Raw genomic sequence first — 57,539 nt, 5'->3', positions numbered from 1 at the left:
CGCCCCACTCTTTGCTGCTCCGTCCGCCACCTTGCATCCCTTGCTTTCGAACAGGCAGTCGCGCCGACCCGACCTTAACCGCCTTGTCCACCCCCTGCCCATGACCGATTCCGCATGCTGAAACCCATCGCACGCCCTCCGCACCCCTTCTGACGGCGCGCCAACCCCCCATATCACGACATTGAGCACCATAAGGTGTGCGGCATGAGTACGGAATCCCTTGATCCACCGCAGCCGCCCCCGGAACCTTCCGCCGGGGAGGCGGAAACCCACCCCGCGGCCGACGGCAGGCCCGACCACACGGTGATCGTCATCGGCGTACTCGCCGTGGCCGCCGTCGTCGCCTGGGCCTTCCTCGGCAAGGACTCCTTCGAGAGCGCCTCGTCGTCCGCCCTGGCCTGGGTGCTCAACAACTTCGCCTGGCTGTTCGTCATCGCCGCCGACGTGTTCCTGCTGATGTGCCTGTGCATCGCCTTCAGCCGCTTCGGCCGGATCCGGCTCGGCAAGGACGACTCCGAGCCCGAGTTCACGAACCTGGCCTGGATCGCGATGATGTTCAGCGCCGGCATGGGCATCGGGTTGATGTTCTACGGTGTCGGAGAACCGCTTCAGCACTACCTCACCCCGCCCCCCGGCAGCGGTGCCAAGCCCGGCACCGGCGACGCGGCGCGCGCGGCCCTGGAGTACTCGTTCTTCCACTGGACGCTGGGCCCGTGGGCGATCTACGGCGTCGCCGGTCTCGCCCTCGCGTACGCCACCTTCCGCAAGGGCCGCGGAAACAGGATGAGTTCGGCGTTCGTGCCGCTGCTCGGGGAGAAGCGCGCGGACGGCTGGCAGGGCAAGGTCATCGACCTGCTGGCCGTGTTCGCGACCGTCTTCGGCACCGCCACCAGCCTCGGCCTCGGCGCCCTCCAGGTCTCCAAGGGCCTCAACATCGTCACCGGCATCGAGGACAGCCAGACCGTCGAGCTGATCATCATCGGCTCGCTGTCGGCGGCGTTCGTGCTGTCCGCCTTCTCCGGTCTGCACAAGGGTGTGAAGTGGCTCAGCACAATCAACATCGTGCTGGCCGCGCTGCTGATGCTGTTCGTGTTCGTCCTGGGACCGACCGTGTTCATCCTGGACGCGATCCCCGCCTCGATCGGCGGCTACCTGAACAACCTGCTGCCGATGGCGACCCGGACCGGCGCGTTCGGCGACAGCGAGTGGCTGGGCACCTGGACGATCTTCTACTGGGCGTGGTGGCTGTCCTGGGCCCCGTTCGTCGGCACGTTCATCGCCCGGATCTCCAAGGGCCGCAGCATCCGCGAGTTCCTGATCGGCGTGCTGCTGGTGCCCAGCGGCGCGACGGTGGTGTGGTTCTGCGTGATGGGCGGCTCCGCGCTGCGCCTGGACGACACCGGGGTGGCCGACATGGCCGGCTCGATCAAGGACGGCGCGGAGGCCTCGCTGTTCGCGCTGCTCGACGCGCTGCCGCTCGGTACGGTCACCTCGGTCATCGCGATGCTGCTGGTCATGACGTACTTCATCACCAGCGCCGACTCGGCGTCCCTGGTGATGGGCTCGCTGACCAGCCGGGGCGCGCTGCACCCGCCGACCTGGCTGGTGGTGCTGTGGGGCGTGCTGATGGCGGCGGTCGCGGCCGGACTGCTGGTCGCGGGCGGCCTGAACTCCCTCCAGACGGCGACGATCCTGGTCGCCCTGCCCTTCGTCCTGGTCATGCTCGGCCTGTGCTGGGCGCTGGTGAAGGAGCTGCGCGAGGACCCGGGCGCGGGCCCGGCCCGCCACCACGCGCTGCACGGACTGCGGGACGCGGTGCGGGCGATGGTCGGCGACGCGATCACCGAGCAGGGGCCTGATCGGCGGCACCCGAGGCTGCGCCGGGCGGCCAAGTCCCGTACGGACGACTGAGGTTGGGTACGTAGCTACAGGGGCGCGGCGTCGACTGCCGCGCCCCTGCCGCATGTTCAGCCGGCGAGGTGCTCCACCTGGTCGTCGCCCAGATAGAAGTGCCACTGCACATCGGCATTCGGGTGCGGATACGCCCCGGGGTCGACCATGGCCAGCGTGTCGAGCAACGTCTCGACCAGCATCCGGTGTTCGTCGCCGATGCGGCCCTCGGCGGAGAGTCTGCGGACGCGGCCGATCAGCCAGACGGTGAGGTTGTAGGCGGAGATGTCGGCGTTCATCGGGTACTCGGTGCCGTCGTCCATGTAGCGTCCGTACACCCGGCCCGTGGCGCCGTCGAGCAGCACCGCCCCGTCCTCGACGATCACGCCGAGCCGGACGATGCCCTCGGCCCCGTCGGGGCGGGGGTAGTCCTCCTCGTCGTAGTCGAACTCCGTGTAGAAGCTCGCCGAGGGGTCCTCCTCGCGTTCGTATACCTGCGCGACCGTCGGGAGCTCAACGCATTCCATCTCCAGGAAGGCGGTGTCGACGTCGGCGAGGCCCGTCTCCAGCAGGTGGCGGCGGGTGGCTGTGTGCGTGAGCGCGGCGGGCAGGTCGGTCTCCGTCTTCCCATACACGCGCCCGTAGCCGTCCGTCAGGTCGGCGTCGAGCACCTCACCGTCCAGTTCGTACAGCAGACCGTCCCGCCCCGGGCCGCCGATCCACACCAGCGGCCGCACCAGCATCTGCTGCCGCCAGAATTCTGAGACGCCCTCCCACGGCTGGAGCAGCCGGGGGTCGCAGTCCCGGACCACTCTCAGCATCTCCTCCTGGAGCGCCTCCACGACGTGCGCCCCGCACTGCACCCGGTCGCGCGCGTACGGTCCGCTGTCGGGCCGCATCCGGGCCACGGCCTCGGTGAGGTACGACAGCGTGGACACGTCGGAGGCCAGCAACTCCAGTTCCTCGGGAGTGAGTTGACCCGAGTACCAATATTCGGTGGCGAAGACCCGGCCGGTCTCGCCCTCCAGCAGAATGAGCTGCTTCTCGTTGTACGAGAACGAGCCGAGCCGGAAGAACCCGCTCGGCCCCGCCTCCTGAAGGCCCAGGTCGAACCGCAGCAGCGGCGCCTCGCGCGGCAGTCCCACCTCGGCGAGGAAGGCCCGGGTGGGCGCGTGCCGCAGGTCCGCCGGGAAGTCGGTGGCCGTGACCAGCCCCTCCGCCCCGTAAACGGATTCGGCGCGCGGCCGGTCGTACGGAACACGCAGCGGCCGTTCCTCGTTCGTCCAGGGCGCGGAAATCGCCTCCATGACGACGTCCTCGACGTGGCTGGGCCAGATGTTCTCCGCCTCCGGGCGCGCCCCGAACGGGTCGACGGAGGCGAGGAGTTCGGTGAAGGTGGCGGCGGCCGTCAGGTGGTCGTCCTCGGTGAAGCGGTGAACGGCGTCGAGGCGGCGGATCTGCGGGAGGGCCCAGGCGGTGAAAGCGAGCGCGGAGACGTCCGTGTTGAGGGGGATGAGGACGTCGTCCGCGTGCCACCCGTAGAGGCGTCCGGTGTCGCCCTCCAGGAGGAGTTCGGTGTCCTCGACGATCCCGCCGAGACTGATCATCTTCTCGGCGCGGGGCGGGGTTCCGTAGCCCTGGCCGTCGTCCTCCCACGGCTCGGCAAGCTCGCTCAGGGACACCGGCCTCGCCTCCCGGACCAGGCCGTGGGTGCGCAGGAAGTGCCGGGTGGGGGCGTGGGTGAGGAGCGCGGGCAGGGACTCGTCCTCGTACCGCTGGATGTCGTACGTCGTGAACTCGTCCTCCAGGAAGCCGCCCGACAGGTCGAAGGCGAGCCCGTCGTCCCCGGGGCGGGCGATCCAGGCGAGGGGGCGCATCACCATCTGCGTGCGCCAGAAAGTCGATATGTCGTCGGCGGGGTCGAGCAGGACGGGATCCGTGTCGGCGACGAGTTCCAGCATCCCGCGCTGCATCGCGGCGACGGCCCCGGGTCCGCAGTCGGCGGTGCGGCGGTCGAAGCGCCCGGTGTCTGGGCGGAGCATGGCGACGAGTTCGCAGAGGTGGACGAGGGAGGAGAGGTCGCTCGCCAGCAGCTTGTGCGTGCCGCTGATGGCGTCCTCGACGTACACCCGGCCGGTCCTGCCGTCGAGGACGATCGCGTACGAGCCGGGCAGGAAGCTGTACGAGCCGATCTGACGCCCCTTCGCGCGCTCGGGCAGGTCGCCGTCGACGTCGAAGCGCATCAGGGGGGCCTCGCGGGGCAGGCCGACCGTGGTGAGGAAGGCGCGGGCCTGCCGGTCCAGAGGCCAGTCGGGGGGCAGCGAGTCCTCGGTGGCGAGGGTGACCCCGCCCTCCGCGAGCGCCCCGCCCAGCCGTTCCGTCTCGAAGTCCACCAGCACGTGTGTCCCCTCCTCCGCCCTTGCGGGCGCCCCCCCCCGGTTGCGATTGCGAGCGAGCGTACAAGGGCGGTTTGTAGGGTGTCCGGGTGACCCAGGGAACCCAGCACATCCAGGACTACGCCACCTACATCGCCTCGCTGCCCCGCGTGCTCGCCGGGGCAGCCGTGCTCTTCCGGGACGAGGAGGGCCGGGTGCTGATGGTCGAGCCGAACTACCGGGAGGGGTGGGTGCTGCCCGGCGGCACGGTCGAGTCGGACACGGGCGAGACGCCCCGGGAAGGGGCGCGGCGGGAGACCCTGGAGGAGATCGGCCTGGACATCGAACCGGGTCGCCTCCTCGCCGTGGACTGGGCGCAGAGTCCGGACCGGCCGCCGATCGTGGCGTACCTGTACGACGGCGGAGTCCTGGACGCGGCACAGCTCGCCGCCATCCGTCTCCAGGAGGAGGAGCTGCTCTCCTGGCGCCTGATCCCGGTCGACGAGATCCCGGCCCACGCCCTGAACCGCCTCGGCCCCCGCATCCTGGCCGCCCTCGCCGCCCTCACCGACGGCACGGGCGCGGCGGAACTGGAGAACGGCCGCAGGGTGGGCTAGCCCCGTCAGAGAGGCGGGGCGGGGAGAAAAACCCCGCCCCGGTTCCGGGCACGAACTACGACACGGCCTCGCCCGCAACGGGCACGGGCCCCGGCACCCCACCGGAACCGGGCACCTCGCCCGGGATGCCCCTCCCGGCCCGCACGCCCCTCTCCAGCCCCAGCGTGACGACCACCGACACCCCCGCCATCACCCCCATCGCCACCCCCACGGGAACCACCTGCGCCACCGCCCCCGCCAGCGCCGCACCCACCCCCTGCATCGCCAGCATCCCCGATCCGTGCAACCCCAGCGCGTGCCCGCTCAGGGTGTCCGGGGTCAGCGCCAGCAGCCGCTCCTGGAGCAGCAGCGTCGCCGCGAAGCCGATCGAGGCGACGAAGACCACCCCCACCGCCACCCCCAGCGGCGGCCGCAGGAAGAAGACCAGGTACGGCGCGGCGAGCAGCAGCCGCAGCATCGGCCCGCCCCGCACCCGCCACCGGGTCGGCACGAACCGGCCGACCACCGTGTCGCCGACCAGCATCCCGCCGGCCGCGCTCGCGAACAGCAGCCCCGCGTAAGCCGGTTCGTACGGGACGTACAGGGACTCGCACCCCACGATCAGCCCGTTGGGCACGCACAGCATGAGGTAGACGTAGCGGCGGGGCCGGGAGGACCACAGCACCCCGTTCGTGCGCCAGGTCGCGGCGATCGACGCCCGGCCCTGCGCCCGCGCGGGCCTGCGGCTCAGGCCGAAGCGCGCGAGTGCCGCCGCCGCGAGGAACATTCCGGCGCCCACCAGCAGCGTGACGGGCGGCGACAGCAGGGTGACGAGCAGTCCGCCGGCGGCGAAGCCCAGGATCTGGGTGGCCCCGTTGGACATGTTGATCACGGATCGGCCGATCAGGAAGCCGTCCTTGGGGAGGATCTCGTGGAGGAGTCCGTACGTCACTCCCCCGCTGAGGGAGGCGAACATCCCCAGCGTCAGCAGGACCGCGAAGGAGGCCCCCACCGGCAGCCCCGGTATCGCCTGGATCGCGGTGGCCACCGCGAACACCAGCCAGATGCCGGTGAGCGCGGCGCGCGGCGGAACGCGGTCGGCGGCGCTCAACAGCGTGGAAGCGCCGATGAGTTGGGCGAGCGAGGGGCCGAACATGGCGAGCGAGGACAGCAGCGGGGAGCCGGTGGCGGAGTAGATGTGGACGCCGAGGGCCAGACCCGTCACAGTCTGCGCCGCCGACCTCGTGGAGGCGACCAGGAACAGCGGAGTGAACTCCGGCTGCCGGAACAGTTCACGGTAAGTGCGCATGGCAGGAGTCTGGGAGGGGCCGTACGGAGACGTAATGTTTCGCAGGCACGCGAAACGTCATCAAGGGGAGGGGCCGGCGTGGGGTGGTGGCAGGTGGACGCGGACACGCTCGCGCGCGGGCGGTTCGTCGTCTCCCCGCTGAGCGAGGCAATCTCCAGCCTGAAGCTGCTCCAGGGGCACGCCCCGGCCGTGCATCCCGGCGAGCGCTCCTGGCTGGCCGAGCACCTGCCAGCCTTCCGGGAGCTGGTCCGCGCCGATCCGCTCACCCCGCTCCTCCTGGACGCCGCGTTCCGGCCGCACTGGAACGCGGACTTCATCACCCCGACCCCCGCCGCCGAGGGCGGGCAGAGCTTCGAGGAGGAGCTGGCCGTGATGCGGGCGCGGTCGCCGCAGGAGGTGCACGACGATCTCACCGTCGCCCTGGGCTCCCCTCCGCCGCCCGAGCTGTGCCGCCGGGACCTCGCGGACCGGGCCGCCGACGTCGTGGAGTGGGTGTGGCGGCAGACGGTACTGCCTCAATGGCCGGTACGCAGACGGGTGTTGGAGGCGGACATCGTCGCGCGGACGGCGCAGTTGAGCCGGGGCGGCTGGGCTGCGGCGCTGGACGACATGCGGCCGGGAATGCGCTGGCTGGGCGGCGACCGCTTGCAGATCAACACGCACGAGCACGCGCCGAGGGAGATGTCCGGGGCCCGGCTGCTGTTCGTGCCGGTGAGCTTCGGCACGAGCTGGGTGTCGTGGGAGGGCGGGCGCCGGTACGCGGTGGTCTACCCGTGCGCGGGCGCGCTCGCCGAGCCGGGGCGGCCCCCGGCCCCGGAGGCGCTGGGCGCGCTGCTGGGGCGGGGCCGGGCCTCCGTCCTCGTACTCCTGGACGCGCCGCGCAGCACCACGCACCTGGTGGCGCTGACCGGGCTGCCGCTGGGGTCGGTGGGGCGGCATCTGAAGGTGCTGCTGGACGCGCGGCTGGTGCGGCGGCGCCGGGCGGGGCGGTCCGTGCTGTACTACCGGACAGGGGCGGGGGACGTCCTGGTGAACTCGCAGGATCGGGAGGGCGAGTGAGGGGTCGTCAGGTGTGGCGGGGGGTCGTCGTCGCGGTGTACGTCGTCGGTCTGGCCATCGGTACGGTCACGCATCTGACGGACCTGTTCGTGCACGGGGTGCGGTCGCACGCCGTGTTCGCCCCGTACTGGCTCGACGTGTACTGGACCTCGCTGACGCTGTTCGACCCGCTGGCCCTGGCGCTGGTCGTCCTGGGGGCGGTGCGCGGGCGGAGTACGGCCGGGGTGTGGCTGGTGTGCGCGGTGATGGTGACGGACCTCGCGGCCAATGCGTACGCCGTGTACGTCCTGCTGCACAGCGGGGTGCAGGACTCGCCCGGACTGCAACGGCTGCTGGCGTTCGGGCTGTTCGTGGCGGTGACCGCACCGTGGCTGGCGAAGGAGTCCCAGCGGCACATTTCCGGTGGCACGGTGCGGGAGCCCGCGCGTAGCCTCCGCCCATGACTCTTGTGGCGATCTTCAGCGGGGCCGGCATCTCGACGGATTCCGGCATCCCCGACTACCGGGGGCCCGGCGGGCTGTGGCGGCGCGATCCGGACGCCGAGAAGCTCGTCACGTACAGCTACTACATGGCCGATCCGGAGATCCGCCGCAGGTCGTGGCTGATGCGGCGGGAGCAGGCCGCCCTGAACCCGGAGCCGAACGCGGCGCACCGGGCGGTGGCCGAGCTGGACCGGCGGGACGGGTTCGCGGTGCGGGTGCTCACGCAGAACGTGGACGGGCTGCACCAGCTCGGTGGCATGCCGGACCGCAAGGTGCTCGAACTGCACGGCACCGCACGGGCGGTGGTGTGCGTGAAGTGTCACGCACGGACGTCGATGGACGAGGCGCTGGAGCGGGTGGACGCGGGCGAGCCCGACCCGGCGTGCCGGGTGTGCGCGGGGATCCTGAAGCCCGCGACGGTGATGTTCGGGGAGGCGCTGGACCCGGAGGTGCTGGGCGGTGCGATGTTGGTGGCGAAGGCGTGCGAGGTGTTCGTCGCGGTCGGCTCCACGCTCCAGGTGCAGCCCGCGGCGTCGCTGGCCGGGATCGCGGCGGAGCACGGGGCGCGGCTGATCGTCGTGAACGCGGAGCCGACGCCGTACGATCCGCTGGCCGACGAGGTGGTGCGGGAGCCGATCGGGACGGCGCTGCCCACGTTGCTCGCGGCGCTCTAGAAGAGGGCGGCTTCGGCCGGGGCGCCGCTCTCGAAGGCGAGGAGGCGCTGCTTGCGGTCGAGGCCGCCGCCGTAGCCGGTGAGGTTTCCGGTGGAGCCGATGACGCGGTGGCAGGGGACGATGATGCCGACGGGGTTCTTGCCGTTGGCGAGGCCGACGGCGCGGGACGCCCCCATGTTGCCCAGTTCCTGGGCGAGTTGGCCGTACGTCCGGGTCTCTCCGTACGGGATCTGCTGGAGCTGTTCCCACACGGAGCGCTGGAACGGGGTGCCGTGGAGGGCCAGCGGGATCGTGAACTCGGTCAACTCGCCCTGGAAATAGGCTTCGAGCTGGGCGATGACCTCGGGGAAGGGTTCGGGGTCGGGGTCGCCGAAGGTCTCCTCGGCGGGACGGTGGCGCTGGCCGACCATGTAGAGGCCGGACAGGACGCCGTCGGTGGCGACGAGGGTGAGGGGGCCGTAGGGGCTGTCGACGACGGTGTGCTGTTTCTGGGACATACTCTGTGGGGTCTTCTGGGGCATCGGGATCAACTCGCTTGGTTCGGAAGGTGGTTGATGGGGTGGGAGTCGGTGGCCCACAGGTGCTGGACGGCGTAGGCGCGCCAGGGGCGCCAGGCGGCGGCGCGGGCGGTGAGGGCGGCCGGGGTGTGCGGGAGGCCGAGCCCTTGGGCGGCCTTCTTGATGCCGAGGTCGGAGGGGAGGAAAGCGTCCGGGTCGCCGAGCGCGCGCATCGCGATGACCTCGGTGGTCCACGGGCCGAAGCCGGGCAGGGCGAGGAGCTGGGCGCGGGCGGCGTCCCAGTCGCTGTCGACGCCCAGTTTGATCGTGCCGTCGGCGAGGGCGGCGACCAGGGTGGTGAGCGTGGTACGGCGGCTGCGCGGCAGGGCCAGCGTCTCGGGGTCGAGCCCGGCGAGCGCCTCGGAGGTCGGGAAGAGGTGGGTGAGGCCGCCCTCCGGGTCGTCGACGGGGGTGCCGTGCGCGGTGACCAGGCGGGCGGCGTGGGTGCGGGCGGCGGCCGTCGACACCTGCTGGCCGAGGACGGCCCGTACCGCGAACTCGTCCGCGTCGGTCGTACGGGGCACTCGCCGCCCGGGGGCCCGCGCCACCAGGGGGGCGAGCAGCGGGTCGGCGCTCAGCCGCTCGTCGACGGCGACCGGGTCGGCGTCGAGGTCCAGCATCCAGCGGCAGCGGCTGATGGCGTGGGTGAGGTCGCGCAGGTCGGTGAGGGAGAGCCGGCAGTCGATGTGGTCGGGCCGGGGGGACAGGGCCACGATGCCGTGCCCGTACGGGAGTTGGAGGGTGCGGCGGTAGGCGCCGTCGCGCCATTCCTCGACGCCGGGGACGGCGGTGGCGGCGAGGTGGCCGAAGAGGTTGTCGGGGTTGAGCGGGGCGCGGAAGGGGAGGCGGAGGGCGATCACGCCGGGGGTCTGCGGGCCGCCCTGCCCCTTCTTGCGGCGTTCGCGCAGCTCGCTGGGGGCGAGGCCGAAGACTTCGCGGACGGTGTCGTTGAAGGTGCGCACCGAGGAGAACCCGGCGGCGAAGGCGATGTCCGCCATCGGCAGCGGGGTCGTCTCGATGAGCAGCCGGGCCGTCTGGGCACGCTGGGCGCGGGCCAGGGCGAGCGGCCCGGCCCCCAGCTCGGCGCGGAGCTGACGCTCGACCTGCCGGGTGGAGTACCCGAGCCGGGCGGCCAGCCCCGGCACGCCCTCGCGGTCGACGACTCCGTCCCGGATGAGCCGCATGGCGCGGGCGACGGCGTCCGCGCGGGCGTTCCACTCCGGGGAGCCGGGGCTGGTGTCGGGGCGGCACCGCTTGCAGGCCCGGAACCCGGCCTGCTGGCAGGCCGCCGCGCTCGGGTAGAACGTCATGTTCTGCGGCTTGGGCGGGACGACCGGGCAGCTCGGGCGGCAGTAGATGCGGGTGGTGGTGACCGCTGTGAACACCCAGCCGTCGAAGCGCGCGTCCTTGGACTGCACGGCGCGGACACAGCGGTCGGTGTCGGTGTGCATGGCGCGGGTGCCGGCGGCCGGGGCGGCTGCGGTCTCGGTCGGTGTCATGGGTCCAGCATCGGTCACCGGAGGTTCGACGGCTGGCGGAAATCCGACATCAAGGTGCCGCGACCAGGGCCTGCTCGAAGTGCGCGAACGCGGCATCGTCGAACAGTACGAACCGGATGTCCAGCAGCGGCTCGCGCGCGGCCTCGCGGACGGTGCGCACGGCGAGGCGGGCGCCGTCGGAGAGCGGCCAGCGGTAGACGCCGGTGGAGATGGCCGGGAAGGCGATGCTGTGGGCACCCAGCTCGCCCGCCAGGCGCAGGGACTCCCGGTAGCAGGAGGCGAGCAGCTCCGACTGGGCGCGGTCGGCGTCGCCGGTGAGGTGGGGCTGGTGGACGGGGCCGACGGTGTGCACGACGTACTGGGCGTGCAGGTCTCCGGCGGTGGTGACGACGGCCCGGCCGGTGGGGAGGCCGCGGCCGTAGTGGGAGGCGCGCAGCTTGCGGCAGTCGGCGAGGATGGCGGGGCCGCCGCGGCGGTGGATGGCGCCGTCCACACCGCCGCCGCCGAGCAGGGTCGAATTCGCGGCATTGACGATCACGTCGGCATGCTGGTCGGTGATGTCGCCGCGGACGAGGGTGATTTTGGGGGTGGGGCCGGGTGTTGTCATGCGCGCATTCTGCCCAGGCGGGTCGTGGGTGCCCAGGGGTGGGCCCCCTCCCTGACGATGCCGCCCGAAGGGCAGGCATTTCAGGGGCGCGGGGCTGCATTGATTTGCGGCTCCGCCGCGTGGGCGCGACCAGCCACGACTCACCCGCACGGAACCCGCCCCGGCACCGGGTGCCGAACCCGACCAACCCCCACCACACCCGGCGGGCCAGAAGCGCTACTCCCCCGCCAAAAGCCCCCGCACCCGCTCCACCACCCCCGCATCCCTCCCCACCGCGAACGGCAGCGCATTGCCCCCGGTGATCCGATACCGCTCCCCCACTCGCGTCCGGTCCGTGCCCCCCGCCTCCTCCACCAGCAGCAGCCCCGCCGCGTGGTCCCAGGCCAGCTCCCACGAGAAGGCGACGGCCTCCAACTCGCCCCGGGCGACGGCCAGATACTCCAGGCCCGCCGACCCGCACGGCCGGGTCTCCACTCCCGGCACCGCCAGCCGCAGCAGTGCGTGCTTCTCCTCCGGGGTCGTGTAGTCGGGGTTCGAGATCGCGACCCGCAGCGGAGCACCCGCCTCCGGCGACCCGGCGTGCAGGGGGCGGCCGTTGAGGGTCGCGCCCCGGCCCCGTACCGCTGTCGCCATCTCGTCCATCGCGGGGGCGAACGTCCACGACGCCTGGAGCTCACCACCCCGCGCCAGCGCCACCAGCGTGCAGAATCCCGCCTCCCCGTCCACGAACTGGCGGGTCCCGTCCACCGGGTCGACGATCCACACCGGGGCGTCGCCCCGTATCGCCCCGTACGCCGCCGGGTCCGCGTGGACGGCTTCCTCGCCGACCACCACCGAACCGGGCAGCAGCCGGGTCAGGGCCGCCGTGAGGTGCTCCTCCGCGCCCCGGTCGGCGACCGTCACCAGGTCGTACGGGCCCTTCTTCTCCACCACCTCGTGCGCGGCGAGCTGACGGAAGCGGGGCATGATCTCGGTCGCGGCCGCCTCCCGGACGGCCGCCTCCACTGCGGCGACAAGCTGGTCATCGATCATGCCGTCCAGCAAAGCACGCCCCACTGACAGGCCGACCCCACCGGCGGCCTCACCGGTAGGAGATCTTCTCGAACGGCCACTTTGCCGCAAGCCACTCCCGTACCGTCCGCACCAGCGGCCCGTCCAGCTCCGCCCGGTCCGCACGCACCCAGGACCTTACCGACGTCACGGACGGGTCGTCCCAGTCCGGATAGAGGTAGAGGCAGCCGATGACCTCATCGGTCGCCGGGTCGAGCACGGTGAAGGTGAATCCCTTCCGCGCTTCGAAGTCCGCTTGGTGCTCCTCGACGTCGGCGAGGTTCGCCTGCGCCGACATCCCCTCCGGCGGCGGCCAGCTGCGGCCGAACCCCGGTGTGCTGCGGATGTGTTCGATGCTGGAGGTCCAGGCGGCGAGGTCGCCCGCGTTGTGCTCGGGAGCCAGCGGTACGAGTCGGAAGGCGTCCGTTTCGAGGAGTCGGGGCGCGGTGAATCCGGCCGGGACGAAGGGGTGGGCGGGCGGTGTCTGCTCGGTCATCCGGGCAGGTTAGGGGCCCGGAGCGGCACCCGGCCCCCGATTTTCCGCCCCTCGCCCCGGCCGGAGACCTGGAATGGGAGGAATGTCCGGGGCCGGGATAGCGTTGTCGCAGCCCAGGCGGCCATGCGGCCATGCTGGCGTGCCGGGTGGAGCAACGGAGGCGGAAGACAGTGCACGGTGAGTACAAGGTCCCCGGCGGCAAGCTCGTCGTCGTCGACCTCGACACGGAGGCGGACGGACGCGGCGGCGAGGTCCTGCGGAACGTACGGGTCGCCGGTGACTTCTTCCTGGAGCCCGACGAGGCCATCGTCGCCATCAACGGTGCGCTGGAGGGGGCTCCGGCCGACACGGACGCCGCCGGGCTGGCCGCCCGGATCGAGGCGTCGCTGCCCGAGGGGACGGTGATGTTCGGGCTCAGTTCCGAGGGCGTCGCCGTTGCCGTGCGCCGTGCCCTCGCGCATGCCACGGACTGGACCGACTACGACTGGCAGCTCATCCACGAGGCCCCGCAGTCGCCCGCCCTGCACATGGCGCTCGACGAGGTCATCACCGCCGAGGTCGCGGCCGGACGCCGTCCGCCGACGCTGCGGGTGTGGGAGTGGGGCGCGCCCGCCGTCGTCATCGGCAGCTTCCAGTCGCTGCGCAACGAGGTCGACCCGGAGGGCGCCGAGCGGCACGGGATTCAGGTGGTGCGGCGGATCAGTGGCGGCGGGGCGATGTTCATCGAGCCGGGCAACACGATCACGTACTCCCTGTCCGTGCCCAGCGCCCTCGTCCAGGGGCTGTCCTTCGCGGACAGCTACGCCTACCTCGACGACTGGGTGCTCGGTGCGCTCGCCGACATGGGCGTCAAGGCCTGGTACCAGCCGCTGAACGACATCGCCACGGACGCCGGGAAGATCGCGGGAGCGGCGCAGAAGCGGATGGTCGCCGACGAGGGCGCGGTGCTGCACCACGTGACGATGGCGTACGACATCGACGCGGACAAGATGATGGAAGTGCTGCGGATCGGCAAGGAGAAGCTGTCCGACAAGGGCACCAAGAGCGCGAAGAAGCGGGTGGATCCGCTGCGGCGGCAGACCGGGCTGGCCCGGGAGGCCGTCATCGAGCGGATGATCGCGTCGTTCCGGGGGCGGTACGGGCTGGAGAGGGGTGCGGTGTCGGAGGAGGAGATGGCGCGGGCGAAGGCCTTGGCGGAGGCCAAGTTCGGTACGGAGGAGTGGACGGCGCGGGTTCCGTAGGCGTACGGGGGGGGCGGTGCGGCCCGCGCCGGGGGGCGGGCCGCATTCGCGGACGGGCCGAAATCACCCGCCGGACAGGCCGAGGCGTACCTCCCGTACCAGAACGCCCGCCTCTTCCACCGCCGCCTCGTCCAGGCCGCGCAGGCACTGCGCCACCCGGTCCGTGAAGTCGGCCGGCGCGGAAGGGAGTCGGGAGGCAGTCGCCAGCGCACCCTTCTCGTTCACGCACCACACCCGCGCGTCGCCCAGCATCGCCTGTGCCAGTACGCCGAACGCCCTCGACAGGCACAGCGACACGTGCAGTACGTCGCCGCCCTTCGCCGACTTGCGCGCGTTCGCCACCGAGAAGTCCGCCTCCCAGGCCGCCCCGATCAGCGCCGTGCGCAGGGCTTCCGGGTAGTGGGCGGTCTGCGTGCGCAGGGTCGAGAGTCCGCCCGTGGGGTCGGCCAGGACCTGGCACAGCGCCACCTCGCCCGCGTACGTCGGCGACCAGAAGCCCAGCGGGTGGCCCGCCTGCATGCCCACCTCGTAGCGGCCCTCCCGGCAGTCCTGCCAGACCCGCTCGACCCGGTCCAGGTCCCGCAGCACCCAGTCGACCTGGGCGCCGTCCACGTTCAGCCAGGCCCCGCCGTTCACCCACGGGCCCCAGCCGCCGGGCCCGGCCACCTCGACGGGTTCGCCCGCGTACTCGGCGGCGAGTGCCTCAAGTGCCGGAAGGTCCAGTTCGCCCCGGTAGTAGAGGCCCAAGTCCCAGTCGGAGTCGGGCCGGTGGGCGCCTCGGGCGCGGCTTCCGCCGAGGGCGACGGCCTTGATGCCGGGGAGGCCTGCGAGCCGCTCCGCCATGTCTGCAACGATCTTGTTCACGGGGCAGGACCCTACCGCCGCCGGTGTTGTCGGTGCACGGGAATACTCTGGGGTCCCGAAGCACAGTGGCGTGAGGAGTCCGAGGTGTCGCCGATGCTTGACGCAGTCGTCGTGGGGGCGGGGCCCAACGGGCTGACCGCCGCCGTGGAGCTGGCCCGTCGCGGCTTCTCGGTGGAGGTCTTCGAGGCGAAGGACACCGTCGGCGGCGGCGCCCGCACCGAGGAGCTGACGCTGCCGGGCTTCCGGCACGACCCGTGCTCGGCGGTGCACCCGCTGGGCATCGGCTCCCCCGCGTTCAACGCCATGCCGCTGGAGCGGTACGGACTGGAGTGGCTGCACCCCGAGCTGCCGATGGCGCACCCCTGGGACGACGGCACGGCGGCCGTGCTGTCCCGGTCGGTCGCGGAGACGGCCGCCTCCTTCGGCCCCCGGGACGCGGGCGCGTACCGGCGGATGGTCGCTCCGTACCTCGGGAAGTGGGACACCCTCGCACAGGACTTCATGTCCCTGCCGCTGACCAACCTCCCCCGCCACCCGTTCAAGCTCGCCCACTTCGGGATCGACGGCCTGCCGCCGTCCACCTGGCTGATGCGGCGCTTCCGCGACGAGAAGGCGAAGGCCCTGATCGCGGGCATGGTGGCGCATGTCATCGCCCCGCTGGGCGGGTTCGCGACGAGTGCGATCGGGCTGCTCTTCGCGCTGGCCGCGCACGAGAACGGCTGGCCGTCGCCGCGCGGCGGCTCACAGGCCATTCCGGACGCCCTGACCGCGTACCTCCGCGACCTCGGCGGGGTCGTCCACACCGGTTACGAGGTCAAGCGCCTCGACGACCTGCCGCCGGCCCGGGCGTACGTCTTCGACACCTCGCCGACCGCGCTGGCCCGGATCGCCCGTCTGGGCAACGCGTACGAGGGCTACCGCTACGGCGCGAGCGTCTTCAAGATCGACTACGCGCTGGACGGCCCGGTGCCGTGGACCGCCGAGGAGGCCCGCCGGGCCGGGACGGTGCAGGTCGGCCCCACGAAGGGCGAGATCGGCAAGGCCCTGCGCCAGGCGGCCGGCGGCACGGCCCCCGAGACCCCGTTCCTGATCACCGCCCAGCCGAGCGTGATCGACCCGACCCGCGCCCCCGAGGGCAAGCACGTGTTCTGGGCGTACGGGCACGTCCCGCACGCCTGGGAGGGCGACCTGACGGACGCGGTAGAACGCCAGATCGAGCGCTTCGCCCCCGGCTTCCGCGACCTCGTCCTGGCCCGCGCCACGGCCGGCCCCCCGGAGCTGGCCGCGCACAACGCGAACTACGTGGGCGGCGACATCGCCTGCGGCGCGTTCGCGGGCCTGCAGGTCCTCATGCGCCCGAAGCTGTCCCTCTTCCCGTACGCCACGAAGCACCCCGCGGTGTTCCTGTGCTCCTCGGCTACCCCGCCCGGCCCGGGCGTCCACGGCATGTCGGGCCACAACGCGGCCAAGGCGGTCTGGCGCCACCTGCGCACGGCGGACCGGGGCTGAGACCGCGCCCCAGGGCCCGGGGCCCGCTCGCCGTGCGGGCTCCCGGGGCCCGGCCGACAATGGCGGTCATGGACTCCACCGACATGGACCGCACCGTCGCCTTCGACTACACGGTGTACGTCAGGGCCTCCCCGGACCAGGTCTGGCAGGCCCTGACCGACCCCGCGCAGACCGTCCGGTACTGGGGGCTGACCCTCGCCTCCGACTGGAAGCCCGGCTCGCCCGTCGTGTGGCAGGGCATGGGCCTGGGCGACCCCGATCCGGAGCAGGTGGTGCTCGCCGCCGAACCCGGCCGTCGGCTCGCCCTCACCTGGCACACCTTCACCCCGGCCTTCGCCGAAGCCGTCGGCATGGACGAGGACCTGCGCGCCCGCATCTCCGCCGAGCCGCGCTCGAAGTTCTCGTACGACATCGAGCCCGCGGGCCCGGACGTGACGCGCCTCCACCTGGTCCACGACGGCTTCGAGCCCGACAGCACGGTCCTCGCCATGATCCGCGAGGGCTGGCCCTCCGTCCTCTCCAGCCTCAAGTCCTTCCTGGAGACGGGCGAACCGCTGCCCGAGCTCGAATAGCTTTACGCGGGCGGGGAATTCACCGCTCGCCGTGCCAAGACCCCCACGGCGCCGCATACGCCCCGCCCGAGGCCACGAGGGCTTCGTGGGGGCCGAGTTCGGTGATGCGGCCGTCGTCCATCACGGCGATCCGGTCGGCGTCGTGCGCGGTGTGCAGCCGGTGGGCGATGACGGTGCGCCCTTGGAGGACGGCGGCCAGGGCCCGTTCCGTGTGCCGTGCGGTGCCGGGGTCCAGGAGTCCGGTGGCCTCGTCCAGGATCAGTGTGTGCGGGTCCGCCAACACCACGCGGGCGAGGGCGAGTTGCTGCGCCTGGGAGCCGTCGAGGTGGTGGCCGCCCGCGCCCAGGGCGGTGTCGAGTCCGTCGGGCAGGTCGTCGGCCCATTCGGCGCCGACGGCCGCGAGTGCAGCCCACAGCTCGGCGTCGGTGGCAGTCCCGGCCGCGATCAGCAGGTTGCCGCGGAGCGTGCCGAGGAAGACGTGGTGCTCCTGGGTGATCAGGACGACCTGGCGGCGCAGCACCTCGGGGTTCAGGTCGCGGATCGGGACTCCGCCGACGGTGACCGTGCCGGTGCGGGGTGCGTCGAGGCCCGCGAGCAGCCTGCCCAGGGTGGACTTGCCCGCGCCGGACGGGCCGACGACGGCGAGCCGTTCGCCCGCGCGCACGGTCAGGTCGATGCCGTGCAGCACATCGGGCCCGCCCTCGTAGGCGTGGCTCACGCCGGTCACTTCGATGCGGTCGCCGTCGGGGGTGCGGGTGGTGCCCGCCGGTGCCGGGGGCAGTTGGCCGAGGCAACCGTGTCGCCTCCTGAGCGGTGCGGCCCGCAGGGGTGTCCTCGCCGCGTGAGACCAGTCGCCGGTAGTCGGGGCTGTCGCGCAGGAGGTCCCGGTGGGTTCCGGTCGCGGCCACCCGTCCTGCGACGAGGTGGTGCACGGTGTCCGCCCGGTCCAGGACGACGGGTGAGGTGGTGGTGACGACGGTGGTACGTCCCTGGCGTGCGGCCCGCAGTCCTGCGGCGACGGCCGCCTCGGTGTGGGCGTCGAGCGCCGAGGTCGGCTCGACCGCGAGCAGCACCTCGGGGTCGGCCAGCAGTGCCCGTACCAGGCGGACGCGCTGGCGCTGGCCGCCGGAGAGGCTGCGGCCCTGGGCGTCGACAGGGGTGTCGAGGCCGTCGCGCAGGCCGCGTACGACGTCGTCGGCGACGGCTTCCCGGAAGGCCCGTTCGAGGTCGGCCTCCGTGCGGTCGTGGCGTCCGGCGACCACGTCGCGCAGGGTTCCGGCGAAGAGGTCGGCCTCCTTGTCGGCGACCAGGATGCGGGCGCGAACCTGTTCCGGCGCGAGGGCGTCGAGCCGGGTGCCGCCCCAGGTGGCGTCGGACGCGGTGAACCGGCCGAGGCGTTCGACCACGTCGGCGGTGTCCGCCGGCCGGGCGGAGACCAGCGCGGTCAGCTCCCCGGGCCGTATCGACACGCCCGACGCCGGGTCGTGCAGGACCGAGGGCTCCTCCGGCGCGTCCGCGCCCTCCGAAGGGTCGGGCTCCAGGTCCAGGAAACGGAGCAGCCGCCGGGCGGAGACCAGTCCGCGGCCGAGGTCGGAGCCGCCCTCGACGAAGAACGACACCGGGACCGCCAGCACCGCCACATACCCGTACACAGCGACCAACTCGCCCACCGTCAGGGTGCCTTCGGCGGCCATCCTGGCGGCGAGCCAGGTGACCACGGCGAGGAACAGCATCGGCAGTCCCGCCCCGAGGGCGCCGATCCAGCTGGTGACGGCGGCGACCCGGTAGCCCTGTTCCTTCAGCACGTGCGAGTCGCGGCGGTAGCGGGCGGCGTACACCTCCTTGCCGCCGAGCCCGGCCAGCACCCGCAGTCCCCCGACGATGTCCCCGAACCGGGCCGCGAGAGCACCCTGTTGCTCCCGGTACGGGGCCTGTACCCCCTGGAGGCGGCCCAGCAGCGGCCCGAGCACGAGCGCGATCAGCGGTACGCCGACCAGGACGAGAACGGCGAGCTGCCAGGAGACGGAGAACAGGAATCCGGCGACGACCAGGCAGGCGACCGCCGCGCCGACCCCGGGACCGGTGATGGTCAGCACGTTCGCCATCGCGGCGGCGTCGCCGAACCCGATGGTGACCACCTCTCCCGCACCCACCCTGCGGGGCAGCGCGGCCCCGAGCCGGGTGGTGTGGGCGACGACGAGGCGGGCCGTGCGGAAGACGGCGTCGAGCCGGACCCGGGTCATGGTGCGGTGCCGAATGATCGCGAGGTACGCGTTGAGCGCCCCGACACCGAACAGCGCCGCGCACCACAGCGCGAGCCGGCCCCCCGTCGCCCGGAGTGAGGCCGTCGTCGACGGCGCGGGCGAGCGCGTAGGGCGGCAGGGTCAGGCCGACCATCCAGGCGCTGCCCCAGGCCGCTCCGGCGGCGCACCGGGCGCGCTGGCGCGTGACGAGCCACCACAGGTAGTGCCCTGGTCCGCGCCGGTCCGGAAGCTCCTGGCCGGTGGAGGCGCGGTCCTGACCGGTGGACGCGAGGTCCTGGCCGGTGGAGGCAGGGTCCTGGCCGGTGGATGCATTGAACATCCACCGACCCTATGAAACCCCCTTCGGGCCGCTCTCACCGCCCGCGCGCACCCCGCCCCGGCACCATCAGCACCACGTACAGCAGCAGTGACGCCGCGAGCCCGACCGCCCACCCGTAGTCGGCGAGCGGCTTCAGGAAGGGGATCAGGCCCTCGTCGGGGAAGGGGCCCTTTCCGGGGGCGGAGTGGGAGCCGCCGACGGCGAGGACGCCGCCGACGACGAAGGCGGCGACGGCCCGCCAGTTCCAACCGCCGGTGTACCAGTAACGGCCCTCGGGCCGGTAGAGGTCGACAAGGTCCAGCACGGTCCTGCGGACGATCCAGTAGTCGGCAATGAGGATGCCCGCGACCGTGCCGAGCAGCCCGCCGACGAGCCCGAGCCAGGTGAAGATGTACAGCTCGGGGGTCTCGGTGAGCTTCCACGGCATGATGACGACGCCCACAACTCCCGTGATGAGCGCGCCCGTTCGGAAGTTGATGAACTTCGGGGCCAGGTTGGCGAGGTCGTACGCGGGCGAGACGACGTTCGCCGCGAGATTCACGGAGATCGTCGCGATCAGCACGGTCACCAGCGCGAAGAGCAGCCCGAAGACGTTGTCGGTCTTCGCGGCGAGCGCGACCGGGTCCCAGACCGGGGCCCCGTACACGGCCTGCGAGCCGGAGGTGACGAAGACCGACAGCAGGGCGAAGAGGGTCATGGTGGTCGGCAGGCCGAGCGACTGCCCCCAGATCTGGGCGCGTTGACCGGCGGCGAAGCGGGTGAAGTCGGGGATGTTGAGGCTGAGCGTGGACCAGAAGGCGATCATCCCCATCAGGGAGGGGAAGAAGACCGGCCAGAAGTCGGCGCCCCAGCCGAGCTTGGAGGGCTGGCCCAGGAGCGGGCCCACTCCCCCGGCCTTCATCGTGATCCACACCAGCAGCACCAGCGCGCCGACGATGACGAAGGGCGCCGCCCAGTTCTCGAAACGGCGCAGGGTCTCCATCCCCCGGTAGATGATGGCGAGTTCGAGCACCCAGAAGAGCAGGAAGCACAGCCAGAGCGTCCACGGCTGCCCGCCGATCTTCGAGGCCTCCGCCCAGCCGCCGAAGATCTTCCCGAGCAGGACGAAGATCCCCTGACCGCCGATCCAGGTCTGGATTCCGAACCACGCGCACGCCACCCCGGCCCGGATCAGTGCGGGCAGGTTCGCCCCGCGCAGGCCGAAGGAGGCACGGGCCAGCACCGGGAAGGGGATGCCGTACTTGGGGCCCGCGTGCCCGGTGAGCAGCATCGGGGCGAGCACGATCAGGTTGGCCAGGGCGATGGTGACGACCGCCTGGACCCAGTCCATGCCGAGGGCGACGAGGCCCGAAGCCAGCAGCCAGGAAGGGATGTTGTGCGCCATGCCGACCCAGAGGGCGGCGAAGTTGTACGTCGTCCAGCGCCGTCGGGCGACGGGCACGGGCAGCAAGTCCTCGTTGACGTAGCGGGATTCGGGAGGGATCGCGCCGGGGGCCGGCTCCACGCGGCCCCCTCGCGCCGGGTCGGATATCGGGCTTCCTGGAGCGGTGGCGGTCATGGGCGGGACCCTTCGTCGAAGCGTGCGAAGCCTTTCGTTGGGGGTGCCTCGCTCCTCGTACGCGCACCTCAACTGCGCGTACGGGGAGGTGAGTTCAGGAGTTCGCGAGAGCAGGGATGACGGACGCGCCGTACGCGTCGATGGTCCGCTCGCGGGCGTCGTGCATGTTGTAGACGGCGAACTGGTCGACACCCAGGGCGCGCAGTGCGCGCAGCTTCTCGATGTGTGCCTCGACGGGGCCCAGCAGGCAGAAGCGGTCGACGATCTCGTCGGGCACGAAGTCGGTGTCGGGGTTCCCGGCGCGCCCGTGGTGCGCGTAGTCGTAGCCCTGGCGGGCCTCGATGTACGAGGTGAGGGCCTCCGGTACGAGGTCGGAGTCGGACCCGTACTTGGCGACCAGGTCGGCGACGTGGTTGCCGACCATGCCGCCGAACCAGCGGCACTGGTCGCGGGCGTGGCCGAGGTCGTCGCCGACGTAGGCGGGGGCGGCGACGCAGATCTTCACGTCCATGGGGTCGCGTCCGGCGTCGGAGGCGGCGTCGCGCACGGCGCGGATCATCCACTCGGTGAGGAAGGGGTCGGCGAGCTGGAGGATGAACCCGTCGGCGTTCGCCCCGGCCAGCGCGAGCGCCTTGGGCCCGTACGCGGCCATCCAGACCGGCAGTTTCCCGCCCCGCACCCAGGGGATCCGTACCGCCTGGCCGTCGACCTTGGCCTCGCGGCCCTCGGCGAGGTCGCGGATGACGTCCATGGCCTCGCCGAGCCTGGCCAGGGTGTTGGGCTTGCGGCCCGCGACGCGCATGGCGGAGTCGCCGCGGCCGATGCCGCAGACGGTGCGGTTGCCGTACATGTCGTTGAGGGTGGCGAAGGTGGAGGCGGTGACCTCCCAGGTGCGGGTGCCGGGGTTGGTGACCATGGGGCCGACGATCAGCCTGCTGGTGTGTTCCAGGATGCGGCTGTAGATGACGAAGGGTTCCTGCCAGAGCACGGCGGAGTCGAAGGTCCAGCCGTAGGTGAATCCGTTGCGTTCGGCGCGGCGCATCAGGCCGACGACCTCGGATGCGGGGGGATCGGTCTGCAGGACGAGTCCGAAGTCCATCGGCATGTGGGGCGTACCTCCTGGCTCAGGTACTGACGGTGTGTCGGATACGGCGAACTGCCGTGCGCACAGTGCTGTTTCGGCCGCGGCGCGGCCACTGTGCCAGGGCGGTGAAGGGGTCAATCGTGGACCCCGCCGGGGACCTTGGCAAGAGGGACACCACGCGCGTCCACGTGCAGAGTCGCCGGGTTCGCCCGTACGGGGGAAGCCGCCGCCCCCGTACGGCGCGAACCACGTGGACGCGGTCAGCAGGGTGGCCGGTGTCCGCCCTGCCGCAGGGCGTGCGGTCCGCCGGCGGTGACGATCGCGGCGACGGCGGGCGGCAGCGGGGTGCCGTCCTCGCGCACCGGCACCGGCGGGTCGACGACCTCGCCGACGCCCGGCCCGCGCAGGGCGGTGTTCTTCGCCCGCACCCGGTCCAGCGGGGACGGGGTGAGCGTCTTGCGTTCGCGGACGAAGGCGATGAAGGACTCGAAGTCGCGCTGGTGGCGGTAGGGCTCGCGGTAGGCGGTCAGCGCCGGGTAGCCGTCCATGCCGAGGAGGGTGTACGAGGAGGTGGCCAGCCGGTAGTCGCGGTCGGGCCGCAGCGGCGCGCCGTCGACGGTGACGTCGGCGGGGTCGACCCGGTCGCCGACGGCGCCGGACGCGTCGAAGGCGTACCGGACGTTCCCGGAGACGGCCAGCGGCGCGAACCGGAGGGCGCCGTCGGGGCCCTTGGTCCACTGCTGTTCGAGGGCGTCGTGGATCTGCTGCCCGGTGACCTTCACGCAGACGGTGGGACTGCCGTAGCCGACCGCCCGCCAGGCCTGCCCGAAGGCGACCGCGCCGTCCGGCCCCGGGGTCAGGTCGCCGCGTACGAGCGACTGGCCGACGGTCGGTGCGAGCGGGACGAGGGCGAGTTGCGCGGGGACATGCCGGTGGATGTTGGAGTCGTCGTACGCGGGGACCGGCTTCTGCGCCGCCCACAGCGCCCAGTCGGCGGCGAGGTCGCCCATGGTGGACTGGCCGAGGGCGTTGCGGGTGCGGGTGAAGGGGGCGCGCTGGGCGGCGATGCGGCTGCGCTCGCGGGTGGCCGCCTGGCCGGCCCAGTAGTCGGCGATGGCCTTGAGCTCGGGGTGCGGGGTGACGTCACGGGTGTTGGGGTGGCTGGTGGAGACGGTGAGTTCGCGGACGACCCGGCCGGTGCGGGGGTCGAGGCGGAGGTTGATCTCGTTGATGACCTGGCCGTGGAACCCGGCCTCGACGAAGGGGCGGGGGACGCCGTTCGGGTCGGGGACCATCATGGTGAAGCGGGTGTGCCAGTGGCCGCAGACGATGGCGTCGATGTCGGGCGAGACCTTGAGCGCGAGGTCGTAGGCGGGTCCGGAGGGGTTGCTGCCGCTGTTGAAGTCGCCGCCCGCGACCGCGCCGTCGTGCATGCTCAGGACGATGGCGTGCACGCCGCGCCGCTTGAGTTCGCGGGCGCACCGGTCGGCGGTGGCGATCTGGTCGAGGGTCCTCAGGCCCGGATGGAAGGAGTTCGGGAACAACTCGCTTCCGGTCACGGTGAGATGGATGAACCCGATCGGGATGCGTCGCCCGCGCGGACCCCGTACGTACTCGACGTGGTAGGGCGGCAGCACCGTCCGGCCGGTGCGGGTGCGGACCACATTGGCGCTGTAGTAGCGGAAGTCGGCCCCCCGGAAGCGCCTGCCCGTCGCATCCCGGAAGCCGGTGTCGCGGCCGACGACGGGGTGGGCGCGGCCGTCCTCCATGTGGTCGAGGAGGTTGGCGGGGGCCTTGTCGAACTCGTGGTTCCCGGCGGTCGCGAAGTCGAGGCCGAGCTTGTTGAGGGCTTCGATCGTCGGTTCGTCGGAGAAGGCGGCGGCGTCGAACTCCCAGCCGGAGAAGAGGTCTCCGGGTGCGAAGAAGAGCGAGTTGGCGCGCCCGGTGCGCAGCCGCTCCAGGTGGGTGCCCATGGCGGCGACTCCGCCGACGGTGTACGTCGTGCCGCCGTTGCCGCGCACGACGGCGTCGCTGCCGGTCGGGCCCTGCAAGTACCCGTGCAGGTCACAGATGTTGAGGAGCTGTACGTCGACGTACTCGTCGGCGGTGGCGGCGTCGCGGGCCGCGTCCGAGGCGTAGGCGGGGACGCCGAGGGCGGTGGTGGTGGCGAGGGCGCCGAGTGCGGTGAGGAAGGTGCGTCGGCCCGTTGCGTGCGAACTGCGCTCACGGGGACGGGAGTTGACAGCGGTTCTGCTACGAGTCTGAGTCACTTTGCGATGGTGCGAATACGGAGGTGAAGCCCCCGGGAAGGCGGGGCGTCAGCCGCATGGCGGGGCCACGGCAGCCCCGTGAACCGCCCGGGTGCTGCCGTGGCCCGTGTGCCCTGTGCTCCTTCTTGGGCTTGTCGCCCGGTGCTACTTCTTGGGCTTGTCGCGCTTCTCCTCGTTCGTCATCCGTACGGTGATGCCCTGCGCGGCGTTGCCCTTGGTGAGGGTGTGCGGGCCCGAGACCGGGTTGCGCGGCAGGCGGTAGCCGTCGGGGGCGGCGGTCTCGCGGACGTAGTACGAACCGAGCTTCAGGTTGTCGAAGTCGCAGCGGCCCCGCTCGTCGGTGGCGCAGCCACTGCCGGTGCGGGTGTCGGCGCGGCCGGTGGTCTGGAGGCCGGGGACGCCGTTGGTCTCGCGCCACAGCTCGACGACGGCGTGGGGCAGGCCGCGTCCGGTGCGGGAGTCGACCTTGCGGACGTGCAGGCTGCCCTTGACGTCGGGGACGACCGGGGTCTTCTTGTTGCGGACGGTCACGGTGACGCCCTGGAGGCGCTTGGCCTCGGGCAGCGCCAGCGGGCCGACCACATTGGGCTTGGGCAAGTCGTACCCGGCCGGGGCCTTGGTCTCCTGCCAGTAGAAGGAGTAGCCCGCCCGGACCGTGGCACGGCAGACGCCCTGTGCGTCGGTGGTGCACGGCTGGCCGCGGCGGCGGTCGGGGCGCACGCCGGAGGTCTGCAGGCCGGGGATGTCGTTGGCCTCGCGCCACAGCTGGAAGACCGCGCCGGGCAGCGGGGCGCCGGTGGCGTCGTCCACCTTGACGACCTTGAGCTCGCCCTCCTTGGGCAGCGGCTTGCCGCAGGAGGGCAGGTCGCCGTCGAAGGGGTAGGCGTGGAACTCCTGGCCGCCTCCGCCGCCGGCGGCGCTCTGGTGGGTGATGGAGCCGGTGGTGAAGAAGCGGCCGTTGACGCCGGGCAGGGTCACGTCGGTCTCGGAGGCCTGGTTGCCGATGAGGATGCTGCCCTGGAACTGGCCGGTGCCCTTGAGATCGACGGTGGTGGCGTCGGGGAAGTTCCACAGGAGGCGGTTGCGGAGCTTGTTGAGGGGGTCGTTGTCGTCGAGGGTGCCGCTGTAGGTGTTGATGGTGCGCTTGGTGCCGAGGACGTTGACCAGGACGGTCGCCCCGGCGGGGATGCCCCGGAACTCGACGCCCTGCTGGCCGCCGCTGGGCGAGGCGAGGTCGAAGTCGGCGTTGAAGACCTGGAGGGCGGAGGTGCCGTCGCCGGTGAAGACGGTCTGGCCGCCCTCGTTGACGGAGGTGCCGGTGGCGGGGCGCAGGCCGGTGTCGCCGTCGGCGTAGCACTGGCTGGCCTCGGTGAGCTGCTGGCGCAGCGCCAGGTAGGGGGTGGCGGTGGCCGGGTCGAGGGTGCTGGTGCCGATGATGGTGCCGGTGGCGGGGCCCGCGTGGCGCACCACGCCGTCCTCGGCGACGAGGCGCTGGCCTGCGGCGATGGTGACGGAGCCGCCGGTTGCGAGGTAGTCGGAGCCGACGGGCGGGGCGACGCGGGAGCCGACGCCCGCGACGCCCACGTTGTAGATCTGGCTGCCTTCGGGCGACTTGTTGATGTCGAACGAGCCCAGGACGACGACCCGCCCCTCCGCCTCGGCGGCCTTGCCCCGCACGCGGAAGTCGCCGCCCGCGAAGACGTTGATGCCGTTGTCGTATCCGGCGATGGCTCCGTTGTTGATGGGCGGGAAGGGGTCGGGGCAGGAGCCGGGTACGCAGGGTCCCAGTCCGCCGGGAAGCGGATCGGCCCGGACGGCGGTGTTCGCAGGTGCGGGGTTTGCCTGTGCTGCTGCGGGGAGGAGGACGGCTCCGGCCGTCAGCCAGGCGACTCCTGCGGCCAGCCGGACGACTCCTGTCGTGCGGAACGCTCGGGAACCGCTTCTAGCAGGTACTGTGCGCACTTTTCACTGTCCCTCGGTCGCGCCCCCTGACCCGTTCAGGGGATCTCGGGTTCGCCCGCACTGCGGGGCGGGCGCCCGGAGATCCTTGCAGCGTTCACGGTCTGTAATTTGCTGACGCGCCGTTGCCTGTCGCAGGTGATACGTAAATCAGGACTTGCGTAGCGGTCGGGACGCGTTGACGTACCGGCGTGGCGGGCCGCCGACCCTAACCTTCCGGACATCTCATGAACCTGACAGGGAAGGAAGGGTTCGGCACATGGAACTTAACGGTCTGTCCCCGGCGCAGCTCCTCCACACCGGGGCCGCCCTCGCGGCAGTGGTCCTGCTGGCCGTGGCCGGGCGGGGTGCGGCCCGGTGGGTGCGGCTGCCGGAGGTCGTCGGGGAGGTGACGGCGGGGCTGGTGGTGGGGCCGGTGCTGCTGGCGCTGCTGGGTGCGGAGGTGTTCGGGGCGGTGCTGCCCGGTCCGGTGCTGGCGAACCTCAAGGTCGTCGGGGAGGCGGGGCTGGTGCTTTTCCTGGTGGGGATGACGCACCGGCTCCGTTCGAGCGGCGGGGCGCGGTCCTCCCGGCGGGCGCTGCCGGTCCTGGCCGCTTGGGCGCTGGTGCTGCCGCTGGCGGCGGGGCTGCTGCTGGTCGCCGTGGTCGAGGCGGGCGGGGACCCGGCGGTGCGGGGCACGGCGCCGCTTCCGGCGTTCGTGCTGATGGTGGCCGTGGCGATGTCGATCACGGCGGTGCCGGTGCTGTCGCGGATCCTCGTCGACCGGGGCATGACGGACACGACCGCAGGGAGTCTCGCGCTGGGTGCGGCGATCGTCATCGACGGGGTCGGCTGGGTGCTGCTGACGGTCGCCGTCGGGCTGGGCACGGGGTCGGCGTCCGGGCTGGTGGGGGCGGGGCAGGCGCTGCTGTTCGCGGCGGTGGTCGCGCTGGCGCTGCGGTGGGTGCTGCGGGCGGAGGCGGTACGGAGGTACTTCGCGCGCCGCCCGTGGGGTGCGGCCCTGCTGATCGGGGCGGTCACGCTGGCGACCGCACTGGAGACCGAACGGCTCGGTCTGACCGCCGTGGTCGGGGCGGCTCTGATCGGGCTGGGCGTGCCGCGTGAGGAGCCGGGGCCGTGGGAGGGTGCGGTGGCGCGGGTGTCCCGGTGGGGGCTGGTGCTGACGCCGGTGTTCTTCGTGGTGACCGGGGTGTCCGTGCTGACCAAGGCGTTCGCCGCGACCTCGTGGACGCTGATCACCGCCACGCTGGTGCTGGGTCTCGCGGGCAAGCTGGTCGGCGGGTACGTCGGTGCGCGGCGCGGCGGTCTCGGGCCGGCGGAGGCGATGCGGGTGGGGGCGCTGATGAACACCCGGGGGCTGACCGAGCTGATCGTGCTCCAGGCCGGGTACCGGGCGGGCATCCTGTCCGCCCCGCTGATGCTGGCGCTGGTGGTGATGGCGCTGGCCACCACGGCGGCGACCGGACCGCTGCTCGGGCTGGTGAACCGCACGGCGGGCCGGGCCGGTCCCGTCGACGGGCGGACCGTACCGGCGCACTGAGCACACCGACAAGGGGCCCGCTCTCCCCGAACGGGCCCCGCCCGTACGTCAGTTGCGGGTGCGGCCCTTGCGGCCGAACGCGAAGTACAGGCCCAGCAGCACGGCGCCCACCACGGCGACTATCGCCGTGACCGTACCGCTGGCGAGCGAGGCGACAACGACGACGATCAGGGCGTAGAGGACGGGCAGGATCACGTTGGGGTTGGTGGCTGCGGTCTGCGGTCGCTGGCTCATGGCGGGTCCTCTTGTTCCTGTGGCGGTCCGCCGTGCGGGCGCCACGTGCGGCGTGCGGGGGTGGTGAAACTCGGGTGATCATGGCACCGGGTCCGGTGGGGTGCGCTCCACTTTGCGAACTCCTTGCCCTGTGCACGGGAATCGCGTCAAGGAGCCCTGTGATCAGGTCAGTTGAGGGCTCGCCATCCGGGCGAAGGGCCCTTCGACCTCGGCGAGCAGCTGCTCGTACGTACCCTGCTGGACGATCCTTCCGCCCTCCATGACGACGATGCGGTCCGCGTCGATCACGGTGGAGAGCCGGTGGGCGATGACCAGCCGGGTGGCGTTGAGGCGGCGGGTGGACTCGGCGACGAGGCTCTGGGTGGGGTTGTCGAGGGCGCTGGTCGCCTCGTCGAAGAAGACGAGGCGGGGGCGGGCCACCAACGCCCTTGCGATCATGAGGCGTTGGCGCTGTCCGCCGGAGAGGGTGTTGGTGCCTTCGGACAGTACGGTGTCCATGCCCATCGGCATCGCCCGGATGTCGTCGGCGAGGCCCGCCATCTCGGCGGCCGCCCAGGCGTCGTCGAGGGTGTGTCCGGCGGAGCCGACGATGTTGGCCTGGATGCCGCCGGGCTGGAGCGCCCCGTTCTGCAGGACGACTCCGCACTGGCGGCGCACCGCCGAGATGTCGAGTTCGGCGAGGTCCTGGCCGTCGTACAGGACACTGCCCGAGAGCGGGGTCTCGAAGCCGAGGAGCAGCCGCAGCAGGGTGGACTTGCCGCTGCCGGAGGCGCCGACGACGGCGATGAACTCTCCGGGCTGGACGCTGAGGCTGACGTCGTCGAGGACGAGCGGGCCGTCCTGCCCGTACCGGAAGGACAGGTGGGAGACCGCGACCCGGCCGGAGAGGTCGCCGGGGTCGGCCTTGGTGCCGTCGTTCTCCGGTTCGGCCTCAAGGATCGGGGCGAGCTTCTCCAGCATCGGTACGGTTCCGACGGCGGTGACGGCGGCCGCGGTGAACTGGAGGCCCGCCGAGAGCAGCAGGTTGAAGGCGGCGTAGAACGGCAGGAAGGTGGCGAGCGGCACCTGTCCGTGCAGCGCGCCCGCCGTCACGGCGAAGACGATCGCCGAACACACCAGCGGGAAGCCCGCGTTGAAGGTGGTGACCGCGTTCTGGATGCGGCGCACCCTCGCGGAGAGGGTGTGGCCCTGGGCGGCGAGCCGGGTCCATTCGGCGAAGGCCCGCTCCTCGGCGGCGGCGACGCGCAGTTTGGGCATGGCGGTGAGGAGCTGGAAGACCATGGCGGACATGGCCTGTTCGTGTTTGTACTCGCGGCGGGCCCAGCGGAGTTGGAGGCGTCCGGCGACGGCGGCGACCAGGACGCCGGTGCCGGTGAGGGCGACGGCGAGCAGGGCCAGGCGGACGTCGTAGGCGAAGACCAGGGCCAGGTTGGCGAGGCCGGTCATCAGGGCGAGGACGGCGGTGGTGAGCATGCCGGAGAGGAGTTCCTGGGCGGCGGTGACGCCGAGGACGGTGGTGCCGAGTTCGCCGGTGGAGTAGCGGGTGAAGAAGGCGGCGGGCAGGGACAGCAGCCGGTTCCAGAGTCCGGCCTGCATGGCGGCGCCCGCCCGGCTCTCCATACGCAGGACGGCGAGGTTCTGCACGACGGAGAGCGCGGCGGTGACCAGCCCCGAGGCCATCACGACCAGCGCGCCCTGAACGACGAGGTCGCGCTGTGCGGCGGTGACGAAGTCGCCCAGCACCTTGCCCGTCATCACCGGGATGACCAGGCCGATCACGGCGACCAGCAGGGCGGTCACGGCGAACCGGGTCAGGTCCCGGCCGTGTCCGAGGGACGGCGAGAGCCCGAAGCGCAGCAGGCTGGGGACGTCGTGGACGGTCTCGGGGAGCGGGCGGTAGAGGACGACGGCCTGGTTGCGCAGGAGGGCCGCCGACTTGTCGGTGACGGGGGTGAGGCGGCCGTCGTCGACCATGACGTATCCGCGCCCCAGCGGCAGCAGTGCGACGGGGCGGCCCGCCGTGCGGTAGCCGACCATCGGGCCGAGGTCGGTCGCCCACCAGCGGCCGTCCAGCCGTACGGTGCGGGTGCGCACCCCGGAGGCGAGGGCGATGGCGCGCAGGTCGTCGCCCTCGGACCTGCGCCGGCCGCTGCCGCGCACGGGCGGCCGTACGGAGAAGCCCTGCCGGGAGGCGACCAGCCGCACGGCGGCGAGCAGCGGCGGATCGGCGGCGACGTCGGCGAGACGGACACGGGCCTCGGTGTCGTGGAGTACGGCGTCGAAGCTGCGCACGGTGGTGGACAGGACGGCGTCGTCCTTGGCTGCGCGCACGGCGAGTTCGGCGCGTTCGCGCCTGCGGAGCACCTCGATGCGGTGGTCGAAGGTGGCGCGCAGCCGGGTGGCGTGCTCGGTGAGCACGGCGACGAGGCGGCCCTGCCGGTACACGTCGAGGAGGGAGCCGCTGGTGAGGCGGACCGGGGTGCGGGCGCGCAGCCAGTCGCGTTCGGTGAGGCAGAGCACGGCGCCCGGGCCCGCGGGTTCCAGTGCGGGTTCGTGGCCGGGGCCCTCGTCCTCGGCCGCCGGGTCGCCGAGGTCGAGCTGCCCGGACTCCACGCGGACGAACCGCAGCCCGTCGACGGACCGTGTGACGTCGCGCTCCGCCAGCTCGGTGGCGCCCGAGGGGCTGAGCGATGTGAACTGGCGCGGCGGCAGGGCACCGGGGAAGGCTTCGGCGAGCGTGGTGAGTCCGGCGGTGAGGCCGTCGAGGAGGCGGGCGTGGTCCAGTGCCCCGGCGGGCTGCGGGAGGGTGGCCCGTCCGGCGCGGATGTCGTCCAGCACCTCGACGGGCAGCCGGGTGAGCCGGGCGTCGAGCACGGGGCGGGCGACGACGGTGTGCCGCCGTTCGCCGGGGGCTCCGCAGAGCATCAGGGAACCGGCTTCGGCCCGGCACAGGAAGTAGCGTCGTCCGGCGCGTTCGGTGTCGCTGCCGCGGTCGACGGCGAAGAGGTCGGCGGCTCCTGATTCGACGTAGAGGAGCTGCTCGGGGTCGTCCAGGCAGAGGGTGCGGGCGGAAACGGCTTCGTCGGCGGGGGTGTTCGGGACGTCGGCCGAAGTGGCTTCACCGGCAGGGGTGTTCACAGGGCGTCACGCTCCCCCGCCGCGCTGGACTCGAAGAGGGCCGCGTAGTTGCCGCCGGCGGCGACGAGGGCGTCGTGGGTGCCGCGTTCGGCGACCCGGCCCTGGTCGAGGACGACGATCTCGTCGGCGTCGCGCACCGAGGACAGCCGGTGGGCGATGATCAGGCAGGCGCAGCCGCGGCGGCGCAGATTGTCCATCACGGTCCGTTCGGTGGCGGGGTCCAGGGCGCTGGTCGCCTCGTCGAGGACCAGCAGGGTGGGGCGGGCGGCCAACGCCCTTGCCAGTTCCAGGCGTTGGCGCTGGCCGCCGCTGAAGTTGCCGCCGTGCTCCCAGACGGTGGCGTTGAGGCCGCCGGGGCGGGACATGACCTCGTCGAAGACCGCCGCGTCGCGCAGTGCTTCCAGGACGACCTCGTCGGGGACGGTGTCGTCCCAGAGGGTGAGGTTGTCGCGGACGGTGCCCGCGAAGAGGGCGATGTCCTGGTCGACGTACGCCATGGAGGCGGCCAGCACGGTCCGGCCGATCTCCTCGCGGGGCCGCCCGCCGAGCAGGATCTGCCCGGACCGGGGCTCGTACAGCCCGGTCAGCAGGCGGCCCACGGTGGACTTCCCGCTGCCGGACCCGCCGACGACGGCGGTGCGGGAGCCGGGTGCGACGGTGAGACTGAGCCCGGTGACGACGGGCGGGGCGAGCGGCCCGTAGCCGAACGTGACGTCCTGGAGGGTCAGTTCGCCGTCGAGCCGGTTGACGGGGGCGTCGTCCGGCACCTCCTGTGCGCGTTCCGGCCCGTCGGCCGGAAGGGGCGTCGGCGGGTCGAAGATGCGGGCCTGCGGGTACTTCTCCACGTCGTGGATGCGCTTGAGGTCCGCGTCCAGGTCCTGCAACCGGCTGCCCAGGTTGGTGAGTTGGGTGACCGGACGGCTCAGCGCCGCCAGCAGCGTCTGGAAGGTGACCAGGATGCCCACGCTCAGCGCGCCGTCGATCACCCGCAGCCCGCCCACCAGCAGCAGCACCCCGATGTTGACGACGGCCAGCAGGGGCGGGATCACGATGAGTACGGCGGTGGCCTGGCCGAGGCGCTGCTGTGCGGAGGTGACCTTGGCCAGGAAGCCCGCCCAGCGGGTGAACGCGTCGGGTTCGGCGCCGGTCGCCTTCACCGACTCGATGGTGGAGAGGGTCGCGAAGGTGGTGCCGACCAGGTTGCCCCGGTCCGTGCGCAGTGCGCCGACCGCGTCCTTGCGGGAGCGGGCGACCAGTTGCAGCACGATCACGTTGAGGGCGACGCTGGCGAGGCCGATGCCGCCCAGCAGGACGTCGTACCGCAGCATGAGGCCGCCGTAGAAGACGACCAGGATCAGGTTGATGATGGTGGCGGCGAGGTCGCGGGAGAGGATCATCGCGACGGTGTCGTTGCCCGCGACCCGTTTGGCGACCTCGGCGGGCCTGCGCTGGAGGAAGAACTCGATGGGCAGGCGCAGCAGATGGCGGAAGAAGCGCGCCGAGCCGATCAGCCCCGCGCGGATCTCCATCCGCAGCAGGTAGTGCTGCTGCACCGAGGTCAGGACGAAGATCATCAGGGCGGTGCCCGCCATCGCCCCCACCAGCGGCAGCACCGCGGCGGTGGAGCCGGAGCCGAGGACGCGGTCGATGAAGACGCGCTGGTAGGCGGCCCCGATGATGCCGGGGATCACCAGCAGCAGGCTGGCCAGCAGGACCAGCGGCAGTGCCCGTCCGGACGGCAGCCGGCGGCCGAGCAGGGCGGCTGCGGTGGAGGTGCGGCGTCCGCCGGGGCGGAAGTCGGGGCCGGGTTCGAAGGTGAGCATGATCCCGGTGAAGCCCGAGTCGAACTCCGCCCACTCCATCAGGCGCGGCCCGCCCGCCGGGTCGTTGACGGCCACCAGCGTCCGCCCGAACCGGGTGGTGATGCCCTCGACGACCATGAAGTGCTGGAACGCCCAGAAGATGATCACCGGTCCGGTCTGGGCGCGCAGCAGGTCCACCTCGGCCTGGAAGCCGCGGGCCACCATGCCGAAGGAGCGGGCGGCGGCGATCAGCGAGCTGGCCTTGGCGCCGTCGCGGGAGACCCCGCACAGGGCGCGCAGTTCCTCCAGCGCGACATGGCGTCCGTAGTGGGCCAGGACCATGGCGAGGCTGGCCGCGCCGCACTCCACCGACTCCATCTGGAGGACGGTGGGCACCCGGTGCGCCCTGCGGCGGGCCGTGCGGCGCGCCCGGGAGGCGGCGCGGGCCGGCCTGCGCACGGCCTCTTGCGGGACGGGCGCCGGGGGGATCTTGGTGTCGGTCATGTCAGTCTCCTCGCCTCAGCGGCCCAGGACCAGATCGAGCGGCGACTGGGTGCGCAGCGCGATCGAGGCCGTCACCGACGTCTGCGAGGCGAGCGCGACCGGCGGGGTGCGGGTGGTCGACCAGGCGTAACCCGAATCCGAGTCCCGGTCGCGCAGCAGGTCCACGGTGACCAGGCGCGGGGCCTGCCCCTTGTGGTAGCCGTCGGCCGCGAGGTCGCCGCCGACCAGCGAGGCGAGGGCCTCGCGGGTGAGCGGGTACGGGTCGACGCGGGCGACCTTGCCGCGCAGCAGTCCGTATGCCGACGGGGGCGCCGTCGACACCGACAGCGAGACGGGCCGCCCCGGGACGAGCCGGGCCGCCTGGTCGGCGGGGACGAAGACCAGGGCGACGAGCCGGTCCCCGGGCAGGTCGGTGCGTTCGACGGTGGCCAGGGTGGAGCCGACCCTGACGATCTGGCCGCTGGTCATGGTGGCGCTGATGACCTTTCCGGCGAACGGGCTGGTGACGGTGCGGACGCGGCCCGCGTCGTCGGTCAGCCGGGCCACCGGCTGTCCCGCCGTGACCTGCTGTGCGGGGCGCACGAGCAGTTCGCGGGCCATGCCGGTGTACGGGCTCTGGACCTGGCTGGTGCCTGCCGGGTGGCTGAGGACGCCGGGGGCGTCGACGGTGACGTCGAGGCGGGCGAACGCGGCCCAGACACAGGCCCCGGCCATCACGATCATGACGACGAACACGGCGATCCAGCCGCGGGGCGCGGCGAGCAGGACCGGTGCGTCCAGCTCGTCGGGTTCCCGCTTGCGCTGCAAGGCCTGGTAGCGGAACTGCACGGTGGTCTCTCCCCCCGGGAACTCGGTGCGCGACTCAGACGGTGGGACTCTGCGGGCGGCTGCCCACCACGAACTCGCCGACGGTGCCCTCCGCCAGCGGGTCGTGCCCGGTGGCGGCGGCGAACGCGGTGGTGTCCCCGCCGCCGAGCCCGCACACGGCCAGGCCCATGGCGGTGCCCACCAGGTAGAAGGACTGGTAGAGGACGCCGACGTGCTTGAGGATCAGCGGGTAGGCGACCGTCTCGTACTTCCACATCACGCGCCCGAAGCGGGCCGCGACCAGCAGGGCGGCCTGCGGGTCGGCGCTCATCATGGAGGCGTCGCGGATCTCCTTGACCAGCGGTGCGGTCAACGGGCCCGCGGGGGCGACGAGTTCGAGTTCGTGGCGGTCGGAGGCGTAGCGGTAGAGGCCGGGCTCCAGTCCTTCGACGTGGGAGACCAGCGGGTAGACGTCCAGCTCGTGCAGGGAGCCCCCGGCGGGCACCGGCCGGTCGGCCAGCTCCTGGCCGTCGCTGCCGGCGAAGATCGAGCGGATGCGTACGGTGCGGTAGAGCAGCTCGGCGAGCTGGGCGAGGGTCAGCGGGTTGTCGTCGTCGTGCTCCCGGACGCTGGTGCGCTCCTCCAGCACCCGTGCCAGCGGCGGCTCCTGGGCGGCGCGCGCCTCCAGGTCGGGCACCGGAAGGGGTACGCGCGCGCCTTCCCCGGGCGGTACGGCGACGGGCAGCGGCTCGAAGCGGTCGGCGTACCGGTAGGTGCCTCCGTAGCCGGGGGCGGAGGCCGGGACGCGGGTTCGCAGATGGAAGGCGAGGTCGACCGGGTTCCACTGGACGCTGCCGCGCGAGACGGCCTCCACGTCGTGCTCGGGGCCGCCGGCCGCGAGGGCTCCGGCGGTGGCCAGCAGGCGCAGCACGGGAGCGGGCACCTCGTCGGTCCAGGCTCCCAGTCGGACGAGGAACGCGGCAGCCGGTGCGGTGAGTTGTACGGACAGGGGGCTGCCCGAAGCCTGGAGCACGAGGCCGTCCGCGCCGGGCCGGATGAGGGCGTGCCGGGTGAGCCGGGCGGGCCCGGACGGGGCGGGCTTGAGCGCGGTGCTGCCCCGGCCGACGGGGGCGAGGCGGGCCAGGAGCGGGCCGTGCGGGGTCTCGGCACCGGCCTCGGCCTCCGCGTACACCGCGTGCTCGAAGAGTCCCATCGCATCCAGCCGGGACCGCAGCATCTGCCAGCGCAGGAGGCCCGTTTCACCGTCACCGGCGACGACGAGTGCGCTGGTGCTGGCTTCCGTGAGGTCGCCCTCGGTGAGTGCGCCGAGGGCGGCGAGGACGCCCGGGGTCAGCCCCTTGAGGCGGAGTTCGCCGAAGCGGGTGGTGAGGACCTGGTCGTCGAGGGTGGTACCGGGGATCAGCCGGTACGCGGCGGTGGTCGCGGTGTGCGCGGCCTGCCCGGTGGGTGCTGGTGCTGTGGTGGTCATGGTTTCCCCGCCCTGAGAGGAGGCGGGCCACGGCGACTGCCGTGACCCGCCGGTGCGACGTGGTGCGTTGCGCTGTGCCGAGCCGCGCCGGCGGTGCCGCGCGAGCGATCCGCAGAATACGTACGATCAGAGTTCGATCGACATGCGGTCAGAAGAAGACGTTCCAGGTGTTCAAGTCGGCTTCTGCGGTGCGCTGTTCGAGCAGTCCCAGGCGCACCGGGGCGTCGTACAGGCGTCCTTCGCCCAGCCGCCGCCAGAAGTGCCGCAGGCCGGGGGCGATGACCTTGACGACGTTCAGCTCCAGGTCGGGCCGGGTCTGGTCGAGGACGATCACCTCGGAGCCCGCCTCGCGGATCCGGTCCACCTGGTCGCGGATGCGGGCCGAGAGGTCGAAGCCGGCCTGCGGGCCGACGACGGTCGCGGGCTGCTCGGGGTCGGGCAGCAGCCACGGCTCCTGCTCGACGGTGGCGTTCTTGAGCCAGGTCAGCGTCTCCAGGTCGTCGACCAGGTAGGCGGTGTCGCCGTTCTCGTCGCGTGCCTCGATCATCGGCAGGAACTGGTTCAGCTCGGTGAGCGCCCGGAAGGCGGCGATCCGGGGGTCGGGGTGCGCGCCGAAGCCGACCATGATGTCCTCGACCGCGTGCCGCCGCCGGGACGCGGCGACGTACACCGGCATGCCCAGGTCGAAGCTGATGTCGATCATCCACAGGTCGCGGTCCATCGCGTCGTAGTACGACCGGAGCTGGTCGACGTACGGGTCGGCGAGGGAGTCCATGTCGAAGGCGGGGCGGCGCAGCCGGTTGTACCACCACAGGGCGACGGCGTCGCGTTCGGTCAGCTCGCACAGGCCCTGGAGGATCGCCTCTTCGAGGGTGTTCCCGGCGGCGCTGCCGTTGGAGTCGGAGATGCAGAAGAAGTGGTCGTCGAGGTCGGGGTGGCCGTACCAGGCGTACGCGGCCGGGACGAGGCGTTCCGCGTCGTGGGTGAGGGACCAGCCGCGCGCCCAGTCGACGGGTGCGCTCTCGTCGAAGGGGTCGGGGACCTTGTGCAGCCGGTTGGCGGGGTCCTGGTTCCAGGTCTCGCGGCCGGCGAGCTGCGCCTCGGAGAAGTGCAGCAGGCTGCGCGGGTGGACGGCCGTCGAGGGGTCCAGTTCGGTGTACGCGGCCCGGCGCACGGCCTCGTCGCCGCGCCACACGCCCGAGTAGCGTTCGATGGCCTCGCAGACGGCGCTGACCTTGGCCTGGATCTCGCTGCGGCCCTTGCCGCCGCTCTGGCCGCGCAGGTTGCGGCGCAGCAGGTCCATGCTGTCGTTGACCATGGCGAAGTTGTGGCCGGCCGAGTAGCTGTAGGTGAGGGTGTTGGACTCGGGGGTGTGCGAGACGAGCCGGGTGATCGCGCCGAAGTGCGGGCTGATGTGCTTCTCCAGGCGGGCCAGGGTGTCTTCCGGCCGGTCGACCCGGTAGCCGCCGTCGCCGGTGTGCTGGGCCTCCTGCGCGGAGAGCACCACCTTGGGGCTGCGCTCACTGACGAGCTTCGGGTCGCCGCAGGCCGGGCACTGGGGCTGGCGGACGACCGCGTGGGTCTCGGTGCGCAGGGTCGGCAGCTCCAGGGTGACCATCTGGCCGCAGAGCGCGGCGGGTTCACCGGTGGCGGCGATCATCGCGGCCTCGGTGGCGAGGATTCCGGCGGCAGCCAGTGCGCCCGAGGCGAGGTGGGCGCGGGCGGTGTGGCGGGGGACGCTCTCGCCGCGTTTCCCGGCGAGGTAGCGCTCCAACTGGCGGTTGCCGGTAAGGCGTTGGGCCAGACAGGCCCAGCAGCCGGTGTGGTCGGGCGTGAGGAACGGGCCGATCCACGGGGCGAGCCCGCTGGGCCTGGCCAGCAACCACGCCTTTCCGGCGACGAGTTGGGCGGCGTTGCGCTGCTCCAGGGCCGGGTCGAGGTAGTCGGCGACCAGGACGACGGACAGGCCCTCGTCGGGCACGGTGTCCAGGTCCCCGGTGCGCACCGTCAGGCCGAGCGCGCGCAGGGCGTCGAGCACGGGGGCTGGGTCGACGCCGTCGGCCGCGCTGACGGTGACGGGTGCGGTGCCCAGGGTGCGCGCCGGGTCGATGCCGAGGGCGTCCCAGTAGGCGAGGATCTCCTCGGGGAGGTCCGGGCGGCCGTCCGCGAGGTGACCGGCGGCCTTGAAGCGGGTGATCGCGGCGAACACGGCGGGGATGGGCAGCTTCCCGGCGAGCTCCTGGACGATCTCCAGCACGGTGCGCCGTCCGTCGAGATACGGCACGACGGCCGCCGCGGCCTTTCCGGGAACCAGGAAATCCTGGCCCTCGGCATAAAGAAAGACGCGCTCGCCCTCCAACACCTCGACGTGGAAATGTGCCTTGAGACGCGGCTTTTCCATCGGCTCCCCCAGTTCTGCGGCCCACTGCCCTTCGGTCCCGCGTCAAAAGCGGTCCCTCGGCGGCCACTCAAACACGGTGGGGTCCGGGGGTAAATGCTTCACCGGATACGTACGACGGCACGCGATACGTACGCGGGAGCGCTGGTCACGTACGTATGCGGCCCGAGGTCCGACGTGCGAACCCGCCCCCATAAAACGGAACTTGGAATTCCCATTCCACTCATACCGACGGCATCCCCGATCCGTACCCCGGACCAATCCGGGAAAATCCACCGGGATGATTTTCCGCCTTGATCTCCCCCTGCACTGCTGCCACATTGACGCCATGCATGAACCGAACGGGGAACTGCACCACCGCGCAAGGGACACCGCCCAGCTACGTGAATACACGGCAGAACTCACCGCCGGGCGGCCGACCGTCGCCCTCGTCCACGGAGCCCGCGGCAGCGGCAGGTCGGCGCTGCTGCGCGCCGTGCCCCCGCTGCTGCCCTCCGACGCGCTCGTGCTGCGCGCCCGCTGCCACCCCAGCGAGCAGGGTTTCGAGTACGGGATGGTCCGCCAGCTCTTCGACCCGGTGCTCGGCGGCACCGCACGCCGGGGCGACCACGCGGAGCGGGGTGCGGCCGACGGGCCGCAGCCGGCCGGGCCCACCCAGGAGGCGCTGCTGCGGCTGCTGGACACCACCCGGTCGCTGGCCGCCGACCGGCCGCTCGCCCTCCTCGTGGACGACCTGGTGCACGCCGACGCGCCGTCGCTGCGCTGGTTCGCCTACATCGCCCGGCGGCTCGACGACCTCCCGGTGCTGGTGGTGGCCTCGCTGCCGCTCGCCGCGCCGCAGGTGGTCGAGGAGCTGGGCTCCCTGCCGTATCTGCGCAGGCTGTGGCCCGAGCCGTTGTGCGCGACCTGCACGGCGGACGCCGTCGACCAGGCCTTCGACGCACCGGTCGACCGGGACCTGGCGGGGCTGTGCCATGCCGTGTCGTACGGCAATCCCCTGGTGCTCCAGGAGGTGGTGTCCCGGCTGCGGCGCGAGCACGTCCAGCCGGGCTCGCCCGACCCCGAGCAGGTCCTGGCAATCGCCGCGCAGGCCCTGTCGGCGACGACCCTGACCTGGCTGGACGAGGACGATCCGGCCGCCGGTGAGCTGCTGACCCAGCTGGCCGTGCTGGGCCCCGGCACCGATGTGGCGCTGTGTGCGGCGCTGTCCGGCCGGGGCGAGGCGCATGTGCAGCAGGCCAGGGACGCTCTCGTACGGGAGGGACTGCTGCGGCCGGAGCCGGGCGCGGCGGAGTTCGCGCACCCGGCGGTGCGTCCGGCCGTGCTGGCCCGGGTTCCGGCGCGCACCCGGCTGGAGCTGCACGGGCGGGCGGCGACCGTGCTGGCCCGCTCGGGCGCACCGGCCCGGCGGACGGCGGAGCATCTGCTGGAGGCGGGCAGCGACTGGGGGCTCGACGTGCTGCGCAGTGCGGGCGGGCAGGCCGCGGCGGCCGGGGACCACCGGTCGGCGTCCCGGTATCTGCGCCGTGCGCTGGCGCTGCTGGACGCGTCGGACGAGCCGGAAAGCGATCTTGCCGAAACGTTCCACGAGCTGACCGCCCGGCTGGCGGCGGTCGAGCTGCACTGCGACCTCGACGGCGCCGCCCGCCAGGTCGCCGTCGCCGCCGACACCGCGCCGGACGCCGCCCGGCGGGCCGGGATCCTGGCCTCGCTCGCCTCGCCCGCGCTCGTCGTGTCGGTCGAGGGGGCGCAGCCCTTCGTGCGGGCCTGCGGCGAGCTCGCCGCCCTGCCCTCCGCCTCCTCCGACCACCTGCTGCGGCTCACCGCGCAGGCTCTGCTCGCCGGGCACCGCCCCCGGCTGCGGCAGGCCGCCCGGGCGGCGGTGCGCCTGCCCGACGACCCGGCGGCCCGCACCTTCACCGGGGCGCTCGCCGCCGCGGCGGCGGCCACCGGCAGGCACCGCACCGCGCGCAGGCTCGCGGCCCGGGTGGAGGCGGCGGCCGGCCCGCACACCGACCGCAGGGCGGCCGCCGCGACCGGTGGGCTGCTCGGTGCGGCCCTCGCGCTGGCCTGGACCGGGGCACACGCCCGCGCGACGGCGCTGGCGCACCGGGTGGTGGACACCGCACGGGCCACCGACGACCTGGCGCTGGCCCCGTCCGCCCTGCTCGTGCGGGCGGAAGTGGCTTACGTACAGGGAGACTTGGAGGCAGCGCTGACGGATTCGCGGGCGGCGGTGCGGCGGGCCCGTGAGCTGAACTCCGCCGCGCTCGCGGCGGCCGGGCTGGCCTGCACGGCACGGGCGCTGGTCGGGCTCGACCGGGCGGAGGAGGCTGCGGCCGCGCTGGGCCGGGAGCCGGTGTCCGACAGCACCGCCCATCCGTTCGTGCGGGCCCTGGTCCTCCAGGCGCAGGGCATGGTGGCGGCGTCCCGGGGCGATCACGGTGCCGCCGTCGGCCTGTTCCTGGACTGCGGGCACCGGCTGGCGCTGCGCGGGATCACCAACCCGGCGTGTCTGCGCTGGCGGGCGCAGGCCGCGCAGTCGTACGCGGCACTGGGCGAGCACGCGGCGGCCATGACCATCATGAGCGGCGAACCCGGCACCCCGGGCGAGGGCGCCGCCCACCCGTCCGGGCAGGCGGCGGGTGGCCGGGCGCTGCTGACCCCGGCGGAGCTGAGGGTGGTGGAGCTGGTGGTGCGCGGGCACTCCAGCCTGGAGGTGGCGGAGAACCTCTTCCTCAGCAAGCGCACGGTCGACACCCATCTGGGCCGTATCTACCGCAAGTTGGGGATCCGCAGCAGGCACGAGCTGATCGGTGCGCTGGGCGCGGAGCCGTCTGTGTAGCCCCGGACGCAGGAGCGGAGGGCGGGCCCGTCTCCGGGGCCCGCCCTCCGTCGCGTACGCCTCGATGGGGGGATCAGGCGGACGCGTTCTCGGCCGGCTGCGCGGTGCGGCGCACCCCGAGCCGGGGTTCGGTGACCAGGTACAGGCCGGTGGCGGAGTCGTACCGCTCGCCCTCCATGGACTGCTGGGCGACCTGCGCGGCGAGCACCTGGCCGCTGATCGGCCGGCTGCCGCCCGCGCGACTCGCGTCGTCCAGGTCGGCGGCCCCGGAGGTGATCGCCGCGAAGGCCTCGCTGTCGGGGGCCGAGCGGAACGGGGTGGAGGCGTCGTGGCGGCGGACCAGCTCCGGGTAGCGTCCGCGGGCCAGGCGCTGGGCGAGCCAGAAGTAGGTGGCCTTGCCCCGGTACTGCTCGTAGAACCCGGCGACCATCGAGAACATCCGGCCGTACGCGTTGCGGTACAGCGACTCGAAGAAGGCGCGGGCCTCCGCCTCCTCGACGTCACCGTCGTGCACCCCGAGGATCGACGCTGCGGCGAGCATGCCGCTGTACATCGCGAGGTGGACGCCGGTCGACAGGAGCGGGTCGAGGAAGCAGGCGGAGTCGCCGGTCAGGAAGTAGCCGGGGCCGCAGAAGCTCTCCGCGGCGTACGAGAAGTCCTGCTCGACGCGCACACCGGGCCGGTAGGTGCCGGGGGCAACCAGTTCTCGTACGGTCTCCGATTCCTGGACGGCGTCCAGGAAGAGCCGCTCCATTGCGTCGGCGCCCTCGTACTTCTGCTTGCGGCGCAGGAAATGGTCCTGGTGCGTGACGAATCCGACGCTGTATTCGTCGCCCTTCAGCGGAATGACCCAGTACCAGCCCTCGGGCGCCGATACGACGTTGATGCCGCCGCGCGGAGTTCGGGGAAGCAGCGAACCGCCCTGGTAATAGCCCCAGACGGCCACGTTGCGGAATACGTCGTGCGGCACCCGGTCGCGGAAGTGCCGGGCGGAGAGCAGCCCGGCGCGCCCCGAGGCGTCGATGACGTAGTCGGCGTGCTCGGTGAGGTCCGTGCCCTGCCTGCTCCACTCGACGCCGACGGCCCGCCCCTCCTCGAAGAGCACCTTGCGCACCTGGGCCCCTTCGACCACTTCCGCCCCTTGCGAGGCGGCGTGCTTCAGGAGTACGTCGTCGAAGTCGGCGCGGTCGACCTGCCAGGAGGTCTGGGCGCCGGTGCCGAAGATCTCCGGCCAGTCGACCACCCAGTCCTGCTCGGCGCCCCAGCGCAGGAGCAGGCCCTCCTTCACCTGGTAACCGCGGTCGGACACCTTTTCCAGGGCTCCGGCGAGTTCGATGATGCTGCGGCAGGACGTCGCCACGGATTCGCCGATGTGATAGCGGGGGAAATGCGCGCGTTCCAGGACTTTGACGTGCGCTCCCTGCCGGGCCAGCAATGCCGCGGCGATGGATCCCGCCGGACCGCCGCCGACGACCACTACCTTGGGTGCCATGGAAATCCCTTTTCTTCCGGGTAATCCGTGTCTTCCGTACGGAATGACAGGTCCGTCCGGGAAAACACTTCCACGGAAAGGGAAGCCGGGAGAACGGGCGACGGTACGCAGCCTGCGGATTACGTACCGGAGGCGACGGCGGTGCGTACGCCGAAGACCGCGCCCCACGGGTCGCCGATCAGCCCGGACGCCAGGACCCGGCCGCCCGCCGCCCGTGCCCGGTCCTCGAAGGCGGTGCGGTCGAGGACGCCGAAGACGGGCACCCAGCGGGTGACGGGGTGCGGCTCGGCGGCGCACGGGGCGTCGAACACCCCTTGGTAGAAGGCCTCTTGGGCGGCTGTGTCGCTGCTGTGCAGCTCCGCGTCGACGAGTGCGCCCGGTTCGTCGACCAGCACCACCCCCTCGTCGTGGTGGCCCTCCCAGAGGCCGAAGGCGGCGCCCTGCGGGTCGACGCCGAGGCTGAGCCGCCCGTTGACGCCTGCGGGCACGCCGCTCACGGTGAAGCGGGCGCCGTGCTCCTCGGCGCGGCGCTGGACGCGGGCGAGGTCCTTCGCGGCCAGGTAGACCGTCCAGCCGGAGCCGTAGCCGGGGCCCATCGGGCTGGGGCCGAGGCCGCCGACGATCTCGCCGCCGCGCAGGATCAGGTGGTAGCCGCGGCCGCCTTCGCCGCGGAACTCCCAGTCGAGGAGTGGCCCGTAGAAGTCCTTGGCGCCCGTCGGATCGACGCCGACATGGTCGACCCAGCAGGCCGTTCCCTCGTCGTACGCAAGTCTGCGGGGCATGGTGCGGTCTCCTTCGGCAGCGGCGGGCACAGGCGGGCGTCGAGCAGGTCGGCGGCTTCCTCGACGCCTCCGGCCGGGGGCAGCAGCAGCCGCGCCCTGGGGTTGCGGTCGAGGAGCGCGGTGGCGTCCACGGGCCACACGGCGGGGGCCCGGCCGCCGTCCTCCAGCCCGGCCCGGGGGCCGCCGGCGGTACACAGCCGTACGACGGTGGCCGGTCCGAGGCGTGCGCCGACCGGGACGGTCTCCATCAGGCTCTCCGGGCGGACCTGGAGGTAGGAGCCGGTCAGGGGCGAGGAGGCGGTGCGCAGGTCCTTCTCCGGCAGCCCCCAGGCGTGGGCGGACTCCAGGGCGGCGCCGCGCAGTTCGAGGGGGACCTGGAGAGGCAGGGTCTGGCCGGTGGCGCGGTCGACGACCAGGCGCTGCGCGGAGACCATCCGCCAGCCGCGTACGCCCAGGGCGAGCGCGAGGGCGCTGCGGGGCGACTCCACTCCGCCGACGAGCGCCACGACCGCGTCGTTCTTGGCGAGGACGGCGGCCTGGAGGACCGCGAACCGGTCGCCGAGCACCGCGAACGGGGGCAGCAGCGGCGGAATCCCGCCGAGTCCGTGGAAGGCGTGCCGCCGCAGCAGTCTGCCGTCGTCGTCGTGGACCCGTACTTCCGAGCCCGCCCCTTCGACGGATGCGAAACGGACGGTGAGTTCGGCCCGTTCGAACATGCCCAGCTCTTCGCGGAGATGCGGGCCGAAGAGGAAGGGCAGATCCGCCAGGTCCACGGCCCCCATCACATTGAGCAGAATCCCGAAGAAATCCAGCATGAAAATCGGCATCGTCCCCCCAACTCCCCCGGATCGGCCGGTCCTCACCCTAACGTCACACCTGTGTGAACAACCCCGAACGTTCTTCACGGACAAGGCATTTGAGGAACCGTCAATAAATTCTTTGTCCAGTCTTTACGTCGAATGCCCTACGGTGTCGGCGAGTTGTGCCGCGAGCCGCCCGGCCACCGCCTCGGGGCGCTCCAGGAAGGGCAGATGCCCGCTGTCGGGCACGACGCCGGTGGCGCAGCGCGGCACGGCCCCCGCGAGCATCGCCGCGTTGGCGTGGAAGACCGGCATGTCGGCGCTGCCGGTGAGCGCGAGGGTGTCGGCCGTGATGCGGGCGAGGTCGGCGGGGGCGTGCACATGGGCGCTGATGGCGGCCATCGCCCCGTTGTCGAGTTCGGCCCAGGAGTGCCGGGAGACGACCGTGCGGATACGGGCCCGGAGTTCCGGGTGGCGTTCGGTGCCGCGGAAGATGTCGGGCGGTGCGGTCATCCACAGGTCGGCGAGCTGGTCGGCCGCTTCGGCGCCGCGCATCCGGCGCAGCATCAGCATCTCGATGTAGCGCTTGCGGGCGGCGGGGTCGGGCGGACCGCCGGCCGGGGTGGGCGCGCCCAGGACGAGGCTCCGTATCAAGTCCGGTGCTTCCAGGGCCATGTGGAGTGCGACGGTCGAGCCGAAGGAGAGCCCGACGAGGCGGTGCGCGTCCTCGGTGCGTGCGACGTCCAGGATGCGGGCGGCGAGCCGGGGCAGGGTCGTCCCGGGCGCGAGGGGCTCGGAGCCGCCGTGTCCGGGGAGGTCGACGCCGACGTGGCGCAGGCCGGGGAGCAGTTCCCACAGGGGGCGCCAGAGGGTGGAGTCCATGGTGTAGCCGTGCACCCACAGGACGGTGGGGCCGCTGCCGACGCTTCGCACGCGCAACCCGTCGTGCATGGCGGCGAGTTCACCTGGCAGTGGGAGGAGGTGCCGGTCGGTGCTCATCGTTCCTCCGGACAGGACGTGTCGGGGCGGGGTGTGCCCAGGTCCGCGAAGCCCGTGCAGAACTCCCGGTAGGCGACGACCGCCGCGTCGGCGGGGCCAGGACCCTGCGGCCCGAACTCCCCCTGGTGGGCGAGGTGTTCCCAGACCGCGATGTCCTCGGCGAGCGCCCGCTTGCTGCCGGTGATCAGCATCGGCAGTTCGCGCTCGCGTCCCTCCCGTACGCCGATGGCGACCCGGGCGACGCAGGTGCCGTCGGCGGCGGGCACGGCGGCGGTGACGATGACGTGCACCTCGTCCGGCGGCCCGAACTCGGTGACCACCACTCCCGGGCTGAACGCCCTGGCGTAGAAGCGCGGCACATAGGGTTCGCGTCCCGGCACCGCCGTGGGTCCGCGCCACGGCGAGGCGGGCATCGGGAACTCTCCGTCCATCACCAACTCCCCCTCCGCGCCGTGCCGGTGGCGCATATCGCGCACCTGGTGGACCTTGTGCAGAGCGGTGAAGTGGTCGGTGTCGAAGGCGTTCTCGACGATGAGCGCGGCGGGGGCGGCGACCGGCTGGTGCACGGCGGCGACCAGCGAGTAGTTGCCCGCCAGTTCCTTCAGTACGGTCCGCATCCCCCGGTCGTCCTCGGGCCCGTCGGTGAGCCGTACGAACAGGGCCTGCCCGCACACGACCGCCTCGTGCTCCCGCACCCAGGGCCGCGACCCCTCGCGCTCGGGCCGCCCGAGCAGCACCCGCTGCCCGTGGAAGGGGCAGACCAGGCAGCCGCCGTCGAGGCGTCCGCCGCGCCCGAGGTGGGCGCCCCGGTGAGGGCAGTCGGCGTCGAAGACCCGGATGCCGGAGGCGTCGCGCACGGCGGTGAGCCGCCTGGTGCCGAGGTCCAACGGGCTGACGTCGCCTGTCAGTTCGGAGGTGAAGGCCGCCAGGTACCAGCCCGAGTGCACGTTCACAGCCACTGCTTCCTTGCCTCCGTCACGTCGTCGGCGGCCCGCCGCCCGTCGGCGATCGCCCCTTGCATCCACGGCAGCGCCCGGCCCGCCACGGCGGCCTCCCCGGTGAAGAACAGCCGCCCGTCGTCCGTCGGCCGCGCCCAGATGCGGGCGGCGTCCGCCGTACCGGGTCCGGGCGCGCAGAACGCACCGCCCGCATACGGGTCCGCACCCCAGTCGGCGACCTCGACGCCGGTCACTTCGGCGGTACGGGTCCACGGCAGCGCCACCGCGATCAGCCCGCCCAACTGCCCGCCGGACACGGCGGTGCGCAGGTACCGCGCGGCGGCGCCCTTGGCGACGACCAGCACCTCCGGGCGGCCCTGCACGCAGCTCAGGAAGCCGCTCACCCCGTCGGCGTCGAACACCGAGACGCTCGCGGGGGCGGGCGCGGACAGCGTGGCGACGGCCACGAAGCCGTCACCCGGGCGCAGCGTGCGGGCCGCCTCCCGCCGGTCGGCGTCCAGGCCGCCGATCTCCAGGAGTCCCCGGTCGACCACGGCCGGCGGCACGGCCACGACGACCTGCCGTGCGGTCAGCACGCCTTCTCCGGTGACGACCCGGACCTCGTCCGCGTCCCGTTCGATGCGGTGGACGGGCGTCCCGGTGCGCACCTCGACCCCCTCCGCCAGCGCGGCGGGGATGCGGTCCATGCCGCCGGGAACAATGAACTCACCCTGCCCACCCGGGTCCTGACGCATCGCCAGGGCCACCGCCGCCGCGTCGAGGCTCGCCGGGTCGGCTGCCCAGGTCTGGCGCAGCCACTCCCCCGCCACCGCACGCTCGGCGTCACCGGCTCCGCTGCGGGCCAGCCACGCGTCGGCCGAGAGGCCGCCGGGCGAGGCGTCGTCCTCGTACCGTACGAGTCGTCCTTCCAGCAGCCAGGGGGCGTGCGGGCCCCGCGCGAGGACCGCCATCGGGCGGGCGACGCGGCCCAGGACGACGGAGGCGGACTGCGGGCGGGGGGCTGCGGGCAGGGCGCCGAGGAGGGTGTGGGCGGGGTTGCGGTCGCCGTGCACGATCTGCGCGCCGAGTTCGAGGGGCGGGCCGCCGTCGGCGGGCCGGTGGGTGAGGACGCGTCCGCCGATCCGCTCCCGGGCCTCCAGGACGAGTACGTCGACGCCTGCGCCGGACAGGTCGGCCGCGCAGGCGAGCCCGGCGACGCCGGCGCCGACCACGATCACGTCAGGCACGGCCGGCCTCCGTTCCCGTGCCGGTGCCTGTGCCGGTTCCGTTGAGGTCCACGCCCAGCGAGGTGAGCCTGCGCGGGATCAGCGTCGCGGCCCAGCGGGGCTCGGGTCCGGTGAGCGCGGCGGCCGGGTAGGTCCGTACGAGACGGGAGAGCAGCAGCGCGCCCGACTGCCGCACCAGGCGGGCGGCGAGGCAGAAGTGCGGGCCGCCGCCGAAGGCCAGGTGGGGATTGGGGCTGCGGTCGTGGCGCAGTTGCTCGGGGTCGGCGAAGACGGCGGGGTCGCGGTTGGCGGCGGCGAGCACGGCCAGGACGCGGGACCCGGCGGGAATCCGCCCGCCCGGCAGCTCCGCGTCGCGGACGGTGACGCGGGCGGTGAAGGGGATGGGGGCTTCGAGGCGCAGGAGTTCGTCCATGGCCGTCCCGGCGGCGTCCGTCGTCCCCAGGGCCAGGGCCGCGCGCACGTCGGGGCGGGGCAGCAGCCAGTACAGGGCGTTGCCGATGGACTCGGCGAGGGGCTGCCAGCCGCCGACGACGGCGAGGCCGAGGACGCCGAGCATCTCCTGGCGGGTGAGCCGGGTGTCGGCGGCGAAGTCCCGCAGGGGGCTCGGCAGCGCCTGGTCGGTGTGGGCGTCGAGGTAGCGGGTCAGCTCCCCCATCGCGGCGCGGCCGAGGCGGGCCAATGGCGGCGGGGCGAGCGGGTCGAGGTTGACCGAGGCGGCGCGGGCGAGCTGCGCGAAGGGGGCCCGCTGGTCGTCGCGCAGGCCGAAGAGCCGGGCGAGGACGGCGGTGGCGAGCGGGCTGCCGAGCTGCTCGACGGCGTCGGTGAGCACGTCCCGTTCACCGGCCCGCTCCAGGAGGGCGTCCGCGTCGCGGGCCACGCCGTCGGCGATCTGCACCATGGCGGCGGGGCCCAGCAGGCGGGCGCCGGGGGCGCGCAGCCGGGCGTGGTCGGCGCCGTCGGAGGTGAGCATCGACACCGGCAGGTCGTCCTCCCGGGCCCGCTCGCGCTGGCCGGCGGCGGCGGAGAACGCCGGGTCCTTGAGCAGCGCGGTGCAGTCCGCGTACCCGGTGACCAGCCACATCCCGGTCATCGGGTCGCGGTGCACCGGGTCGTGGGCGCGCAGCCACGTGTACGCCGGATACGGGTCGACGCGTCCGGCCGGGGCGAAGGGGTGGGCGATACCGGCGGGCAGCCGGACGGCGGCGGTGGTCACGGGATGCGCGCTCCTTTCGTGGGGCGGGGCCGGGGCGGTCGACGGGTCGCGGTGCGGGGGCTTCAGGGGCTCGGGAGTTTCAGGGGCGCGGTGGCTTCAGGGGCTCGGGACTTTCAGGGGCGCGGGGAACTGCGCACAACGCCCGCCGGGACCGCACCCGCACGCACCCTGCACCGCCGCCCCGCAGGGACCTCAGCGCACGCGCGGCCCGCGCCAGCCGAAGGTCAGGACGGTGGCGACGAGTCCGCCGACCGCCCACAGGGCCAGGACCAGGGCGATCCGGCCCAGCTCCCACGACCCGGCGGGTTCGACGGCGGTGAAGGAGTCCGGCAGGAACACCGAACGGAAGCCCTGCGCCATCCACTTCACCGGGAAGAGGGCGGCGGTGTTCTGCATCCACAGCGGCAGCTGGTGGAACGGGAAGAAGACCCCGGAGATGAACTGGAGCACCATGAACACCGGTGTGACGATCGCCGACGCCGACCGGCTGTTGGGAATCACCGCGCTGTACGCGACCCCCGCCAGCGCGCATGCGGCCGTGCCCAGCGTGATGCACCAGGCGAGGGTGAGCCAGCGTCCGGGCGTCGACGGCAGCGGCAGGTCGAAGGCGACCACCGCGATGCCGATGAGCAGGACGGTCTCCAGCACGGTGGTCACCACCACACGCGCCAACTTGCCCAGGAAATACGCCGCCTTGGGCATGGGTGTGAGCGCGAGCCGGCGGACGGTGCCGTTGTCGCGCTCGATGGCGACGCTGATGGCGAGCCCGGAGAACGCGGTGCTCATCACGCCCGCCGCGACCACTCCGGCCATGAACACCTGCCGGAAGTCGGTGTCGGTGCCCTCGACCTTCCCGGAGAAGATCGAGCCGAACACGACGAGCAGGATCACCGGGAAGAAGAGGGTGAAGACCAGCGACTGCTTGTTGCGGAAGAAGGCCTTGAGCTCGACGGACGAGCGGGCGGCACTGGCCCGCAGCAGCCCGGGCGCCCGGTGCGGGCGCGCGACGACGGGCGGGCCCACGGCTTCACCGGGGGGCTCGGCGGTCTCCCCGCGCAGCCGGTTGTCCTTGGTCAGTGACATGCGGCTGCCTCCCGCGCGATCAGGTCGAGGTAGATCTCTTCGAGGGTGGGCCGGTGCACCCTCAGTTCGGCGAGTTCCTGGACGCCCACCTCGTGCGCCCAGGGCAGCAGGACCTCAAGTACGCCCATGGGTGCGGGAGTTCGCAGCGTGACGAGGCCGCCGCTCTCCTCCGCCCGGGTGGACCCGGGCAGCCCGTGGGGCAGCGCCCGGTCCGCGAGCCGCTCGCAGCGGCGGAAGGTGACGGTCGCGGGGGTGGTGTCCCGGCCGCCGAGCTCCGCGGGCGTGCCGCATTCGACGAGGCGGCCGCCGACGACGACGCCGGCCCGCTGGGCGAGCTCCTCGGCCTCGTCGAGGTAGTGGGTGGTCAGGACGGTGGTGCGGCCCCGGTCGGCGAACCAGCGGACCAGGTCCCAGGCCTCCCGCCGGGCCACCGGGTCGAGCCCGGTGGTGGGCTCGTCCAGGAAGATCAGTTCGGGGTCGCCGATGACGCCGACGGCCACGTCGAGCCTGCGCTGCTGGCCGCCGGAGAGCGACAGCGCGGAGGCCGCATGGTGCTTTCCGAGCCCGACCATGTCGAGCACTTGGTCCACCGGAAGCGGCGCCGGGTACATCGCCGCGAAGTGCGCGACGACCTCCCGTACGTTCAAATCCACGTAGGCCCCGGTGGATTGGGGCACCACGCCGATTCTCGCCCGCCATTCCCGCGGGTCCTCGGCCGGATCTCGGCCGAGGACCCGCACGTCTCCGCCGGTGCGCCGTCTTACGCCCGTCAGTATGTCGACGGTCGTGGTCTTGCCCGCGCCGTTGGGCCCGAGCAGTGCGAATACCTCACCCCGGTGAATGTCGAGGCTGAGGTCGCGGACCGCGAAGGTGTCGCCGTATTTCTTGGCGAGACCGCGGACGGAAACCGGATGCGCTTCCTGCGCAGTGGACATGGATCACTCCAGCGAAGGGGGAATGTGGTGCGCTCGGGGCTGTTGTGCCCCGGCCGCTCGTCGCGGCCGGGAACAGTCAGCTGCCGATCAGGTGCAGCAGCAGCACGGGCAGCAGCAGTAGTTGCAGCCGGCGGCGACGTCCGAGAGGTCGCCCTCGCTCAGCTCCGCGGCGTCGACGGTCGGCGTCTCCGGGATGTGGAACTCGTAGCGTCCGGTGGCCAGACCGGTCTCCCACAGGGCGACCTGGACGTCCAGGTTGCCCTCCTGGTGACCCTCGGGGGCCTGGGTGACGATGACGATCTCGCTGCCCTCGGGGATCTCCAGGCCGGCCTCGGCCAGCGCGGCCTTCGGGTCGGACTGGAGCCGGGCGGCGAACGCCTCGTCGGACCAGGAGCTGATGAGCACACGGGTGTAGGCGTTGACGAATTCTGCCCGCTGCTGGGGGTCCAGAGCCATGCGAACTCTCCCTTGTCTGACGTTTCTTGAAGCTTCGGGGCGCTTGTGGGCGCTTCTCGAAGCTGTGTGTTTCGGTCGTTGTGCCGGCGACGGACAAACATTCACACGGTTTCGCCGCCGCGGCCAAGACGCAAAGAAACGTAATCCGCCGGCCTTTCGGCCTGACGTATTGTGCGTCGTCCCGGACCGCCCCGGATAAGCATTGAGCCGAACCCATACCGGCGTTACGGTAATTCAACTGTGGCGTGCCGCAGGCGGGTTGACTCCCGCCGCGAAACGCATACTCTCACGTGGACCGCCCCCGGGTGAGATGCCCGGAGGGCGGTCGAGGCAATTCCCCGACGATTACGGAATTACGTACGCCACATACGTACGGCGGATTCGGGATTACGCAACAGGCCCTACGTATCGGGATCCGCGCAACGGGTCCCGCGTGCCGCCCGCTTGCGCGGCCCACTTTTTACGGAGGTTCACATGACACCCACCACCGCCCCGGCGGGCACGGTCCCGCCGGGGCCTGCGGACCCCGTGGACATGGCGGCGATGCGCGCGGACCCGCTGGCCTTCGTGACCCGGATGAACCGCGAGTACGGGGACGTCACCAGCCACGTCGGCGACGGCGAGCGCGTCTACATGCTGCACCGCCCGGACCTGGCCCGGCACGTCCTGAAGGACAACGTCGCCCGGTACACGAAGGTGAACACCCCGGACGACGCGATGCTGCGCCCTCTCCTCGGCAACGGGCTGCTGACCAGCGACGGCGACGAGTGGGCCCGTCAACGCAGGCTCTGCGCACCGGCGTTCAGGCGCACCGCCGTCACCGCCTTCGACACCATCATCACCGAGGAGACCCAGGCCCTCCTGGACCGCTGGCGCACGGCCCCGGACTCCGGTGCGGCCCTCCCGGTGGACCACCACCTGACCTCGCTCACCCTGGCGATCCTCACCCGGGCGGTGCTCGGCGTGGACCTGGGGTCGGCGGGCGAGGGCTTCGGCCGGGCGGTCGACGCGGCCAACCTCTTCATGGGCCACTACGTACCCGACCCGGACCCGGACCCCGAGGACACGGCCCTGCGCCGCAAGGGATACGTACAGGCCCGTGCCTTCCTCCAGCTCGTCGCCCGTACGGTCATCGCCTCGCGCCGCGCCACGGGCCCGGCCGCCGCGCACCAGGGCACCCTCATGGACACGATGATCGGCGAGCTCACCGACGTCGAGCTGCGCGACCAGGTCCTCACCCTGATCATGGCCGGTCACGAGACCACCGCGAAAACGCTCACCTGGACGCTCCACCTCCTCGACCGGCACCCCGCCGAGGCCGCCCTGATCCGCACGGAGCTCGACACGGTCCTGGCCGGCCGCACCCCGACCGCCGCCGACCTCCCGGACCTGGTGCACTGCCGCCGCGCCATCGAGGAGGCCATGCGCCTCTACCCTCCGGTCTGGCTGATCTCCCGCCGCTCCACCGGTCCCGACCTGATCGACGGTTACGAGATCCCCGCCGGCGCCCTGGTCTGCGTCAGCCAGTGGGTCCTGCACCGCCACCCCGACCACTGGGACCGCCCCGACGACTACGTACCCGCCCGCTTCACCGCCCCGGACCTCCCCAGCCACCTCTACCTGCCCTTCGGCGGCGGCGAACGGACCTGCATCGGCCGCCACTTCGCCCTGGTCGAGGCCGTCCTCGTCCTCGCCACCCTCCTCCAGCAGGCCGACCTCACGCTCGAACCCGGCTTCCCCGTGGAGCCCGAGGCCCTGGTGACCCTCCGCCCCAAGCACGGCATGCGCATGAAGGTGACGCCGCGATGACCACTCTCTCCCCCGCCGGCTCCTACGACCCCGCCGCCACCACCTCCGGCGGCCTCACCGGCGAACTGGCCCGCCTGGAGGCCCAGGCCGACCTTTCCTTCCCCGAGGAACTGCGCATCCTGCACGAACTCGGCCTGGACCCGGCCCACGGCCCCCTGGTCGAGGTCGGCGCGGGCTCGGGCGCGGTCACCCGCCGCCTGCGCGCCGCCCACCCCGACCTCGCCGTCACGGCCGTCGACATCGACCCCACCCTCCTCTCCCACGCCTCCGACTGCGGCGCCACCCTCCTGGTCGCGGACGCCGCCGCCCTCCCCCTCCCGGACGCCTCGGCCGGATACGTACTCCTGCGCTACGTACTCCAACACCTCGCCGACCCGCTCCCCGCCCTGCGCGAAGCCGTACGCATCCTCCGCCCCGGCGGCAGGCTGCTCGTCACCGAGGTCGACGCCTCCTGCTGGGGCCTGGCCGACCCGGCCTACCCCGAACTGGCCTCCATCCACGCCAAGTTGTCCCAGGCCCAGCAGTCGGCGGGCGGCAACCGCACCATCGGCCGCCACCTCACCCGCCTCCTGCGCACCACGGGCTGCACGGACGTCACCCTCCGCCCCTTCGCGACCACCAACGACGACCGCCCCACCGCGGACTTCGCCCCGCACCTGGGCCCCGGCCGCCTCCAGCCCCTGGTCGCCTCGGGCGCCCTCACCCTCGCGGAGTTCGCCCTCGCCGCAGACCGCTGGAACCGCTTCCGCACCGACCCGAACGCCTACGTCATGCTCCTCGGCCTCACCGCCGCAGGAACCGCCCCATAACCCCCTCTCCCCTCACCCCACCCCCAGGAGCCCCACCATGAACCCCAACCTCAAGATCTTCATCACCATCTTCTGCTACATCAGCGGCGTGATGGGCGTGGTCACCGCCGTCCTGAACGCCAGCCAGCAGCCCACCAAGACCACCGCGGCCATCATCGCGGGCGCCCTCGGCGTCGCCTTCCTCTTCGCCGGAATCGCCCTGAGCCGCCGCCCCCGCCTCTGACCCCAACTCCCCCGCCGCCCGGCAGACTCCCCTCCACCTGAAGCCCGGCAAGGGCCAAGCGGACGAACGCTTCAGCCGCTGCCGCTCGGAGTGATCAGCCCCAGTTCGTACGCGACGATGACGACCTGCGCCCGGTCGCGCAGTCCCAACTTGCTGAAGAGCCGGTTGATATGCGTCTTCACGGTGTTGTCGGTGATGGTCATCCGCTGAGTGATCTCGGTGTTGGACAACCCCCGGGCGATGAGCAGCATCACCTCGTACTCGCGGGCGGTGAGTTGGTCGAGCGGCGGGGCGGAGAGCTGCGCCGTCCCGCCGCCGGGGTTACGGTGAGCGAATTCGGCGATCAGTCGGCGGGTGACGGCAGGGGCCAGCATCGCCTCACCGGCGGCCACCACGCGTACCGCGTTGAGCAGCTCGGGGAACGTGGTGTCCTTCAGCAGAAAGCCGCTCGCCCCGGCCGCCAGTGCGTCGAAGACGTACTGGTCGAGGTTGAAGGTGGTGAGCATCAGGGCCTTGGTGGTGCCGTTGCCCTCCTTGAGGATGGTGCGGGCGGCCTGGATGCCGTCCACCTTCGGCATCCGGATGTCCAGCAGAGCCAGATCCGGTCGAAGGGCGGCGGCGAGTTCAACGGCCTCGTGGCCGTTCTGCGCCTCGCCGACGACTTCGATGTCCTCCTGCGTGGACAGCAGATTGACGAAGCCCGCCCTGACAACGGCTTGGTCGTCGGCCACGATCACGCGTATGGGCTCCGTCGTCTTCACCGGCCGGTGCTCCTCACGGGGTTCTCCTCGTAGGTGGCGATGGGCAGGTCGGCCCGAACCTGGAATCCGCCTTCGGGACCTGCCCCGCCGTGGGTCAACTGCCCGCCGATGAGCTTCGCCCGTTCCACCATCCCGTCCAGGCCGTGGCCCCCGCTTCGCGCGGCGTCCGGGTCCTGCGGTCCCGGCCCGTCGTCGCGGATGTTCAGGCGTACTCGCCCCGGTGCGTAGCTGATGTCCACCTGGGCCTTGGCTCCGGGGGCGTGGCGCCGGGTGTTGGTCAGTGCTTCCTGCGCGATCCGGTAGACGGTGAGTTCGAGCGACGGCGGCAGCAGGTCGGGGCGGATGCCTTCGGTGTGCAGTTCGACCTGACCGCCGCCGGAGCGATGGGCCGCCAGGAGCGCGTCGAGGGAGTCCAGCGTCGGCTGCGGTGCGACGGAAGCCCTCTCCGTGGCGTCGGTGTGCAGGACGCTGAGCAGTTGCCGCAGTTCGGACATGGCCGAGCGGGCGGACCCTGCGATCTGCTGAAATCCGTCCCTGGCCGCAGGCGAGAGGTCGGGCGTGGTGTAGGTCGCGCTCTCGGCCTGGACGGCGATCACGGACACGGAGTGGGCCACGATGTCGTGCAACTCCCTTGCTATGGAAGCCCGTTCGGCAGCAGCCGCATGCTCGCGTTCCATCGCGATCAGTTTGCGCTGGGCGGCCTCGCGGGCCAGCCTCGACTCCTCTCGGGCGCGGACGGCATCGGCCACGCAGACCGTCGCGATCATCGCCACGGCCAGGACGAAGGACTCGGTGAAGTAGGAGAGGGAGCCGTCTCCTCCCAGTACCGGCGCTCTCCCGCCGAGATCGTAGGCACCTCTCATGACATGTCCGATGTTGACCAGGAGCGAGCCGCTCACGCCGAGGGCAATGGTCAGCAGCGGATGGATCGCACGATGCCGGGCGAGCGTGTACAGACCCATGGCTCCGGCCACCGCCGCGGTCAGCAGTAGCTCCGGGCGGAAGAGGAAGTTCAGCAGGGACGCCCCGAGCACGACGAATCCGACACGTGGCTCCCGCCGGCGTGCCAGTAGGGGCAGTACGGCCAGGGCGAGCGTGACCAGCACGGTGACGGAGGTGACCTGCCCGTGCACTGCTTCGGCGACCGCCAGGACACCGAGGAGCGCTCCACTGACGTACGGGTGGCGGACGGAATGCTGCCAGGCGGTCGGACTCCGGAGCGACAACGGAAACATGCAGCGAATTCTCGCGTCGGAACGCTTCAAGGTCATCACCGCACGGGGTGACTGCAAGCCCCTGGCTGGTACTACGGGGTGGCGGTGATGACCGTACCCGGGTGTGACGATCTCCTCCCGTCTCTTGCGAAGACTGGCCGTCGGCAAACGCAAGGGGACTGGAGGGCACCGATGCATGGACCGCGTTCGGCACCAATGCACGGACCGCGTTCGGTCGAGACCATGGGCTGGCTGGCCTGCTCCGTGTTCGCGGCGTTGCTCGCCTCGCTGACGGATCTCGTGCCGCACCGGGTCTGGGGAGTCTCCGCCGCGACGGGCTACGGCGCGGCGGCCCTGCTGTCCTGCCGCTCCAAGACCCCCTGGAACCAGCGGAGTTCACTGGTCGCCGCAGCCGGAGCGGTCCTGGTCCCCTTGGCCATGCTGGTGGTCTCCGGAGCACGCCAGCTGGAAGTCCACGTGGTGGAACAGTCCGGACTCCTGCTCCTGACATCCGGCAGCCCCTACGTGTCGGCGCCCAGCGAGCTGTGGGAGTACAACCCCTATCTGCCCGGCATGGCCCTCTTCGGGCTGCCGAAGGCCGTACTGGGCGGGGGCATCCTCTCGGACGCCGGAATCTGGTTCGGCATCGTCTTCCTCGGCAGCATGTTCCTGGCCGTCCGCACAGCTGCGAAAACGACAACCCGGCGAAACGGCCCCGGAGAACCCCGGGCCACCCCCTGCACGCCTCTCCTCCTGCTGGCCGCCGCGCCGGTCGTCGCGCTGCCGCTCGCGGTGGGCGGTGTCGATCTCCCGGTGATCGGCCTGATGTGCCTCGCACTGGCCCTGGCCGGGCGAGGCGGATCCGGAGTGGCGGTGGGGCTCGCCCTGGGCGCGGCGGCGGCCCTCAAGTGGACCGCCTGGCCGCTGCTGCCGGTCGGACTGGTCCTCCTCCTCGGCGCGGCGGGACGACGTTCCGCCGCGCGCGCGGCCCTGGTGGCCCTTGCCGTCTGCGCGCTGGCTCTCCTGCCCGTGGTGCTCGCGAACCCTTCCGCCTTCGCCGAACACGTACTCCTGTTCCCGCTCGGTGAGGGCGGCACCGGTTCCCCGGCGACCAGTCCCCTGCCGGGACACCTTCTGACCACGTACGTTCCGGGCGGCTTCGCCCTCGCGCTGGGGGCCCTGGTGCTCGCCGCGGCGGGAGTCGCCCTCTCCCTGGTCGTCCGCCCGCCGCGCAGCACCGCCGCCGCGAGCAACCGGCTGGCACTGGGCCTCGCCCTCGCGATGTGCCTGCTGCCCGCCACCCGATTCGGCTACCTCGCCTACCCGCTGGTGCTGGTCTGCTGGCACCGGCTCACCTCGGCCGCCGGCCGGCCGACCGGCACGGGAGCTGTCACGACCACCGGGTTCACGTCGTCCCGTCCGGCCAGCACGTCGTACGCCTCGGTGCCGTCCGTGCCGCCGACGGTGATCCGCGTCGGCGCCGTTGCCTGCTCAGCCTGCTCGCTGGTGGTCATGCGTCCTTCAACTCCAGTGCGTCCAGGACCGCCTGGGCGACCTCTTCGGGGGTACGCCCGTCGGTGGCGACGACCACCCGGGCGACTTCGGTGTACAGGGTGCGGCGGGAAGCGGCCGGTCGGGTTCACCAGGAGGCGGTAGCCCTCGGTGTCCAGCTTGATGCCGTCCTCGACGAGCTGCTTGAGGACATGCTCGACGACGAACTCGCGGATGTCGGGCGCGAGCAGCGAGTCCAGGTCGATGTCGGACGCGTGCTGCGAGGAGACGACGAC

The 57,539-nt window shown here is 72.4% G+C and carries 43 protein-coding genes and 5 pseudogenes (1 of these 48 running past the window's edge); 14 read left to right on the top strand and 34 right to left on the bottom strand.

What is annotated here, in order from left to right; all coding sequences use genetic code 11:
* Window positions 1–102 carry the 5' portion of a glycerate kinase gene (locus IE269_RS19680; RefSeq protein ID WP_189824357.1) on the bottom strand. Its footprint begins 1,158 nt before the window's first position, so only the first 102 of its 1,260 coding nucleotides appear in the window; it begins with the start codon at window positions 100–102; its stop codon lies off the left edge, out of view.
* A gap of 102 nt (window positions 103–204) precedes the next feature.
* Between IE269_RS19680 and IE269_RS19675 the strand changes: the two genes are divergently transcribed.
* Window positions 205–1,911, top strand: coding sequence for a BCCT family transporter (locus IE269_RS19675; protein ID WP_189824356.1), 1,707 nt, complete (start codon window positions 205–207; stop codon window positions 1,909–1,911).
* Between the two features lie 56 nt (window positions 1,912–1,967).
* On the opposite strand, the gene IE269_RS19670 is transcribed toward IE269_RS19675, so the two are convergent.
* Window positions 1,968–4,289: an SUKH-4 family immunity protein gene (locus tag IE269_RS19670; RefSeq protein ID WP_189824355.1), complete on the bottom strand. Its 2,322-nt coding sequence runs from the start codon at window positions 4,287–4,289 to the stop codon at window positions 1,968–1,970.
* Between the two features lie 86 nt (window positions 4,290–4,375).
* On the opposite strand from IE269_RS19670, the gene IE269_RS19665 reads away from it, so the two are divergent.
* Window positions 4,376–4,882 (top strand): NUDIX domain-containing protein, encoded by a 507-nt coding sequence (locus tag IE269_RS19665; protein ID WP_189824354.1) that lies wholly within the window; start codon window positions 4,376–4,378, stop codon window positions 4,880–4,882.
* A gap of 55 nt (window positions 4,883–4,937) precedes the next feature.
* Here the strand turns inward: IE269_RS19665 and IE269_RS19660 are convergent, their stop codons facing one another.
* Window positions 4,938–6,170, bottom strand: coding sequence for an MFS transporter (locus IE269_RS19660; RefSeq protein ID WP_189824353.1), 1,233 nt, complete (start codon window positions 6,168–6,170; stop codon window positions 4,938–4,940).
* Between the two features lie 78 nt (window positions 6,171–6,248).
* On the opposite strand from IE269_RS19660, the gene IE269_RS19655 reads away from it, so the two are divergent.
* Genes IE269_RS19655 through IE269_RS19645 form a run of 3 tightly spaced genes read left to right on the top strand, consistent with a single transcriptional unit; the run spans window position 6,249 to window position 8,385 of the window.
* Complete coding sequence (locus tag IE269_RS19655) at window positions 6,249–7,229, top strand: ArsR family transcriptional regulator (protein ID WP_189824352.1); 981 nt, start codon at window positions 6,249–6,251, stop codon at window positions 7,227–7,229.
* Window positions 7,226–7,672, top strand: coding sequence for a hypothetical protein (locus tag IE269_RS19650; RefSeq protein ID WP_189824351.1), 447 nt, complete (start codon window positions 7,226–7,228; stop codon window positions 7,670–7,672). The genes IE269_RS19655 and IE269_RS19650 overlap by 4 nt, the downstream gene beginning before the upstream one ends.
* Window positions 7,669–8,385 carry an SIR2 family NAD-dependent protein deacylase gene (locus IE269_RS19645; protein WP_189824350.1) on the top strand — a complete coding sequence of 239 codons (717 nt, stop codon included), beginning with the start codon at window positions 7,669–7,671 and terminating at the stop codon, window positions 8,383–8,385. The genes IE269_RS19650 and IE269_RS19645 overlap by 4 nt, the downstream gene beginning before the upstream one ends.
* Here the strand turns inward: IE269_RS19645 and IE269_RS19640 are convergent.
* The 5 genes from IE269_RS19640 to IE269_RS19620 form a co-directional block, all read right to left on the bottom strand.
* On the bottom strand, window positions 8,382–8,882 hold the full coding sequence (locus IE269_RS19640) for a methylated-DNA--[protein]-cysteine S-methyltransferase (RefSeq protein ID WP_189824349.1): 501 nt from the start codon (window positions 8,880–8,882) through the stop codon (window positions 8,382–8,384). The genes IE269_RS19645 and IE269_RS19640 overlap by 4 nt on opposite strands.
* 29 nt (window positions 8,883–8,911) lie before the next feature.
* Entirely contained in the window at window positions 8,912–10,393 is a 1,482-nt protein-coding gene (locus IE269_RS19635) for an AlkA N-terminal domain-containing protein (RefSeq protein ID WP_189824683.1), read from the bottom strand.
* A 97-nt stretch (window positions 10,394–10,490) separates the two neighbouring features.
* Entirely contained in the window at window positions 10,491–11,048 is a 558-nt protein-coding gene (locus tag IE269_RS19630) for an O-acetyl-ADP-ribose deacetylase (RefSeq protein ID WP_189824348.1), read from the bottom strand.
* A 216-nt stretch (window positions 11,049–11,264) separates the two neighbouring features.
* Window positions 11,265–12,080 (bottom strand): inositol monophosphatase family protein, encoded by an 816-nt coding sequence (locus IE269_RS19625; protein WP_189824347.1) that lies wholly within the window; start codon window positions 12,078–12,080, stop codon window positions 11,265–11,267.
* A 49-nt stretch (window positions 12,081–12,129) separates the two neighbouring features.
* Window positions 12,130–12,594, bottom strand: coding sequence for a GNAT family N-acetyltransferase (locus IE269_RS19620; RefSeq protein ID WP_189824346.1), 465 nt, complete (start codon window positions 12,592–12,594; stop codon window positions 12,130–12,132).
* 170 nt (window positions 12,595–12,764) lie between these two features.
* On the opposite strand from IE269_RS19620, the gene IE269_RS19615 reads away from it, so the two are divergent.
* The gene (locus tag IE269_RS19615; RefSeq protein ID WP_189824345.1) at window positions 12,765–13,835 is read left to right on the top strand and encodes a lipoate-protein ligase LplAB; all 1,071 of its coding nucleotides are present in this window, start codon (window positions 12,765–12,767) and stop codon (window positions 13,833–13,835) included.
* A 63-nt stretch (window positions 13,836–13,898) separates the two neighbouring features.
* On the opposite strand, the gene IE269_RS19610 is transcribed toward IE269_RS19615, so the two are convergent.
* A complete protein-coding gene (locus IE269_RS19610) occupies window positions 13,899–14,678 on the bottom strand; it encodes a nucleotidyltransferase domain-containing protein (RefSeq protein WP_189824682.1) in 780 nt (259 codons plus the stop codon).
* 105 nt (window positions 14,679–14,783) lie between these two features.
* On the opposite strand from IE269_RS19610, the gene IE269_RS19605 reads away from it, so the two are divergent.
* On the top strand, window positions 14,784–16,208 hold the full coding sequence (locus IE269_RS19605) for a phytoene desaturase family protein (protein ID WP_189824344.1): 1,425 nt from the start codon (window positions 14,784–14,786) through the stop codon (window positions 16,206–16,208).
* Between the two features lie 68 nt (window positions 16,209–16,276).
* Complete coding sequence (locus IE269_RS19600) at window positions 16,277–16,780, top strand: SRPBCC family protein (protein WP_229898024.1); 504 nt, start codon at window positions 16,277–16,279, stop codon at window positions 16,778–16,780.
* 19 nt (window positions 16,781–16,799) lie between these two features.
* On the opposite strand, the pseudogene IE269_RS43790 reads toward IE269_RS19600, so the two are convergent.
* The 6 genes and pseudogenes from IE269_RS43790 to IE269_RS19575 form a co-directional block, all read right to left on the bottom strand.
* A pseudogene (locus IE269_RS43790) lies at window positions 16,800–17,528 on the bottom strand (ABC transporter ATP-binding protein); the annotation flags it as partial.
* Window positions 17,529–17,583: 55 nt separating this feature from the next.
* A pseudogene (locus IE269_RS43785) lies at window positions 17,584–19,177 on the bottom strand (ABC transporter ATP-binding protein); the annotation flags it as partial.
* A 220-nt stretch (window positions 19,178–19,397) separates the two neighbouring features.
* Window positions 19,398–20,921: an NCS1 family nucleobase:cation symporter-1 gene (locus IE269_RS19590; protein WP_189824343.1), complete on the bottom strand. Its 1,524-nt coding sequence runs from the start codon at window positions 20,919–20,921 to the stop codon at window positions 19,398–19,400.
* Window positions 20,922–21,015: 94 nt separating this feature from the next.
* On the bottom strand, window positions 21,016–22,020 hold the full coding sequence (locus IE269_RS19585; protein ID WP_189824680.1) for a TIGR03842 family LLM class F420-dependent oxidoreductase: 1,005 nt from the start codon (window positions 22,018–22,020) through the stop codon (window positions 21,016–21,018).
* Window positions 22,021–22,265: 245 nt separating this feature from the next.
* The gene (locus IE269_RS19580; RefSeq protein ID WP_189824342.1) at window positions 22,266–24,275 is read right to left on the bottom strand and encodes a bifunctional metallophosphatase/5'-nucleotidase; all 2,010 of its coding nucleotides are present in this window, start codon (window positions 24,273–24,275) and stop codon (window positions 22,266–22,268) included.
* A gap of 144 nt (window positions 24,276–24,419) precedes the next feature.
* The gene (locus tag IE269_RS19575; RefSeq protein ID WP_189824341.1) at window positions 24,420–26,237 is read right to left on the bottom strand and encodes a choice-of-anchor A family protein; all 1,818 of its coding nucleotides are present in this window, start codon (window positions 26,235–26,237) and stop codon (window positions 24,420–24,422) included.
* A 256-nt stretch (window positions 26,238–26,493) separates the two neighbouring features.
* On the opposite strand from IE269_RS19575, the gene IE269_RS19570 reads away from it, so the two are divergent.
* Window positions 26,494–27,774 (top strand): cation:proton antiporter, encoded by a 1,281-nt coding sequence (locus tag IE269_RS19570; protein ID WP_189824340.1) that lies wholly within the window; start codon window positions 26,494–26,496, stop codon window positions 27,772–27,774.
* A gap of 48 nt (window positions 27,775–27,822) precedes the next feature.
* Here IE269_RS19570 and IE269_RS19565 read toward each other — a convergent pair whose 3' ends face one another.
* The 6 genes from IE269_RS19565 to IE269_RS19540 form a co-directional block, all read right to left on the bottom strand.
* Entirely contained in the window at window positions 27,823–28,008 is a 186-nt protein-coding gene (locus IE269_RS19565; RefSeq protein WP_189824339.1) for a hypothetical protein, read from the bottom strand.
* Window positions 28,009–28,170: 162 nt separating this feature from the next.
* A complete protein-coding gene (locus IE269_RS19560; protein WP_189824338.1) occupies window positions 28,171–31,146 on the bottom strand; it encodes an NHLP bacteriocin export ABC transporter permease/ATPase subunit in 2,976 nt (991 codons plus the stop codon).
* Window positions 31,143–33,452, bottom strand: coding sequence for an NHLP family bacteriocin export ABC transporter peptidase/permease/ATPase subunit (locus IE269_RS19555; protein ID WP_189824337.1), 2,310 nt, complete (start codon window positions 33,450–33,452; stop codon window positions 31,143–31,145). Before IE269_RS19555 ends, IE269_RS19560 begins: the two co-directional genes overlap by 4 nt.
* A gap of 15 nt (window positions 33,453–33,467) precedes the next feature.
* Window positions 33,468–34,280, bottom strand: coding sequence for an HlyD family efflux transporter periplasmic adaptor subunit (locus tag IE269_RS19550; protein WP_189824336.1), 813 nt, complete (start codon window positions 34,278–34,280; stop codon window positions 33,468–33,470).
* Between the two features lie 34 nt (window positions 34,281–34,314).
* Window positions 34,315–35,748 (bottom strand): SagB family peptide dehydrogenase, encoded by a 1,434-nt coding sequence (locus IE269_RS19545; protein ID WP_189824335.1) that lies wholly within the window; start codon window positions 35,746–35,748, stop codon window positions 34,315–34,317.
* Between the two features lie 148 nt (window positions 35,749–35,896).
* Complete coding sequence (locus tag IE269_RS19540; protein WP_189824334.1) at window positions 35,897–38,149, bottom strand: TOMM precursor leader peptide-binding protein; 2,253 nt, start codon at window positions 38,147–38,149, stop codon at window positions 35,897–35,899.
* Between the two features lie 325 nt (window positions 38,150–38,474).
* On the opposite strand from IE269_RS19540, the gene IE269_RS19535 reads away from it, so the two are divergent.
* The gene (locus tag IE269_RS19535; RefSeq protein ID WP_189824333.1) at window positions 38,475–40,991 is read left to right on the top strand and encodes an ATP-binding protein; all 2,517 of its coding nucleotides are present in this window, start codon (window positions 38,475–38,477) and stop codon (window positions 40,989–40,991) included.
* A gap of 73 nt (window positions 40,992–41,064) precedes the next feature.
* Here IE269_RS19535 and IE269_RS19530 read toward each other — a convergent pair whose 3' ends face one another.
* The 9 genes from IE269_RS19530 to IE269_RS19490 form a co-directional block, all read right to left on the bottom strand.
* Window positions 41,065–42,483: an NAD(P)/FAD-dependent oxidoreductase gene (locus tag IE269_RS19530; RefSeq protein WP_189824332.1), complete on the bottom strand. Its 1,419-nt coding sequence runs from the start codon at window positions 42,481–42,483 to the stop codon at window positions 41,065–41,067.
* A gap of 640 nt (window positions 42,484–43,123) precedes the next feature.
* A complete protein-coding gene (locus IE269_RS19525) occupies window positions 43,124–44,092 on the bottom strand; it encodes a hypothetical protein (RefSeq protein ID WP_189824331.1) in 969 nt (322 codons plus the stop codon).
* Window positions 44,093–44,215: 123 nt separating this feature from the next.
* Window positions 44,216–45,064 (bottom strand): alpha/beta fold hydrolase, encoded by an 849-nt coding sequence (locus tag IE269_RS19520; RefSeq protein WP_189824330.1) that lies wholly within the window; start codon window positions 45,062–45,064, stop codon window positions 44,216–44,218.
* Window positions 45,061–46,017, bottom strand: a complete 957-nt coding sequence (locus IE269_RS19515) for a Rieske 2Fe-2S domain-containing protein (protein ID WP_189824329.1) — start codon at window positions 46,015–46,017, stop codon at window positions 45,061–45,063. The genes IE269_RS19520 and IE269_RS19515 overlap by 4 nt, the downstream gene beginning before the upstream one ends.
* Window positions 46,014–47,249: a flavin monoamine oxidase family protein gene (locus IE269_RS19510; protein WP_189824328.1), complete on the bottom strand. Its 1,236-nt coding sequence runs from the start codon at window positions 47,247–47,249 to the stop codon at window positions 46,014–46,016. Before IE269_RS19510 ends, IE269_RS19515 begins: the two co-directional genes overlap by 4 nt.
* Window positions 47,242–48,462: a cytochrome P450 gene (locus tag IE269_RS19505; protein ID WP_189824327.1), complete on the bottom strand. Its 1,221-nt coding sequence runs from the start codon at window positions 48,460–48,462 to the stop codon at window positions 47,242–47,244. Before IE269_RS19505 ends, IE269_RS19510 begins: the two co-directional genes overlap by 8 nt.
* Window positions 48,463–48,654: 192 nt before the next feature.
* Window positions 48,655–49,545 (bottom strand): ABC transporter permease, encoded by an 891-nt coding sequence (locus IE269_RS19500; protein WP_189824326.1) that lies wholly within the window; start codon window positions 49,543–49,545, stop codon window positions 48,655–48,657.
* Window positions 49,536–50,480 carry an ABC transporter ATP-binding protein gene (locus tag IE269_RS19495; protein ID WP_189824325.1) on the bottom strand — a complete coding sequence of 315 codons (945 nt, stop codon included), beginning with the start codon at window positions 50,478–50,480 and terminating at the stop codon, window positions 49,536–49,538. The genes IE269_RS19500 and IE269_RS19495 overlap by 10 nt, the downstream gene beginning before the upstream one ends.
* A gap of 87 nt (window positions 50,481–50,567) precedes the next feature.
* Window positions 50,568–50,936, bottom strand: a complete 369-nt coding sequence (locus IE269_RS19490; RefSeq protein WP_189824324.1) for a hypothetical protein — start codon at window positions 50,934–50,936, stop codon at window positions 50,568–50,570.
* A gap of 474 nt (window positions 50,937–51,410) precedes the next feature.
* Here IE269_RS19490 and IE269_RS19485 point away from each other — a divergent pair, with 474 nt between their 5' ends.
* Genes IE269_RS19485 through IE269_RS19475 form a run of 3 tightly spaced genes read left to right on the top strand, consistent with a single transcriptional unit; the run spans window position 51,411 to window position 53,777 of the window.
* A complete protein-coding gene (locus IE269_RS19485; protein ID WP_189824323.1) occupies window positions 51,411–52,745 on the top strand; it encodes a cytochrome P450 in 1,335 nt (444 codons plus the stop codon).
* Complete coding sequence (locus IE269_RS19480; RefSeq protein ID WP_189824322.1) at window positions 52,742–53,554, top strand: class I SAM-dependent methyltransferase; 813 nt, start codon at window positions 52,742–52,744, stop codon at window positions 53,552–53,554. The genes IE269_RS19485 and IE269_RS19480 overlap by 4 nt, the downstream gene beginning before the upstream one ends.
* Window positions 53,555–53,591: 37 nt before the next feature.
* Window positions 53,592–53,777, top strand: coding sequence for a hypothetical protein (locus IE269_RS19475; protein WP_189824321.1), 186 nt, complete (start codon window positions 53,592–53,594; stop codon window positions 53,775–53,777).
* Between the two features lie 71 nt (window positions 53,778–53,848).
* Here the strand turns inward: IE269_RS19475 and IE269_RS19470 are convergent, their stop codons facing one another.
* Together IE269_RS19470 and IE269_RS19465 are read right to left on the bottom strand one after the other, a co-directional pair.
* Window positions 53,849–54,538: a response regulator gene (locus IE269_RS19470; RefSeq protein ID WP_189824320.1), complete on the bottom strand. Its 690-nt coding sequence runs from the start codon at window positions 54,536–54,538 to the stop codon at window positions 53,849–53,851.
* Window positions 54,535–55,773, bottom strand: coding sequence for a sensor histidine kinase (locus IE269_RS19465; protein WP_189824319.1), 1,239 nt, complete (start codon window positions 55,771–55,773; stop codon window positions 54,535–54,537). The genes IE269_RS19470 and IE269_RS19465 overlap by 4 nt, the downstream gene beginning before the upstream one ends.
* 87 nt (window positions 55,774–55,860) lie before the next feature.
* Between IE269_RS19465 and IE269_RS19460 the strand changes: the two are divergent.
* Window positions 55,861–56,982 (top strand): annotated as a pseudogene (locus IE269_RS19460) (glycosyltransferase 87 family protein); the annotation flags it as partial.
* Between the two features lie 280 nt (window positions 56,983–57,262).
* Here IE269_RS19460 and IE269_RS43230 read toward each other — a convergent pair.
* A pseudogene (locus tag IE269_RS43230) lies at window positions 57,263–57,376 on the bottom strand (shikimate kinase); the annotation flags it as partial.
* Window positions 57,375–57,539, bottom strand: a pseudogene (locus tag IE269_RS19455) (methionine adenosyltransferase); the annotation flags it as partial. The pseudogenes IE269_RS19455 and IE269_RS43230, both read right to left, overlap by 2 nt.

It is taken from the genome of Streptomyces spiroverticillatus (assembly GCA_014650415.1).
In the GTDB taxonomy this organism is placed as follows: Bacteria; Actinomycetota; Actinomycetes; order Streptomycetales; family Streptomycetaceae; genus Streptomyces; species Streptomyces spiroverticillatus.
This window is presented reverse-complemented; position numbering and strand designations above follow the sequence as displayed.

Bases quoted from the DNA above. Each gene is read 5' to 3' on its own strand.
- IE269_RS19675 (WP_189824356.1), top strand. From the start codon at position 205: ATGAGTACGGAATCCCTTGATCCACCGCAGCCGCCCCCGGAACCTTCC.
- IE269_RS19660 (WP_189824353.1), bottom strand. From the start codon at position 6,170: ATGCGCACTTACCGTGAACTGTTCCGGCAGCCGGAGTTCACTCCGCTG.
- IE269_RS19645 (WP_189824350.1), top strand. From the start codon at position 7,669: ATGACTCTTGTGGCGATCTTCAGCGGGGCCGGCATCTCGACGGATTCC.
- IE269_RS19640 (WP_189824349.1), bottom strand. From the start codon at position 8,882: ATGTCCCAGAAACAGCACACCGTCGTCGACAGCCCCTACGGCCCCCTC.
- IE269_RS19635 (WP_189824683.1), bottom strand. From the start codon at position 10,393: ATGCACACCGACACCGACCGCTGTGTCCGCGCCGTGCAGTCCAAGGAC.
- IE269_RS19630 (WP_189824348.1), bottom strand. From the start codon at position 11,048: ATGACAACACCCGGCCCCACCCCCAAAATCACCCTCGTCCGCGGCGAC.
- IE269_RS19625 (WP_189824347.1), bottom strand. From the start codon at position 12,080: ATGATCGATGACCAGCTTGTCGCCGCAGTGGAGGCGGCCGTCCGGGAG.
- IE269_RS19620 (WP_189824346.1), bottom strand. From the start codon at position 12,594: ATGACCGAGCAGACACCGCCCGCCCACCCCTTCGTCCCGGCCGGATTC.
- IE269_RS19610 (WP_189824682.1), bottom strand. From the start codon at position 14,678: ATGGCGGAGCGGCTCGCAGGCCTCCCCGGCATCAAGGCCGTCGCCCTC.
- IE269_RS19600 (WP_229898024.1), top strand. From the start codon at position 16,277: ATGGACTCCACCGACATGGACCGCACCGTCGCCTTCGACTACACGGTG.
- IE269_RS19590 (WP_189824343.1), bottom strand. From the start codon at position 20,921: ATGACCGCCACCGCTCCAGGAAGCCCGATATCCGACCCGGCGCGAGGG.
- IE269_RS19585 (WP_189824680.1), bottom strand. From the start codon at position 22,020: ATGGACTTCGGACTCGTCCTGCAGACCGATCCCCCCGCATCCGAGGTC.
- IE269_RS19570 (WP_189824340.1), top strand. From the start codon at position 26,494: ATGGAACTTAACGGTCTGTCCCCGGCGCAGCTCCTCCACACCGGGGCC.
- IE269_RS19565 (WP_189824339.1), bottom strand. From the start codon at position 28,008: ATGAGCCAGCGACCGCAGACCGCAGCCACCAACCCCAACGTGATCCTG.
- IE269_RS19555 (WP_189824337.1), bottom strand. From the start codon at position 33,452: ATGACCGACACCAAGATCCCCCCGGCGCCCGTCCCGCAAGAGGCCGTG.
- IE269_RS19545 (WP_189824335.1), bottom strand. From the start codon at position 35,748: ATGACCACCACAGCACCAGCACCCACCGGGCAGGCCGCGCACACCGCG.
- IE269_RS19540 (WP_189824334.1), bottom strand. From the start codon at position 38,149: ATGGAAAAGCCGCGTCTCAAGGCACATTTCCACGTCGAGGTGTTGGAG.
- IE269_RS19535 (WP_189824333.1), top strand. From the start codon at position 38,475: ATGCATGAACCGAACGGGGAACTGCACCACCGCGCAAGGGACACCGCC.
- IE269_RS19530 (WP_189824332.1), bottom strand. From the start codon at position 42,483: ATGGCACCCAAGGTAGTGGTCGTCGGCGGCGGTCCGGCGGGATCCATC.
- IE269_RS19525 (WP_189824331.1), bottom strand. From the start codon at position 44,092: ATGCCGATTTTCATGCTGGATTTCTTCGGGATTCTGCTCAATGTGATG.
- IE269_RS19520 (WP_189824330.1), bottom strand. From the start codon at position 45,064: ATGAGCACCGACCGGCACCTCCTCCCACTGCCAGGTGAACTCGCCGCC.
- IE269_RS19500 (WP_189824326.1), bottom strand. From the start codon at position 49,545: ATGTCACTGACCAAGGACAACCGGCTGCGCGGGGAGACCGCCGAGCCC.
- IE269_RS19495 (WP_189824325.1), bottom strand. From the start codon at position 50,480: ATGTCCACTGCGCAGGAAGCGCATCCGGTTTCCGTCCGCGGTCTCGCC.
- IE269_RS19490 (WP_189824324.1), bottom strand. From the start codon at position 50,936: ATGGCTCTGGACCCCCAGCAGCGGGCAGAATTCGTCAACGCCTACACC.
- IE269_RS19485 (WP_189824323.1), top strand. From the start codon at position 51,411: ATGACACCCACCACCGCCCCGGCGGGCACGGTCCCGCCGGGGCCTGCG.
- IE269_RS19480 (WP_189824322.1), top strand. From the start codon at position 52,742: ATGACCACTCTCTCCCCCGCCGGCTCCTACGACCCCGCCGCCACCACC.
- IE269_RS19475 (WP_189824321.1), top strand. From the start codon at position 53,592: ATGAACCCCAACCTCAAGATCTTCATCACCATCTTCTGCTACATCAGC.
- IE269_RS19465 (WP_189824319.1), bottom strand. From the start codon at position 55,773: ATGTTTCCGTTGTCGCTCCGGAGTCCGACCGCCTGGCAGCATTCCGTC.